The organism is Nocardia rosealba, assembly GCF_020216065.1.
In the GTDB taxonomy this organism is placed as follows: domain Bacteria; phylum Actinomycetota; class Actinomycetes; order Mycobacteriales; family Mycobacteriaceae; genus Nocardia; species Nocardia rosealba.
In genome coordinates this window covers 56,017-110,573 of sequence record NZ_JAIWNA010000011.1, presented here as the reverse complement: position 1 = coordinate 110,573, position 54,557 = coordinate 56,017, and the positions used below count along the sequence as shown (strand labels likewise).

59 protein-coding genes, 1 tRNA gene and 1 pseudogene (2 of these 61 only partly in view) are annotated in these 54,557 nt (G+C 67.8%); 20 read left to right on the top strand and 41 right to left on the bottom strand.

Annotated elements, in window-relative coordinates; translation table 11 throughout:
- Positions 1–1,939, bottom strand: partial view of an excinuclease ABC subunit UvrB gene (uvrB, locus tag LDL21_RS28700; protein WP_067497998.1) — the 5' portion only. It extends 242 nt beyond the left edge of the window; the window shows 1,939 of its 2,181 coding nt (coding positions 1–1,939); the start codon lies at positions 1,937–1,939; its stop codon lies off the left edge, out of view.
- 89 nt (positions 1,940–2,028) lie between these two features.
- Between uvrB and LDL21_RS28695 the strand changes: the two genes are divergently transcribed.
- Positions 2,029–2,553 (top strand): ribonuclease FAU-1 family protein, encoded by a 525-nt coding sequence (locus LDL21_RS28695; RefSeq protein WP_225282528.1) that lies wholly within the window; start codon positions 2,029–2,031, stop codon positions 2,551–2,553.
- Between the two features lie 51 nt (positions 2,554–2,604).
- Here LDL21_RS28695 and LDL21_RS28690 read toward each other — a convergent pair whose 3' ends face one another.
- Positions 2,605–3,027: a hypothetical protein gene (locus LDL21_RS28690; RefSeq protein ID WP_181697694.1), complete on the bottom strand. Its 423-nt coding sequence runs from the start codon at positions 3,025–3,027 to the stop codon at positions 2,605–2,607.
- Positions 3,028–3,147: 120 nt separating this feature from the next.
- The gene (coaE, locus tag LDL21_RS28685) at positions 3,148–4,353 is read right to left on the bottom strand and encodes a dephospho-CoA kinase (RefSeq protein ID WP_225282527.1); all 1,206 of its coding nucleotides are present in this window, start codon (positions 4,351–4,353) and stop codon (positions 3,148–3,150) included.
- Between the two features lie 149 nt (positions 4,354–4,502).
- Between coaE and LDL21_RS28680 the strand changes: the two genes are divergently transcribed.
- Positions 4,503–4,718 (top strand): hypothetical protein, encoded by a 216-nt coding sequence (locus tag LDL21_RS28680; RefSeq protein WP_181697692.1) that lies wholly within the window; start codon positions 4,503–4,505, stop codon positions 4,716–4,718.
- A gap of 139 nt (positions 4,719–4,857) precedes the next feature.
- Here the strand turns inward: LDL21_RS28680 and rpsA are convergent, their stop codons facing one another.
- Entirely contained in the window at positions 4,858–6,333 is a 1,476-nt protein-coding gene (gene rpsA / locus LDL21_RS28675; protein ID WP_067498011.1) for a 30S ribosomal protein S1, read from the bottom strand.
- Between the two features lie 295 nt (positions 6,334–6,628).
- On the opposite strand from rpsA, the gene LDL21_RS28670 reads away from it, so the two are divergent.
- Positions 6,629–7,501: a class I SAM-dependent methyltransferase gene (locus tag LDL21_RS28670; RefSeq protein ID WP_225282526.1), complete on the top strand. Its 873-nt coding sequence runs from the start codon at positions 6,629–6,631 to the stop codon at positions 7,499–7,501.
- Here LDL21_RS28670 and LDL21_RS28665 read toward each other — a convergent pair.
- The 4 genes from LDL21_RS28665 to LDL21_RS28650 form a co-directional block, all read right to left on the bottom strand.
- On the bottom strand, positions 7,498–8,052 hold the full coding sequence (locus LDL21_RS28665; RefSeq protein WP_225282525.1) for a hypothetical protein: 555 nt from the start codon (positions 8,050–8,052) through the stop codon (positions 7,498–7,500). The two genes, LDL21_RS28670 and LDL21_RS28665, sit on opposite strands and share 4 nt — an antisense overlap.
- Positions 8,053–8,231: 179 nt before the next feature.
- Positions 8,232–8,402 (bottom strand): type II toxin-antitoxin system antitoxin, encoded by a 171-nt coding sequence (locus tag LDL21_RS28660; RefSeq protein ID WP_166655833.1) that lies wholly within the window; start codon positions 8,400–8,402, stop codon positions 8,232–8,234.
- Positions 8,403–8,410: 8 nt separating this feature from the next.
- Positions 8,411–9,295 (bottom strand): SPFH domain-containing protein, encoded by an 885-nt coding sequence (locus tag LDL21_RS28655; protein ID WP_225282524.1) that lies wholly within the window; start codon positions 9,293–9,295, stop codon positions 8,411–8,413.
- A 65-nt stretch (positions 9,296–9,360) separates the two neighbouring features.
- Positions 9,361–10,695, bottom strand: coding sequence for an FAD-binding oxidoreductase (locus LDL21_RS28650; RefSeq protein WP_225282523.1), 1,335 nt, complete (start codon positions 10,693–10,695; stop codon positions 9,361–9,363).
- 70 nt (positions 10,696–10,765) lie between these two features.
- On the opposite strand from LDL21_RS28650, the gene LDL21_RS28645 reads away from it, so the two are divergent.
- Together LDL21_RS28645 and LDL21_RS28640 are read left to right on the top strand one after the other, a co-directional pair.
- Entirely contained in the window at positions 10,766–11,665 is a 900-nt protein-coding gene (locus tag LDL21_RS28645) for a LysR family transcriptional regulator (RefSeq protein WP_225282522.1), read from the top strand.
- Between the two features lie 87 nt (positions 11,666–11,752).
- Positions 11,753–13,297, top strand: coding sequence for an acyl-CoA carboxylase subunit beta (locus LDL21_RS28640; protein WP_225282521.1), 1,545 nt, complete (start codon positions 11,753–11,755; stop codon positions 13,295–13,297).
- On the opposite strand, the gene LDL21_RS28635 is transcribed toward LDL21_RS28640, so the two are convergent.
- Positions 13,284–14,201, bottom strand: coding sequence for a LysR family transcriptional regulator (locus tag LDL21_RS28635; protein ID WP_225282520.1), 918 nt, complete (start codon positions 14,199–14,201; stop codon positions 13,284–13,286). The two genes, LDL21_RS28640 and LDL21_RS28635, sit on opposite strands and share 14 nt — an antisense overlap.
- 88 nt (positions 14,202–14,289) lie before the next feature.
- Between LDL21_RS28635 and LDL21_RS28630 the strand changes: the two genes are divergently transcribed.
- Positions 14,290–15,132, top strand: a complete 843-nt coding sequence (locus tag LDL21_RS28630; protein WP_225282519.1) for an oxidoreductase — start codon at positions 14,290–14,292, stop codon at positions 15,130–15,132.
- A 6-nt stretch (positions 15,133–15,138) separates the two neighbouring features.
- Complete coding sequence (locus LDL21_RS28625; protein ID WP_225282518.1) at positions 15,139–15,771, top strand: DUF1579 family protein; 633 nt, start codon at positions 15,139–15,141, stop codon at positions 15,769–15,771.
- Between the two features lie 15 nt (positions 15,772–15,786).
- Here the strand turns inward: LDL21_RS28625 and LDL21_RS28620 are convergent, their stop codons facing one another.
- Positions 15,787–16,242 (bottom strand): ABA4-like family protein, encoded by a 456-nt coding sequence (locus tag LDL21_RS28620; RefSeq protein ID WP_225282517.1) that lies wholly within the window; start codon positions 16,240–16,242, stop codon positions 15,787–15,789.
- Positions 16,239–17,186 (bottom strand): hypothetical protein, encoded by a 948-nt coding sequence (locus LDL21_RS28615; RefSeq protein ID WP_225282516.1) that lies wholly within the window; start codon positions 17,184–17,186, stop codon positions 16,239–16,241. Before LDL21_RS28615 ends, LDL21_RS28620 begins: the two co-directional genes overlap by 4 nt.
- A gap of 103 nt (positions 17,187–17,289) precedes the next feature.
- Here LDL21_RS28615 and LDL21_RS28610 point away from each other — a divergent pair, with 103 nt between their 5' ends.
- A complete protein-coding gene (locus LDL21_RS28610; RefSeq protein ID WP_225282515.1) occupies positions 17,290–17,919 on the top strand; it encodes a MerR family transcriptional regulator in 630 nt (209 codons plus the stop codon).
- A gap of 47 nt (positions 17,920–17,966) precedes the next feature.
- Here the strand turns inward: LDL21_RS28610 and LDL21_RS28605 are convergent, their stop codons facing one another.
- From LDL21_RS28605 to LDL21_RS28590, 4 genes are all read right to left on the bottom strand, one after another.
- Complete coding sequence (locus LDL21_RS28605) at positions 17,967–18,719, bottom strand: amino acid ABC transporter ATP-binding protein (protein WP_133734253.1); 753 nt, start codon at positions 18,717–18,719, stop codon at positions 17,967–17,969.
- 23 nt (positions 18,720–18,742) lie between these two features.
- Positions 18,743–19,681 carry an amino acid ABC transporter permease gene (locus LDL21_RS28600; protein ID WP_181697679.1) on the bottom strand — a complete coding sequence of 313 codons (939 nt, stop codon included), beginning with the start codon at positions 19,679–19,681 and terminating at the stop codon, positions 18,743–18,745.
- Between the two features lies 1 nt (position 19,682).
- Positions 19,683–20,522 (bottom strand): ABC transporter substrate-binding protein, encoded by an 840-nt coding sequence (locus LDL21_RS28595; RefSeq protein ID WP_225282573.1) that lies wholly within the window; start codon positions 20,520–20,522, stop codon positions 19,683–19,685.
- Between the two features lie 192 nt (positions 20,523–20,714).
- Positions 20,715–21,803 (bottom strand): isocitrate/isopropylmalate dehydrogenase family protein, encoded by a 1,089-nt coding sequence (locus tag LDL21_RS28590; RefSeq protein ID WP_225282514.1) that lies wholly within the window; start codon positions 21,801–21,803, stop codon positions 20,715–20,717.
- 75 nt (positions 21,804–21,878) lie between these two features.
- Here LDL21_RS28590 and LDL21_RS28585 point away from each other — a divergent pair, with 75 nt between their 5' ends.
- The gene (locus tag LDL21_RS28585; RefSeq protein ID WP_225282513.1) at positions 21,879–22,379 is read left to right on the top strand and encodes a 2'-5' RNA ligase family protein; all 501 of its coding nucleotides are present in this window, start codon (positions 21,879–21,881) and stop codon (positions 22,377–22,379) included.
- 49 nt (positions 22,380–22,428) lie between these two features.
- Positions 22,429–22,803, top strand: a complete 375-nt coding sequence (gene trxA, locus LDL21_RS28580) for a thioredoxin (RefSeq protein WP_181697676.1) — start codon at positions 22,429–22,431, stop codon at positions 22,801–22,803.
- Between the two features lie 76 nt (positions 22,804–22,879).
- Here trxA and LDL21_RS28575 read toward each other — a convergent pair whose 3' ends face one another.
- Positions 22,880–23,302, bottom strand: coding sequence for a 2-isopropylmalate synthase (locus tag LDL21_RS28575; RefSeq protein WP_225282512.1), 423 nt, complete (start codon positions 23,300–23,302; stop codon positions 22,880–22,882).
- Between the two features lie 347 nt (positions 23,303–23,649).
- On the opposite strand from LDL21_RS28575, the gene LDL21_RS28570 reads away from it, so the two are divergent.
- Entirely contained in the window at positions 23,650–23,961 is a 312-nt protein-coding gene (locus LDL21_RS28570) for a DUF6191 domain-containing protein (protein ID WP_181697674.1), read from the top strand.
- Positions 23,962–23,994: 33 nt separating this feature from the next.
- Here LDL21_RS28570 and LDL21_RS28565 read toward each other — a convergent pair whose 3' ends face one another.
- The 10 genes and pseudogenes from LDL21_RS28565 to LDL21_RS28520 form a co-directional block, all read right to left on the bottom strand.
- Positions 23,995–24,768 (bottom strand): acyl-[acyl-carrier-protein] thioesterase, encoded by a 774-nt coding sequence (locus tag LDL21_RS28565; RefSeq protein ID WP_225282511.1) that lies wholly within the window; start codon positions 24,766–24,768, stop codon positions 23,995–23,997.
- Between the two features lie 162 nt (positions 24,769–24,930).
- Entirely contained in the window at positions 24,931–25,356 is a 426-nt protein-coding gene (locus LDL21_RS28560) for an SRPBCC domain-containing protein (RefSeq protein ID WP_225282510.1), read from the bottom strand.
- A 91-nt stretch (positions 25,357–25,447) separates the two neighbouring features.
- Positions 25,448–28,186, bottom strand: coding sequence for a DNA polymerase I (gene polA / locus LDL21_RS28555; protein WP_225282572.1), 2,739 nt, complete (start codon positions 28,184–28,186; stop codon positions 25,448–25,450).
- Between the two features lie 104 nt (positions 28,187–28,290).
- Positions 28,291–28,986 (bottom strand): ABC transporter ATP-binding protein, encoded by a 696-nt coding sequence (locus LDL21_RS28550; RefSeq protein WP_225282571.1) that lies wholly within the window; start codon positions 28,984–28,986, stop codon positions 28,291–28,293.
- 150 nt (positions 28,987–29,136) lie between these two features.
- Positions 29,137–30,087, bottom strand: a pseudogene (locus LDL21_RS28545) (ABC transporter ATP-binding protein); the annotation flags it as partial.
- Entirely contained in the window at positions 30,084–31,493 is a 1,410-nt protein-coding gene (locus tag LDL21_RS28540; RefSeq protein ID WP_225282509.1) for a branched-chain amino acid ABC transporter permease, read from the bottom strand. The gene LDL21_RS28540 and the pseudogene LDL21_RS28545, both read right to left, overlap by 4 nt.
- Positions 31,490–32,503, bottom strand: a complete 1,014-nt coding sequence (locus LDL21_RS28535) for a branched-chain amino acid ABC transporter permease (RefSeq protein ID WP_225282508.1) — start codon at positions 32,501–32,503, stop codon at positions 31,490–31,492. Before LDL21_RS28535 ends, LDL21_RS28540 begins: the two co-directional genes overlap by 4 nt.
- A 97-nt stretch (positions 32,504–32,600) precedes the next feature.
- Positions 32,601–33,758, bottom strand: coding sequence for a branched-chain amino acid ABC transporter substrate-binding protein (locus LDL21_RS28530; RefSeq protein WP_225282507.1), 1,158 nt, complete (start codon positions 33,756–33,758; stop codon positions 32,601–32,603).
- 275 nt (positions 33,759–34,033) lie between these two features.
- The gene (locus LDL21_RS28525) at positions 34,034–34,651 is read right to left on the bottom strand and encodes an ANTAR domain-containing response regulator (RefSeq protein WP_067498083.1); all 618 of its coding nucleotides are present in this window, start codon (positions 34,649–34,651) and stop codon (positions 34,034–34,036) included.
- A 167-nt stretch (positions 34,652–34,818) separates the two neighbouring features.
- Positions 34,819–34,905, bottom strand: a tRNA-Leu gene (locus LDL21_RS28520).
- Between the two features lie 334 nt (positions 34,906–35,239).
- Between LDL21_RS28520 and LDL21_RS28515 the strand changes: the two genes are divergently transcribed.
- Positions 35,240–35,857, top strand: coding sequence for an arsenate reductase/protein-tyrosine-phosphatase family protein (locus LDL21_RS28515; RefSeq protein ID WP_225282506.1), 618 nt, complete (start codon positions 35,240–35,242; stop codon positions 35,855–35,857).
- A gap of 89 nt (positions 35,858–35,946) precedes the next feature.
- The gene (locus tag LDL21_RS28510; RefSeq protein ID WP_225282505.1) at positions 35,947–36,351 is read left to right on the top strand and encodes a hypothetical protein; all 405 of its coding nucleotides are present in this window, start codon (positions 35,947–35,949) and stop codon (positions 36,349–36,351) included.
- 9 nt (positions 36,352–36,360) lie between these two features.
- Here LDL21_RS28510 and LDL21_RS28505 read toward each other — a convergent pair whose 3' ends face one another.
- From LDL21_RS28505 to LDL21_RS28455, 11 genes are all read right to left on the bottom strand, one after another.
- The gene (locus tag LDL21_RS28505; RefSeq protein ID WP_181697782.1) at positions 36,361–37,242 is read right to left on the bottom strand and encodes an acyl-CoA thioesterase; all 882 of its coding nucleotides are present in this window, start codon (positions 37,240–37,242) and stop codon (positions 36,361–36,363) included.
- 23 nt (positions 37,243–37,265) lie between these two features.
- On the bottom strand, positions 37,266–38,684 hold the full coding sequence (gene pyk / locus LDL21_RS28500) for a pyruvate kinase (protein ID WP_225282504.1): 1,419 nt from the start codon (positions 38,682–38,684) through the stop codon (positions 37,266–37,268).
- Positions 38,685–38,773: 89 nt separating this feature from the next.
- A complete protein-coding gene (locus LDL21_RS28495) occupies positions 38,774–39,445 on the bottom strand; it encodes an amino acid ABC transporter permease (RefSeq protein ID WP_067644687.1) in 672 nt (223 codons plus the stop codon).
- 3 nt (positions 39,446–39,448) lie between these two features.
- Positions 39,449–40,207, bottom strand: coding sequence for an amino acid ABC transporter substrate-binding protein (locus LDL21_RS28490; RefSeq protein ID WP_220139262.1), 759 nt, complete (start codon positions 40,205–40,207; stop codon positions 39,449–39,451).
- A gap of 160 nt (positions 40,208–40,367) precedes the next feature.
- Positions 40,368–40,889: a TM2 domain-containing protein gene (locus LDL21_RS29980; protein WP_181697666.1), complete on the bottom strand. Its 522-nt coding sequence runs from the start codon at positions 40,887–40,889 to the stop codon at positions 40,368–40,370.
- 226 nt (positions 40,890–41,115) lie between these two features.
- Positions 41,116–42,216, bottom strand: coding sequence for a prolipoprotein diacylglyceryl transferase (gene lgt, locus LDL21_RS28480; RefSeq protein ID WP_372462235.1), 1,101 nt, complete (start codon positions 42,214–42,216; stop codon positions 41,116–41,118).
- A 77-nt stretch (positions 42,217–42,293) separates the two neighbouring features.
- Entirely contained in the window at positions 42,294–43,094 is an 801-nt protein-coding gene (gene trpA, locus LDL21_RS28475; RefSeq protein ID WP_225282502.1) for a tryptophan synthase subunit alpha, read from the bottom strand.
- Positions 43,091–44,350 carry a tryptophan synthase subunit beta gene (trpB, locus tag LDL21_RS28470; protein ID WP_181697659.1) on the bottom strand — a complete coding sequence of 420 codons (1,260 nt, stop codon included), beginning with the start codon at positions 44,348–44,350 and terminating at the stop codon, positions 43,091–43,093. Before trpB ends, trpA begins: the two co-directional genes overlap by 4 nt.
- Positions 44,347–45,168 (bottom strand): indole-3-glycerol phosphate synthase TrpC, encoded by an 822-nt coding sequence (trpC, locus tag LDL21_RS28465; RefSeq protein WP_067988162.1) that lies wholly within the window; start codon positions 45,166–45,168, stop codon positions 44,347–44,349. Before trpC ends, trpB begins: the two co-directional genes overlap by 4 nt.
- Positions 45,169–45,304: 136 nt before the next feature.
- Positions 45,305–46,006: a TIGR02234 family membrane protein gene (locus LDL21_RS28460; protein WP_225282569.1), complete on the bottom strand. Its 702-nt coding sequence runs from the start codon at positions 46,004–46,006 to the stop codon at positions 45,305–45,307.
- A gap of 197 nt (positions 46,007–46,203) precedes the next feature.
- The gene (locus LDL21_RS28455; RefSeq protein WP_225282501.1) at positions 46,204–47,742 is read right to left on the bottom strand and encodes an anthranilate synthase component I; all 1,539 of its coding nucleotides are present in this window, start codon (positions 47,740–47,742) and stop codon (positions 46,204–46,206) included.
- A 157-nt stretch (positions 47,743–47,899) separates the two neighbouring features.
- Between LDL21_RS28455 and LDL21_RS28450 the strand changes: the two genes are divergently transcribed.
- From LDL21_RS28450 to LDL21_RS28435, 4 genes are all read left to right on the top strand, one after another.
- Positions 47,900–48,178 (top strand): hypothetical protein, encoded by a 279-nt coding sequence (locus LDL21_RS28450; RefSeq protein ID WP_181697657.1) that lies wholly within the window; start codon positions 47,900–47,902, stop codon positions 48,176–48,178.
- A 90-nt stretch (positions 48,179–48,268) separates the two neighbouring features.
- Complete coding sequence (locus LDL21_RS28445; protein WP_225282500.1) at positions 48,269–48,739, top strand: peroxiredoxin; 471 nt, start codon at positions 48,269–48,271, stop codon at positions 48,737–48,739.
- 64 nt (positions 48,740–48,803) lie between these two features.
- On the top strand, positions 48,804–49,370 hold the full coding sequence (locus tag LDL21_RS28440; RefSeq protein ID WP_181697655.1) for a permease: 567 nt from the start codon (positions 48,804–48,806) through the stop codon (positions 49,368–49,370).
- Positions 49,371–49,513: 143 nt separating this feature from the next.
- Positions 49,514–49,981 carry a MarR family winged helix-turn-helix transcriptional regulator gene (locus LDL21_RS28435; RefSeq protein WP_225282499.1) on the top strand — a complete coding sequence of 156 codons (468 nt, stop codon included), beginning with the start codon at positions 49,514–49,516 and terminating at the stop codon, positions 49,979–49,981.
- A 14-nt stretch (positions 49,982–49,995) separates the two neighbouring features.
- On the opposite strand, the gene LDL21_RS28430 is transcribed toward LDL21_RS28435, so the two are convergent.
- Positions 49,996–50,934, bottom strand: coding sequence for a GlxA family transcriptional regulator (locus LDL21_RS28430; RefSeq protein WP_225282498.1), 939 nt, complete (start codon positions 50,932–50,934; stop codon positions 49,996–49,998).
- 124 nt (positions 50,935–51,058) lie between these two features.
- Between LDL21_RS28430 and LDL21_RS28425 the strand changes: the two genes are divergently transcribed.
- Both LDL21_RS28425 and LDL21_RS28420 read left to right on the top strand, forming a co-directional pair.
- Complete coding sequence (locus LDL21_RS28425) at positions 51,059–51,748, top strand: DJ-1/PfpI family protein (RefSeq protein ID WP_225282497.1); 690 nt, start codon at positions 51,059–51,061, stop codon at positions 51,746–51,748.
- A gap of 41 nt (positions 51,749–51,789) precedes the next feature.
- Positions 51,790–52,089 carry a hypothetical protein gene (locus LDL21_RS28420; protein ID WP_225282496.1) on the top strand — a complete coding sequence of 100 codons (300 nt, stop codon included), beginning with the start codon at positions 51,790–51,792 and terminating at the stop codon, positions 52,087–52,089.
- Positions 52,090–52,092: 3 nt separating this feature from the next.
- Here the strand turns inward: LDL21_RS28420 and LDL21_RS28415 are convergent, their stop codons facing one another.
- The 3 genes from LDL21_RS28415 to LDL21_RS28405 are packed head-to-tail and all read right to left on the bottom strand — an operon-like array spanning position 52,093 to position 54,374.
- Positions 52,093–52,752, bottom strand: a complete 660-nt coding sequence (locus tag LDL21_RS28415; protein ID WP_225282495.1) for a DNA alkylation repair protein — start codon at positions 52,750–52,752, stop codon at positions 52,093–52,095.
- Position 52,753: 1 nt separating this feature from the next.
- On the bottom strand, positions 52,754–53,104 hold the full coding sequence (hisI, locus tag LDL21_RS28410; RefSeq protein ID WP_181697649.1) for a phosphoribosyl-AMP cyclohydrolase: 351 nt from the start codon (positions 53,102–53,104) through the stop codon (positions 52,754–52,756).
- Positions 53,105–53,111: 7 nt separating this feature from the next.
- Positions 53,112–54,374 carry a PucR family transcriptional regulator gene (locus LDL21_RS28405; RefSeq protein WP_225282494.1) on the bottom strand — a complete coding sequence of 421 codons (1,263 nt, stop codon included), beginning with the start codon at positions 54,372–54,374 and terminating at the stop codon, positions 53,112–53,114.
- Between the two features lie 132 nt (positions 54,375–54,506).
- Between LDL21_RS28405 and LDL21_RS28400 the strand changes: the two genes are divergently transcribed.
- Positions 54,507–54,557 carry the 5' end (the start) of an ABC transporter ATP-binding protein gene (locus tag LDL21_RS28400; protein WP_225282493.1) on the top strand. The gene runs 708 nt beyond the window's last position, so the window shows 51 of its 759 coding nt (coding positions 1–51); it begins with the start codon at positions 54,507–54,509; its stop codon lies off the right edge, out of view.

The window sequence follows — 54,557 nt, the reverse complement described above, 5'->3', positions numbered from 1 at the left end:
TGCGGCCGGAACCGCCGACGGCCACCTCGTCGCCCGCCTCCAGGTACACCTGGTCGAGGATGTCGGCGATCTTTTTGCGCAGGGGCTGCGGGTCGATGCCGTTGGCCTCGTTGTAGGCGATCTGCTTGGCGCGGCGGCGGTCGGTCTCGTCGATGGCGTGGCGCATCGAGTCGGTGATCTTGTCGGCGTACATGTGCACTTCACCCGACACGTTGCGGGCCGCGCGGCCGATGGTCTGGATGAGGCTGGTGCTCGACCGGAGGAAGCCCTCCTTGTCGGCGTCGAGGATCGCCACCAGCGACACCTCGGGCAGGTCGAGGCCCTCGCGCAACAGGTTGATGCCGACGAGCACGTCGTATTCGCCGAGGCGCAGCTGACGCAGCAGTTCCACGCGGCGCAGGGTGTCGATCTCCGAATGCAGGTACCGCACCCGGACCCCGAGCCCGAGCAGGTAGTCGGTGAGGTCCTCGGACATCTTCTTGGTGAGCGTGGTGACGAGCACGCGCTCGTCGCGCTCGGTGCGCTGCCGGATCTCGTGTACCAGGTCGTCGATCTGGCCCTTGGTCGGTTTCACCACCACCTGGGGGTCGACGAGACCGGTCGGGCGGATGACCTGTTCGACGACCTCACCGCCCACCTGGCCGAGCTCATACGGCCCGGGCGTAGCCGACAGGTACACCGCCTGCCCGATCCGGTCGGCGAACTCCTCCCAGGTGAGCGGCCGGTTGTCGACCGCCGAGGGCAGCCGGAACCCGAATTCGACGAGGTTGCGCTTGCGCGACATATCGCCCTCGTACATGCCACCGATCTGCGGGACGGTGACGTGGGATTCGTCGATGACCAGCAGGAAGTCGTCGGGGAAGTAGTCGAGCAGGGTGGCGGGCGCCGACCCGGCGGGGCGACCGTCGATGTGACGCGAATAGTTCTCGATGCCCGAGCAGAACCCGACCTGACGGATCATCTCCAGGTCGTATTCGGTGCGCATGCGCAGGCGCTGCGCCTCGAGCAGTTTGCCCTGGCCCTCGAGCTCGGCCAGGCGGGCGGCCAGCTCCTCCTCGATGGCGGCGACGGCCTTCTCCATGCGCTCCGGGCCCGCCACGTAATGCGTGGCGGGGAAGATGCGCAGCGAGTCGACCTGGCGGACCACATCGCCGGTGAGTGGGTGCAGGTAGTACAGCGCCTCGATCTCGTCGCCGAAGAACTCGATGCGGACCGCGAGCTCCTCGTAGGAGGGGATGATCTCGACGGTGTCGCCACGCACCCGGAACGACCCGCGCGTGAACGCCATGTCGTTGCGGGTGTACTGCACATCGACCAGCAGCCGCAGCAGCGCGTCGCGGTCGATCTCGCCGCCGACCTCGAGCTGCACCGAGCGATCCAGGTATGACTGCGGCGTACCGAGACCGTAGATGCACGACACCGACGCGACCACCACCACATCTCGACGCGACAGCAGGCTGGAGGTGGCCGAGTGCCGCAGCCGCTCGACGTCGTCGTTGATCGAGCTGTCCTTCTCGATATAGGTATCGGTCTGGGCGATGTAGGCCTCGGGCTGGTAGTAGTCGTAGTAGGAGACGAAGTACTCGACCGCGTTGTGCGGCAACATCTCCCGCAGTTCGTTGGCCAGCTGGGCCGCGAGGGTCTTGTTCGGCGCGAGCATCAGGGTGGGCCGCTGCAGCTTCTCGATCAGCCAGGCGGTGGTCGCCGACTTGCCGGTGCCGGTGGCACCGAGCAGCACCACGTCCTTCTCCCCCGCGTTGATGCGGCGCTCGAGCTCGGCGATGGCGGCGGGCTGATCGCCTGCCGGCTGATGCGGGCTGACCACCTCGAAGCGGCCACCCTTGCGCTCGATCTCACCGACCGGGCGGTGCTCCGAATGCGCGAGCGGGTGCCCCCGCTCTTCGTACCCTTCGGCCGGGATCTCGGTTGCGAATGCCATGCACACCAGGTTAGGCGTACCCACCGACAGATTCGCGGCGGCGGAAAGCGCTCGGCGCCCGGCCCCGCGTGCCGGTAGATTCTGCGCACATGACCCAGGCCTCGACCGTGCACGTGCACCCGCCCAAAATCGAGCTGTTCGACCTAGCGGCCAAGACCAATACCGATCCGAAGGGTTTCGTACGGCCGGTCGAGGTGTACCGGGAGGAGCCGTGGGGCCTCTACATGGGGCGGCACTCCGACCACGCCAGCTTCCACTATCTGGAATCGTGGCTGCTGCCGAGTCTGTCGCTGCGCGCGTCCAAACTCTGGTACAACCCGGGCATCGAGCAGTGGCAGGACGTGTACGTCGATGTCGGCGTCTTCACCAGGGACTCCCCGACGCTGTGGCGCTCGCTGGACCACTACCTGGACCTGCTGGTCCGCACGGGCCGCGATGTGCGCCTGGTCGACATCGACGAACTGCTCGCCGCGCAGACCGACGGTCTGCTCGATGCCGAACAGGCCCAGGCGGCGATCGAACACGCGGTCGCGGCGGTCGACGGGATCGCCGCGCACGGGTACTCGCTCGAGGCGTGGCTCGCCACCCGCGGTATGACCCTGACCTGGCGCTGAAACGACGAAACCGCCCGCGACCGGACAGGTCGCGGGCGGTTTCGGTATCGATCAGCCTGCCGAACCGCTGCCGAGCAGGTCGCCGAGGCCACCACCGCAGCCGGCGCTGCCGGTCGCGGCCGCCTCACCGACGGTGACGGTGATCGAGTCGCTGATCAGCAGCTGCCGCGCCTCGAGCTTGTGCTGGCCGGTCGTGGTCGGCTTCCAGGTCATGCTCACCGTGCCGGAGAGCAGCGACGGCGAGACCGTGCCGATGTCGCGGCCGTTGTCGGTGAACTTCACCGAGGTCAGCCTGTCGACCTCGACGCTGGCCGTCAGCTTGTAGCTGCACCCGACCTTGTGATCGGTGCCCGCGACGCTGAGGTTGCCCACCCAGGCCGAGGCCTGCGGGGCGGCCAGCACGATGGTGGCGGCGACAGCGCCGAACGCGGTGATGCCGAAGCCCGCACGGCCGAGACGGTGATGTGTTGTCATACGCGCTACAACTTCCCTGTGAATCGAGTCACCCGGTAGTGACTCGCCACAATGTAACCAGCGCGCCGCCCGCTACGGACAGTTTTTGAAACATTGACGTTTAACAGATGCCGACCGGGGTTACGCGCGGGCGCGAGCCCACTCACCGACCCTCGGGTAGACCACATCGAACCACGGTTCCTTCACCCCGTAATAGGACTCGCCCGCCGCCTCGCCCGACTTCCCCGCCGCCGCCCGTTCGGCCGTCCGCTTGATCTCCAGATACTCCGTCCGCACGTCCTCCTCTGCCCGCAACCAGTCGCGGAAGTCGAGCGCGAACCGCTGGCCTGGCGAATCCTGCACGCGCAGATGAATATTCGCCGGTCGGCCGGGATCCGCGTTGCCGTGCAAGCGTTTTGCCCACAGGTCCACGTCGGTGCCCGCCGGATCCTCGGGCGTGGGCTTCGGGTTGTCGTGCGTGATGCCGACCGCGCGCGGGAATCCCGCGGCTGTCAGCGAATCCGCCAGTGCGTCAGCGGTTTCCAGGTCGGCCACCGTCACCTGGATATCGATGAGGTCCTTGGCGGGCAACCCGCTCACCGCCGTGGAACCGACATGGTCGATGCGCACCGCCGCAGCACCACACACCAGATGCAGCCGCGCGATGATCCGGCGCGCCTGCGCGCCCCACTCCGGGTCGTGCGGCACCAAACGGTACTCCGCCCGCGCCCGCACCCCCTCGCGCTGATTGCGTTCGAACGGCACCAGCCGCCGCTCCCACAGCGCCCGCACCTGCTCCTCGACCACACCGGGGGCACCGTTGTTGTCCAGCCACACATCGGCGACGGCGTGGCGTTGCTCGTCGGTGGCCTGGGCGGCGATCCTGGCCAGGGCATCGGCCTCGGCGACACCGCGCTGCTCGACCAGCCGGCGCAGGCGGGTCTCGACATCGGCGCCGACCACGACCACCAGCTGCATGAGCGGGGCGAGCCCGTTCTCCACCAGCAACGGAATGTCTTGCACCACAATGGCGTCGGCGGGGGCGGCGCCGATGAGTTCGGCCGTGCGGGCACCGACCAGCGGGTGGGTGATGGCGTTGAGCTTGCCGCGTGAGGTGTCGTCGGCGAAGGCCACCGCTGCCAGCGCGGGCCGGTCGAGGCTGCCGTCCTCGGCCAGGATCGCGTCACCGAACTCGGCGACGAGCGCGGCCAGACCCGGCGTTCCCGGCGCGACGACCTCGCGGGCGATGGCATCGGAGTCGATCACCACCGCCCCCAGTTCGACCATGGTCCGCGCCACTGTGGACTTACCCGCTCCCATGCCTCCGGTGAGGCCGATCCGCAACATGCGCCAAGTCTCGCATCCCCGCGCCCGGAGCAGGTCAGGTGTTCCCGACACGCCGATGTGCGGCGGCGGCAAATCCGGGGCCGGGCGCGTCGCGTCGACTAACCTTCGCGCAGGCGAGAAGGCCAATCACCAGCGAGCGAAGGATGATCATGGGCACCACACAACACCGGACGGCTCGCCACCGCCTCGGCATGCCCGGCGGTGTGCACTGCGTTGAGTTCCCTGCTGTGGCAGCGAGTCTCGCCGAGTATCGCCGGTCCTGGTTCACCGCTCTGATCTCGCCCGCCAGACACAGTTTCGCCGCGATGCGCAAGCGCACCAGCATGGGCGCCACCTACTGGGTGCCCGCCGCCGCCGCGAACTGAGCACCGACCACCCGAGCCCACCCGTTACGAACGGGTGGGCTCGTTGTCGTGCAAGCCCTGTGTGATGACCGGGCCGGAAACAGGCCGAAGGCCCCGGTCCGTGTGGACCGGGGCCTTCGACTGTGTTGCTCTACCTGAATCAGGCGTTACCGCTGAGCTTCTCCCGCAGAGCCGCCAGCTGCGCGTCACTGGCGAGCGAACCGCCGGTGGACTCGGCCGGACCGGAGGTGGCCTGCGTGGCGTTGCCGCTCTCGGAGGAGTAGTTGCCCGCGGCCGGACCGCCAGCGGCGGCTTCGGCAGCCGCGTCGGCAGCCATCTTCTCCATCTGAGCGGTGTGCATCTTGTGGCGACGCTCGGCCTCGGCGTAGCGGCCTTCCCACTCTTCACGCTGCTTGTCGAAGCCCTCGAGCCATTCGTTGGTCTCGGGATCGAAGCCCTCGGGGAAGATGTAGTTGCCCGCTTCGTCGTAGCTGTCGGCCATGCCGTACTTCGACGGGTCGAACTCGGCGTGGTAGTCCTCGTTCGCCTGCTTCAGCGACAGCGAGATCCGACGACGCTCCAGGTCGATGTCGATGACCTTGACCATCGCGTCGTCGCCGACTGCCACGACCTGGTCCGGGACCTCCACGTGGCGCTCGGCCAGCTCGGAGATGTGCACCAGGCCCTCGATGCCCTCTTCGACGCGCACGAAGGCACCGAAGGGAACCAGCTTGGTGACCTTGCCGGGCACGATCTGGCCGATCGCGTGGGTCCGGGCGAACTGACGCCACGGATCTTCCTGGGTCGCCTTGAGCGACAGGGAGACGCGCTCGCGGTCCAGGTCGACGTCGAGAACCTCGACGGTGACCTCGTTGCCGACCTCGACGACCTCGGACGGGTGGTCGATGTGCTTCCAGGACAGCTCGGAGACGTGCACCAGGCCGTCGACGCCGCCCAGGTCCACGAAGGCACCGAAGTTGACGATCGAGGAGACCACACCCTTGCGGACCTGGCCCTTCTGCAGCTGGTGCAGGAACTCGCTGCGGACCTCGGACTGGGTCTGCTCGAGCCAGGCGCGACGCGACAGGACCACGTTGTTGCGGTTCTTGTCGAGCTCGATGATCTTGGCCTCGATCTCCTTGCCGACGTACGGCTGGAGGTCGCGGACACGACGCATCTCGACGAGCGAGGCGGGCAGGAAGCCACGGAGACCGATGTCGAGGATCAGGCCGCCCTTGACGACCTCGATGACGGTGCCCTTGACGGCCTCGTCCTTCTCCTTGAGCTCCTCGATCGTGCCCCACGCGCGCTCGTACTGAGCCCGCTTCTTCGACAGGATCAGGCGGCCTTCCTTGTCCTCCTTGGTGAGAACCAGGGCCTCGACCGCATCGCCCACGGAAACGACCTCGTTCGGGTCGACATCGTGCTTGATGGAGAGTTCACGGGAGGGGATGACGCCTTCGGTCTTGTAACCGATGTCGAGCAGGACCTCGTCACGATCGACCTTGACGATGGTTCCCTCGACGATGTCGCCATCGTTGAAGTACTTGATCGTGGCGTCGATGGCGGCGAGGAAATCCTCGGCGGAGCCGATGTCGTTGACGGCTACCTGCGGCGAGGTGACGGTGGTGGGCATATGTGGGTTTGCTCCGGACGGATTGTGGTCGGTTGCGGACATTGGAACTTTCGGTACGCTGCGAGATCACCGCGACGAGGCGACGAGGGACCGAACAAGTATCGCACGGACCGCCGACATTGCCGCTGATCAAACTCAGCACGGGCGACTCCGTCATCGGATACTGTACGCATCAACCCCGGCGCACAGCGTTCCTCGTGAGAGGTTCCTCGAAAGACACTCGCGTGCCTCAGCGTACGCGAGGGTGTTCCAGCCGGGCAAACCACCCCCCGTTCCCGCCGATACCCTTGGCGCCGTGTCCGATGACGAACGCCATGCGCAGGCAAACGCGCTGCTGGGAACCGCGGCGACCACCCGAACCAGGATCGGCTCGGCCGACAGCGAACGCGCCAGCAGGCGCTGGTGGGACGCCGACGCCGACCAGTACCACCAGACCCACGCCGATTTTCTCGGTGTCGACTCCCCCGGCGGCGAGTTCGTGTGGTGCCCGGAGGGGCTGCACGAGGGCGACATGCATTTTCTGGGCGACGTGACGGGCCGGCGGGTGCTCGAGATCGGGTGCGGTTCGGCGCCGTGTTCGCGCTGGCTGGCGGGGCAGGGCGCGCATCCGGTCGGGCTCGATGTGTCGATGGGGATGCTCGCGCGCGGCGTGGCGGCGATGGAGCAGGGTGGACCGCGGGTGCCGCTGGTCCAGGCGGGCGCGGAGGCGCTTCCGTTTGCGGACGCCACCTTCGATCTGGCCTGTTCGGCGTTCGGCGGGGTGCCGTTCGTCGCCGATTCGGCGCGGGTGATGCGCGAAGTGGCGCGGGTGCTCGTGCCGGGTGGCCGGTGGGTGTTCTCGGTGAATCACCCGATGCGCTGGATCTTTCCCGACGATCCGGGCGAGGCCGGCCTGGTGGCCCGTATTCCGTATTTCGACCGCACGCCCTATGTAGAGGTCGACGCTGACGGTGTGCCGACCTACGTCGAGCACCATCGCACGATCGGTGACCGGGTGCGCGAGATCGTCGGCGCGGGGCTGACCCTGCTCGACATCGTGGAACCGGACTGGCCGGAATGGCTCGACCGCGAATGGGGCCAGTGGTCGCCGTTGCGCGGGGAGATCTTCCCCGGCACCGCCATCTTCGTCACCGAGAAGCCCGGCGGCACCGGGCTGTCTGGCGCCTAGAAGTCGGGCAAAGCCGCGAACGACGGGGCGACCTGGACGTTCGGCACCGTTTCGGCGACCCAGCGACGCGCCCTGGTGAGCGCGTGATGCGGGAATTCGGCGTCGAAGCGGACGTCGTCGGACAGCAGGTACGGCAGTTTCCCGCGCAGACCCGGTGCGTAGGGGTGGGGCGGGCACATCTCGTCGCGGCGGAATCGGCGGCCGATCGTCCGTTCCCGCTCCCCCGGCGGCCCCGTCTCCGGGCAGATGATCTGGAACACCGCCGAGCAGCGGTCCTTGGGCACCACGATGGACGCCGCGAAGACGAGCTCACCGTGTGGACCCGGCATCCGCGTCTTCTCGACGCGCAGCAACGCGGGCAACTGGTCGACCCACACCACGAATGCCTCGATCAGGCAGCCGGTGCGCGCGTGGTGTTCGGCCAGCCGCCTGCGCAGCCGCTTCGGGTCGTCGAGCCGCGCGGGCAGATCGGGTGCGCCGTTGACGTAGTTCAGCGCGACGACATCACGAGTGGCCGGATTCCCCCAGGTCGTGTCGTCCAACTGTTGCATTCCAGGAATGTCGAACGAGATGGGCACCGGATCAATTTACCGGCGTGGTCGAGTTCGGTTGTCGCCGTGCACGGCTCGGCGCGTCCTTCCAGACGAAACCCGGTGTTCACCCAGGTCGGCCGGTCGGGTGCCGTGACAGATCACCACGGTGAGCCACCGAGGGCCTCGATCCGAGCGACTCAGTCGCGCTTGGGTTTTCGGCCGACCTGCTCGAGGGCTAGGCGCAGGGCGTATTCGATCTGGGAGTTGATGCTGCGCAGGTCGTCGGCCGCCCACTTGGCGATGGCCTCGTGGACGGCCGGGTCGAGCCGCAGCAGAACCTTTTTGGGTTCTCTCTTCGGCGCGGGCACAGTCGACCTCAGTAGAGGGATCCGGCGTTGACGACCGGTTGCGTCGCGCGGTCGCCGCAGAGGACGACGAGGAGGTTGGAGACCATGTTGGCCTTGCGTTCCTCGTCGAGTTCGACGGTGCCCTGCTCGGCGAGGCGGTCGAGCGCCAGGGCGACCATCCCGACAGCGCCCTCGACGATCTGGGTGCGGGCGGCGACCACCTGCGCGGCCTGCTGACGGACCAGCATCGCCTGCGCGATCTCGGGTGCGTAGGCCAGGTGGGTGATGCGGGCCTCGATCACCTCGATACCGGCGGTGAGGGTGCGTTCGCGCAGTTCGACGGTGAGTTCCTCGGCCACCTCGGCGCCGTCGCGCAGACTGGTGCGGGTGTCGTCGTGGGCGTCGTAGGGGTGCGTGGTCGCCAGGTGACGGACCGCGGCCTCGGATTGGGTCTCGACGTACTCCTCGTAGTCGTCGACCGCGAAGGCGGCCTTGAAGCTGTCGACCACCTTGTAGACCACCACGGCCGCGATCTCGACGGGATTGCCGTCGGCGTCGTTGACCTTCAGTTTCTGGGTCTCGAAGTTGCGCACTCGCAGCGAGATGGACTTGCGGTCGCTGAGCGGGACCACCGAGAAGAAGCCCGGTTCGCTGACCGAGCCGATGTAGCGACCGAAGAAGGTGACGACCTTTGCCTCGTTGGGGTCGACCACGATCAGCCCGGTGGCCAGCGCCGCGACGATCACCACGCCGAGAACGCCGACCACCGCGCCTGCCCAGGCGAGCGCGCCGCCGTCGTGCTTGGACACCGAGATCAGCGACAGCACCGCGAGGGCGCCGAACAGCAGGGTGGACACCAACCACCCGAGTAGGACGGCAAATCCGTTGAAGCGAAAGGCGGGCCGCAGTTCCATGACATCCTCCGATATCTGAGTGATATCATTACAATAGCAGATACAGACTGCGGCGACAACGCCGGTTACACGCGGGGGATGGTGCGATTGGCGCGGAACATGCCGTACGGGTCGTACTTCGTCTTCAAGGCCCGCAGCCGGTCGAAATCGGCAGGTGGATAGCCCGCCGCGGTCTGCTCGGGGCCTGCCGCGGCGCCCGCTCCGTAGAGGAAGTTGAGGCTGTGGCCGATCGTCCACGGCGCCAGCGCTTTTCGCACCGTGTCCAGCGCGTCGGGAGCGGCGTCGCCGGCGCCCGCGTCGGTGATGACCCGCACGATGTACTCGGCGTCGCGGTGACCGATCGACGCGGCCCCCCGGCGCAGCGCCCCACCCAGATGACGGATGTCGATCACGGCGTCGACCGGTCCGCCGGGTGCGGTCTGCGCCCGCAGCGCGGCCACCGCTTCCGGGGTGAGGTCGGCGAGCAGCGCGTTGGTCGCGGCGTAGGCGTGCGGGAAGTCGGGATCGCTGTGCACCGTGTGGGATTCGGTGTAGGGCATGGTGCGCAGGTCGTCGCGCAGACGGTCACCGATCGCGCGCAACGGTGCGATCAGGCGCTCGGCCTCCTCGGCGGGCAACGTGCTCGCCACCCGGATGGAGGCGACATGCCTGCCGCGCAACGGCTGCGGGACCGGCGGAATGTCGGGGAAGGTCAGCACGGCGACGGTTGAGGTGATTTCCTCGGGCACGGTCGCACTCCACTGCCGCCAGGTGTCGAGCACCGTGTCGACAAGCGGGGTGTCGAAAAGTAGCTGGCCGCCATAGATTTCGGTGACGGGCACGAGGTCGAGTTCGAGGGCGGTCACCACACCGAAGTTGCCGCCGGTGCCGAGGACCGCCGCGAACAGTTCGTCGGCGGGGCCGAGGGTACGGACGCGACCGTCCGCCGTGACGAGTTCTATCGAGCGCACATGATCTGCGGCGTAACCGAATTCGCGGCCGAGCAGGCCGAGGCCGCCGCCGAGCACGTAGCCGACCACACCCACCGACGGTGAGGAACCGTTCAGCGGGGCCAGCCCGTGCGCGGCGGCCGCCTCGACCAGTGCGCCGGCCCGCACACCGGCGCCGACCCTTGCGGTTCGTTTGTCCGGGTCGACGGTGATCGCGTTCATCCGGCCGGTGGTGACGAGCACACCGCCGTCGACGGCGACCGACAGACCGTGCCCGGTGGCCTGCACCGCGAGGGGAAGACGGTGTCGCGCCGCGTATTCCACGGCGGCGCGCACGTCCTCGGTGTGGACGGCGCCGGCGACGAGTGCGGGCCGGTGAGCGTAGGCGGTCTGGAACCCGGCGATTTCCTGCTGGTACCCGGCGTCGTCCGGGGTGAACACGGGCCCGGTGAAAGTGGCGGTTTCAGTCATGACTCCACTGTGCTCACCTCGGTGCAATAAGCCCAACAGATAGTTTTTCTGGCTCCTATAATCTCTGGTTATGGAACTGCGGCAGCTGCGCTACTTCGTGACGGTCGTCGACGAGGGCGGCTTCACGCGAGCGGCCCAGCGCCTGCACCTGAGTCAGCCGGGGCTGAGCGCCCAGCTCAAACAGCTCGAACGCGAACTCGGCCAGCGGCTCCTGGATCGCGGCGCCCGAACCGTCACCCCGACCGAGGTCGGCCGGGCGGTTCTCGACCATGCCCGCGCCGCCCTGGCCGCCGTCGATCGCATCGACCAGACCGTCCAGGAGTTCAGCGGATTGCTGCGCGGCCGGGTGCGGTTGGGTGCCATCTCCGGTGCGGCGGCCGACGAGTTCGACATCGCGGGCGTGCTGGCCGGCTTCCACCACGATCACCCCGGTGTCGCGATCAGCCTGACCGAGGACACGTCCGAACGCATGCTCGCCGCACTCGACCGCGACGACCTCGACCTCGCCCTGGTCGGCCTCACCGGTGCCGAGCTCGGACCCGGCATCGCCACCGACGTGGTGCTCGAGACGCCGCTCGTCGCCGCGGTCGCCGCCGAGGCCGACGAACCCGCCGACACCATCACCCTGCGGGCACTCACCGGGCGACGCCTCATCTGTCTGCCCCGCGGCACCGGCCTGCGCGGAATCTTCGAACGTTCCTGTGCTGCCGCGCGTTTCGTTCCGGAGATCGCCTTCGAGGCGGCCGCTCCCCCGCTGCTGCTCGAGCTCGCCGCACGCGGCCTCGGCACGGCGGTGGTGCCCGCGCTCGGCGCCGAGGAAGCCGCGGGATTCGGGGTTCGGGTGCTCTCGATCGTCGAGCCGGCGATCCGTGGCAGGCTGGCGCTGGCCTGGCGAGCCGATCGGCCACTCACTCCGGCGGCCAAGGTGCTGCTCGGTCAGCTGCGGATCGCGCTGCGCACCGGCACCTGATGCCGCCCGCGCCGCCGTCGTCACGGCGGCGTTAGGCTCGCACCACACTGATGAAGGAGAGCTCGACCACGACAGGAAGGGCGCGACATGGGGCAGTCGACAACCGCGGGGAAGTTGCGGGAGCTGCGGCAGAATCTGGTGGCGGCACAGGAGCCGGCGGGGGAAGCCGGCGTCGCCAAGCGGGCGGCCAAGGGGATACCGAGTCCGCGTGAACGGATCGACATGCTGTTGGACAAGGGCAGTTTCGTCGAAATCGGCGCCCTCGTGCGGCAGCCGGGCGACGGCCTCTACAGCGACGGCGTGGTCACCGGGCACGGAACCGTGGACGGGCGCCCCGTGGTGGTGATCGCCCACGACCAGACCGTGTACGGCGGGTCGGTCGGTGAGATGTTCGGCCGCAAGGTGGCCATGGCCATGGACCGCGCGGCCGACGTGCAGTGCCCGTTCATCGCGATCAACGACTCCGGCGGCGCCCGTGTGCAGGACGCGGTGACCTCGCTGGCCTGGTACGCGGCCATGAGCCGCCGCCAGCTCCGGCTGTCGGGACTGGTGCCGCAGGTGTCGATCATGCTCGGCAAATGTGCTGCGGGAGCGGTGTATTCGCCGATCAACACCGATGTGCTGATCGCCACCGAGTCGGCGTACATGTTCGTCACCGGTCCCGAGATCATTCGGGAGACCACCGGCGAGGTGGTCACCCTCGAGGAGCTCGGCGGCGCGTTCAACCAGGCGCAGAACGGCAACATCCATCACGTCGCCGCCGACGAGCAGGCCGCCTTCGACTGGGCGCGAGCGTATTTGAGCTACATGCCGTCGAGCTGTTTCGACGAGGCGCCGGTGGTGAATCCCGGCCTCGAACCCGGGATCACCGAGTCCGATCACGAACTCGACTCGCTGATTCCGGATTCCGATCGCGCCGGTTACGACATGTACGACGTGCTGTTACGCATCTTCGACGACGGCGATTTCCACGAGATCGGTGGCAATGCCGCCCGCAATCTCATCACCGGTTTCGCGCGCGTCGACGGGCGAAGCGTCGGCGTGATCGCCAACCAGCCGCTCGTGTCCAGCGGCGCGATCGATGCCCGCTGCTCGGACAAGGCGGCCCACTTCATCCGCCTCTGCGACGCGTTCGGGTTGCCGCTGGTGTTCGTCGTCGACACGCCTGGTGTGCTGCCGGGCGTCGAGGAAGAGAAGATCGGCGTCATCAAGCGCGGCGGGCGGTTCTTCTACGCGGTGGTCGAGGCGACCGTGCCGATCGTCACCGTCGTCGTGCGCAAGGCCTACGGCGGTGGTTACGCGGTGATGGGCTGCAAGCAGCTCGGCGGCGATGTGAACCTGGCGTGGCCGACCGCGCGTATCGCGGTGATGGGCGCGGAGGCGGCGGTCGGGTTGACGCAGCGGAAGCAGCTGGCCGCAGTTCCCGAGGAACAGCGCCGCCAGGTGCGTCAGCAGATGATCGACTTCTACAACACCACCGTGGCCACCCCGTGGATCGCCGCCGAACGCGGCTACATCGACGCGGTGATCGAACCGTCGCGGACCCGCTTGGAAATCCGCAAGGCCCTGCGCCTGCTCGCCGACAAGCGCGAGATCCGAGGGCCACGCAAACACCTGCTCATGCCGTTGTGACACCGTGCTCGGCCCGGCGCCCACGCCGGGCCAGCCCGCATGCCGCCACATAGCCGCGGACCAGGGGGCGGGTGTCGTCGCGGCGCCAGGCCAGGGCCAGTTCGCAGGGGCTGATCCCGGTGACCGGTCGGCACACCACGCCGTCGCGGGTCACCATCGGTGCGTTTCCGGTGGCCAGCAACACGACGCCGTCGCCGTTGACCAGGGCCTCGTAGGTTTCCTCGGTGCTCGAGACCTCGGCGCCGATGACGGGTTCACGCCCGTCACGGGCATCGAGGGCGAGCCAGTAGTCGCGCAGGATGCCGGCCGAATGCGGGAGTGCCAGAAAGGGTTCCGCGAGGAGATCCGCGAAGGCGATCTGGTCGCGGGTGGCGAGCCGGTGTGTGCTCGGCAAGGCGACCAGCCGCGGTTCCGTCGCGACCACGTGCCAGTCGTAGCGGGCGTGGTCGAGCGGCAACCAGACGAAGGCGACATCACTTGATCCATCGGCCAGCCCTGCTGACGGATCTTCCCAACTGAACTGGCGCAGTATCGGTTTCGCGTGTGGAAAGGCGGTGCCGAACCGGGAGCGGATGGCGGGCAGGATGCCACGGCCCGGGCTCGTGCTGATCCCGATCGTCAGGACCGCCGCCTGCGTGGCCTTGGCGGCCGCGACCGCGGCTTCGCCGAGCTCCCACGCCGCGAGTACCTGGCGGGCGTGCGGCAGCAGCGCCGCACCCGCCGCCGTCAAGGTGACCGACCGCGGTCCACGCACGAACAATGCGGTGCCGGCCTGCTTTTCGAGCTTGCGGATCTGTTTGCTCAGCGCGGGCTGGGACACATACAGCCGTTCGGCGGCGCCGGTGAAGGTGAGCTGCTCGGCGACCGCGACGAAGTAGCGCAGATCGCGCCCGTGCACATCCATAACCATTGGTTATCACAACGGGTCTTGGACGGCATCCGCGGACTCGAGCAGGATCGGGGACGAAACATCAACGGGTAGAGGAGTTCTGATGAGTGTTCCGCAGATCTGGTTGGTCACCGGGGCGAGCAGTGGTTTCGGCCGGGCCATCGCGCAGGCGGCGATCGAGGCGGGCGACATCGTCATCGCCGTCGCCCGGCGCACCGCCGCCCTCGACGATCTGGTCGCCGCGCATCCCGATCAGCTCGAGACCGTCGCCCTCGATGTCACCGACACCGACCGTATCGACACGGTGATCGCCGATGTCGTGGCCCGCCACGGCCGCATCGATGTGCTGGTCAACAATGCGGGCCGCACCCATGTGGGCGCGGTGGAAGAGACCACCGATGCCGAACTTCGCGCCCTGTTCGACCTGCATCTGTTCGGCCCCGCGGCATTGACCAGGGCGGTCCTGCCGCACATGCGCGCGCAGCGCAGCGGTGCGATCGTGCAGATGAGCAGCGTCGGTGGGCAACTGTCCTTCGCCGGGTTCTCCGCCTACAGCGCGACGAAATTCGCACTGGAGGGCCTGTCGGAAGCGCTGGCCGAGGAAGTGGCGCCTTTCGGGATCAAGGTGCTGATCGTGGAGCCCGGCGCCTTCCGCACGGGCCTGTTCGGGCCGGGCGCGGCCGCCTTCAGCGCCGAGTCCGAGGTGTACGCCGACACCGCGGGCGCCACCCGCCGGATGGTCGAGGGCGGCGACGGCACCCAGCCGGGCGACCCCGCCAAGGCCGCCGCCGCCATCCGCACCGCCCTCGCCGCCGAGCACACCCCGCTGCGATTGCCGTTGGGGTCCGACTCGGTCGACGCGGTGCTCGGCCACCTCGACGCCGTCCGTGACGACGTGCTGACCTGGGAGAAAGTCTCGCGCGACACCACCTTCGACGAGAACTGAAAGACGATGCGCACCAGACTGTTCCGCACTCTCGCTCCGCTGGTCCTGGTCACCGCCGCGCTGCTCGGATCGGCTGCCTGCGGTGACAACACCTCGGCCGCCCCGGTACCGCCGACGACCGCCCAGCAGGTGCCCCAGGACGCGGGGCACGCACGGCTGAACCAACTGGTCGGCGAGTGGACGGCCGAGAAGTCCACGTTCGTCGCGGGCGGCACGCCGGAGAACCCGATCGTCACCCGCGACGCGGTCTCACGGTGGAGCTGGGTCGCCGAGACCGGCGGCAACTTCCTGCGCGAGGAGGTCACCGGGACCTTCGGCGACCGCCCCTACTACCGGCTCGGTCTGCTCGGCTACTCCCCTGTCGACGACCGCTACGAATGGTCGACCTTCGACAGCGTCACCCCGCTGACCATGGCCTACCGTGGCGCCAAGGGCAGCGCCAACGCACCGGAGCTGTCGATGACCGGGGAGTTCACCGACCCCGGCATCACCGGACCGGCCAATGTCGGCAAGTCCGTCCCGATGCGCACGGTGATCAGGCTGGAGTCGTCGGATCGGACGGTCATGGAGCTCTACTTCACCCCGCCCGGCGAACCGGAGCGGCTGGCCGACCGCGTCGTACTGACCAGGCTCAGCTGACCTCGCCGACAGCGTTCACACGATGGCCGGATCCGCCTGCGGTGCGGGCGGATTCGGCGCCCGGCTCACCACTGTCCGCAACACGAGATAGATCGGGAACGCGATGGGCGACAACAGGATCGTGCCGACCAGCAGGGGTCCCATGAGCAGCGGGTGGATGGCGCGGTCACGGCTGTCGAGGTAGATCCAGCGGCCGAGGAACAGGTCCCAGGCGAGGATCTGGGCCCACAGCGCGGTCAGGACCGCGGGTTCGGCGGCGGCGGCGGTAATGGCGGCCAGCGACGGCGAGGTCACCAGCGACCACAGGGTCCCCAGGACCGGGATCGCCACGATCGCCCAGATCACCAGGGACGGCGCGACGATCCACGGTGAGGCGATGACCGGGCGGGTGCGCCGCCACGTCGGCGCGAAGATCATCAGCGCCCAGAACGGCACCGTGACATAGAACGACAGGTCGAACAGCGTGCTCATGCGGTGACCACCTTCCGGTTCCCGATCGCGCTCGCGAACGAAACCAATACTCCGACAACAACTCCCACGGCGATCACCGCGGCGACGACAAGGGTTGTCCGGTCCGGGTGGACGAGCGGCTGCCCACGCAGCGCCTGCCAGGTCACCAGGGCCAGCACCGCGGCGTAACCACCCGAGGCGGTGAGGATCAGGCCGAGCCGCACGCGGGCGTGCCGCAGCAGCGGAATCCGTGGCGCGAGGACCACGAGCCCGGCGGCGAGCAGCGGCAGGATCTGCAACGCGTGCATGCCGACGAAGTGCGGAATGCGCAGGTCACCGTTGGTGGTGCTCCAGCCGGTGATCGGCATACCCGGTGTGCCGTCGGGCGCACCGACGGTGTGCGCGCCCGCGATGCCCTCCACCCCCGTTTTCTGCATGGGCATCAGCTGCCCGAGCGCCAGACCGACGAGGGTGATCGCGAGCCCGAGCCGGATCGACCAGGTGACGGCGGCATCGCCGATACGGGCGCGCCACAGACCGACCGCGACGGCCATCGTCGCGAGGAACAGCACGACGATGGTGACGGCCATCGTCACCCAGAGCACCGTGTCGAACACTGTCGTCGTGTTGAAGTGACTGCGGGTACCGCGCACCACCTGCCCGACGATGATCACCTGCTCGATGGTTCCGGCGATCACGATCACCGTGGCCATCCACCACAGGAATCGGGATGGCTTGGGCCGCAACGAGATCAGCCAGGCCAGCGCCACGCTGTAGAGCACGAACGACAGTGCGAACTTGGACGGCTTGAACCAGGCGGTCGATCCGGCGATCACCCGGTCGTCGACCAGCATTCCGACGACGGTCACCACCGACAGGACCACGTTGACGGCGGCGAAGTACAGCAGCGGCCGATGCAGTGGGGCGTGGCGGCGAGGCAAGGACTCTGTGATGGGGACGGACATGCGAATCTCCCGACGTTCTAGATAGCTACACTATCCGTTATGGATAGTTAGACTATCCACGAATGGGGCGCTAAGCAAGAGGGGGCGAACGAAGGAGGCGACGGTGCGGATCTCTGAGTTGAGCGAACGCAGCGGCATCGCGGTGGCGACGATCAAGTACTACCTGCGTGAAGGGCTGCTGCCGCCCGGCGAACGCACCGGCCCCAACCAGGCCAGTTACGGAGACGAGCATCTGCGCAGGTTGCGCCTGGTGCGCGCGCTGATCGAGGTCGGCGGGCTACCGGTGGCCACGGTCGGTGACGTACTGCGGGCCGTCGACACCCCCGACCTGCCGATGTTCAGCCTGCTGGGCGTGGTGCAGGGCAGCCTCATCTCCCCCGCCCCCGCCGCCTCCGACGCCGAGTGGGAGCGCGCCTACGAGACCGTGCGCAGGGAAATGGATCGGCGGGGATGGTCGATGAAACCGGCCCAGCCGCTGATCGAGGCCCTCAGCGCCGTCCTCGTGCGCGCCGCCCAGCTCGGTTACCCCGAGTGGGGCGAGACCGCGCTGCCCGCCTACTTCGACGGCGCGCGCATCGTCGCCGAAACCGATGTCGCCACGGCACTTTCGGCAGGTGAGCGCGACGCCGTCGTCGACGCGGTCGTCGTCCTGACCGTCCTGGGCGACACCGCCCTCGCCGCCATCCGCCGCATCGCCCAGGCCCAGGTGTCCCTCGAACGACTGGAGTCCTGACGACGAACGGCCCCGCGGATCACCGCAGGGCCGTTCGGGTCGATCTCTCAGAGCAGACGTGAGAGGAAGGACTTCGTCCGTTCGTGCTGAGGGTTGGACAGCAGCTCACGCGGCGGTCCCGACTCCACCACCACACCGCCGTCCATGAACACCAGCTCGTCGGCGACTTCGCGGGCGAAGCCCATCTCGTGGGTCACCACCAGCATCGTCATACCCGAATCGGCCAGCTCACGCATGACCGTGAGCACCTCACCGACCAGTTCGGGGTCCAGCGCCGAGGTCGGCTCGTCGAATAGCATCAGTTTGGGATCCATGGCCAGCGCACGCGCGATCGCCACCCGCTGCTGCTGACCGCCCGAGAGCTGCGCGGGGTAGGCATTGCGCTTGGCCGACAGACCGACCCGCTCGAGCAGTTCCTCGGCCCGGGCGATCGCCTCGGACTTGCGGATGCCACGCACCTGGGTGGGCGCCTCGATGACGTTCTCGAGGGCCGTGCGATGCGGGAACAGGTTGAAGTGCTGGAACACCATGCCGATGTCGCGGCGCTGGACCGCGGCATCGCGCGGATGCATCTCGTAGAGCTTGCCGTTCTTCTCCCGGTAGCCCACGAGTTCGCCGTCGACGTAGAGCCTGCCGGCGTTCACCTGCTCGAGGTGGTTGATGCAACGCAGGAAGGTCGACTTACCCGAGCCCGACGGGCCGACCAGGGTGAGCACCTTGCCCCGGTGCACCTCGAGCGAGATGCCCTTGAGCACCTGCAGCGCACCGAAGTTCTTGCACACCCGATCGGCGAGCACCATGGGAGGTGCGGTCACTGCTTCGCTCATTTCGCCTTCACCGCCGCCTGCGCCGTGGCCAGTTCCTCGAGCTGCTTGGCCGTCAGCTGCCGGGTGGCACCGCGCGAGTAATACCGTTCCAAGTAGTACTGCCCGACCATCAGCACGCTGGTGATCGCCAGGTACCAGGTGGCACAGACGAGCAGCAGCGGGATCGGCTGGAAGTTCACGCCGTAGATGTCGCGGGCACGGCCGAACAGATCGGTACTCAAGGGGATCGCAGTCACCAGCGAGGTGGTCTTGAGCATGCCGATCAGCTCGTTGCCAGTGGGCGGGATGATCACCCGCATCGCCTGCGGCAGCACCGTGCGGCGCATGGTCTGCGTCCATGACATGCCGAGGGCGATGGACGCCTCCCGCTGACCCTCGCCGACGGAGTTGATGCCCGCGCGCACGATCTCGGCCATGTACGCGGCTTCGTTGAGGCCGAGACCGATCACCGCGAACAGGAACGCGGCCTGCAGGTTCTGCACGTCGATATGGAAGAACTGCGGACCGAACGGCACACCGAGGTCGATCTGCTTGTACAGCGACGGGACCAAGCCCCAGAACACCAACTGCACGAACACCGGGGTGCCGCGGAAGATCCACAGGTACACCCACGCGGTGGTGCGCAGCACCGGGTTCGGCGACAGGCGCATCACCGCGAGGATCGTGCCGAGACCCACCGCGATCGCCATCGCGAGCACGGTGAGTTCCAGGGTGACGATCGCGCCCTGGGTGATCCGGCTGTCGAACAGGTACCTGCCGTAGGTGTCCCACTTGTAAGCGGGGTTGGTGGCAGCGCCGTAGACGAACAATCCGACCAGGATCAGGATGATTGCCGCCGCGATCCAGCGGCCCGGCCTGCGCAGCGGGACCGCTTTGATCGGTTCGGGTTCGGTGCCCGGTCCGGGCACCTCCACCGTGTCTTTCTCGTCGGTCACGTCAGCTCACTGCGCCGTTGATAACCGAGGTCTTGATCTGACCGGATTCGACACCCCAGTTCGTGGTGATCTCGCCGTACTTGCCGTTGTCGATCAGGTGCTGCAGCGCCTTCTGCAGCGACACCGCGAGCGGCGAACCCTTCTGCACGGCCCAGCCGTAGGGCGCCGAGTCGAACAGCGGGCCCGAGGACTCGATCTTGCCTTCGCTCTGCTTGATCGCGTACGCCGTCACCGGCGAATCGGCCGACATCGCGTCGACCTGACCGAGGACGAGCGCGTTGGTCGCCGCGCTCTGCTCGTCGAACGGCTTCATATCGATCGGCGGCTTGCCTTCGGCGACGCACTTCGCGCTCTTGGCGGGAATCTCTTCGGTGTGCTCGACCGTGGTGGCCTGAACGGCGACGCGCTTACCGCACGCGTTGTTCGGGTCGATGGTCTTGCCGGTCTGCTGGGCCCACTGGATACCGGCGTTGAAGTAGGTCGTGAAATCGACCTGCTGCTCGCGTTCGCGCGAATCGGTGATCGAGGACATACCCACGTCGTAGGTGCCTGCCTGGATCGCGGGAATGATCTTCTCGAAGGCGGACTCCTGATAGTCGACCGTCACCCCGAGGGTGGCGGCGACCGCGTCGAGCAGGTCCACGTCGAAGCCGACGATCTTGCCGCTGGCGTCCTTGTACTCGTTCGGCTGGTACGGCACGTTCACGCCGACGACGATCTTGCCTGCTTGCTTCACCTTGTCGGGCAGCGTCGCGGCGATCGCATCGACCTTCTCGGCCGAGACCTTGGTGACCTCGGTGGTATCGCCCTCGGTGTTTTCCGCGCAGCCGGTCAACACCATCGCGCCCACGGCGGCGGTACAGAGCAACCGCACGGCACCGCGGCCGAGCACAGTTCGAACAGACAAAGGAGCCTCCACATTTCACGTCGACGCCGGCCACGTGTCAGCGCCTGTTTGGCAATGTATGCGAACCGGACACAGCGTGGTGCGACAGTAACCGAAGATTAATCAGCGAATGTGAAAGGGGTGGGTTCACCTCCGGTGCACGCGGGCGGCGACCTGTTCGGTGAATTCGCTGGTCGAGGCGAGACCGCCGAGATCCGCGGTGGCGACTCCGGCGGCGAGCGTGGCCGCGACCGCACCGGAGATCCGGTCCGCCGCCGCATTCAGCGCACGATTTCCGTCGCGAACTCCCAACCAGCGCAACAACATTGCCGCCGACAGTTGCAAGGCCACCGGATTCGCCCGATTGTGCCCGGCCAGACCGGGTGCGGCACCGTGCACCGCCTGCGCCATCGCCTTGGTATCGGAGCAGTTGAGCGAGGGCGCCATGCCGAGCGACCCGCTCAGCTCGCCCGCCAGGTCCGAGAGGATGTCACCGAAGAGGTTCTCGGTGACGATCACGTCGAACTCGCCGGGCGCGCGCACGAGGTGCGCGGCCATCGCGTCGACGTGCGCGTCGTCGACCCGCACGTCCGGATACTGCTCGGCAATCTCGTAGCACACGTCACGGAAGAGGCCGGTGGTCATCGGTAGGACGTTCGCCTTGTGCACCACCGTGACCCGCTTGCGCCGTCCCCGCGCCAACCGCAGCGCCTGATGGGCGATCCGTTCGCACGCCTGCCGGGTGACCACGGCCACCGCCATGGCCACGTCCTCGGTCGGCTTGAACTCCCCCGACCCGGCGAACATATTGCGATCGGCATAGAAGCCCTCGCTGTTCTCCCGCACGATCACCAGGTCGATATCGGCTGCCGTCGCACGCACTCCTGGGAAGGCCACGGCGGGACGGATATTCGCGTACAGACCGAGGCGCTTGCGGATGGCACCGCCGGGCGCCACCCGCATGTCGGCCGGGTAGGAGGCGTTGTCGTGCGGGCCGAGGACCCAGGCGTCGAGCTCGTCGAGTGCCGTGAGGGTCTGCTCGGGCAGCGGATGACCGAATTCGGCGATGGCGTCGTGGCCGATGCGCAGCGGCACCCAGTCCACCGGGTCGAGCCCGGCCGCGCCGACCGCCTCGTCGACCACCACGCGGGTGGCGGCCACCACCTCGGGTCCGATGCCGTCACCGTCGATCACTCCGAGCCGCACGCTCGCCTTCGTCGTGTTCACGCGCTCCATCCTCGCCCCTGCCGCCACGCCACCGGCACGCGGACATACCGGAGCGACTAGTTTCTGCAGATCATGGTGCAGTCGGTGGAGCTCCTCCTGGACGACGCGGGCGAGGCCGAGGTCCGCAGGCAGTGGGCCGAGCTGGCCCGTCTCGGGCTTGCCGCCCCGCGCGGGGAAACCCATCGACCACACATCACCGTCGCGGTGGCCCGCGAGATCTGGCCGAGGATCGACCGGGCGCTGGCGGGCCTGGAGTTCGCACCGTTGCCGGTCCGCCTGGGCGGACTGCTGATCTTCGGGGCACGCAGGCCGATTCTCGTGCGATCGGTGATCGTCACCGAGGAACTGCTCGACCTGCACCGCCGGGTCGACGAGCTGGTCGGCCCGTGCCCCGGTATGCCGGCGAACACGCGGCCGGGCGCGTGGACACCACACGTGACACTCGCCCGCCGCGTGACCACGGAACAGCTCGGCGCGGCGGTGGACGCGGTGGCCACCGACCACGAATTTCCGGCCGTTGTGGTGGGCATTCGCCGTTGGGACGGAGACGCGCGGCAAGAGCATGTGGTAGTCGGTGGAAGATAGAGGGACGCCGAGGCGTTACAGCCGAGGACACCGACAAGGAGAGGACGTCATGGCCACCCAGACGCTGACCCAGCAGAACTTCGACGAAGTCGTCACCGGAAACGACGTGGTACTCGTCGATTTCTGGGCTTCCTGGTGCGGGCCCTGCAAGAGTTTCGCACCGACCTTCGAGGCGTCGTCGGAGAAGCACACCGACGTCGTCCACGGCAAGGTCGACACCGAGGCCGAGCAGGGGCTCGCCGCCGCCGCCAACATTCGGTCGATCCCGACCATCATGGCCTTCCGCGAGGGCGTGCTCGTGTTCGCCCAGCCCGGGGCGCTGCCCGCCGCCGCGCTCGAGGATCTGGTGACCCAGGTCAAGGGTTTGGACATGGACGAGGTGCGCAAGCAGATCGCCGAGCAGCAGAACTCGCCTGCCGAATAGGTCGCCTACTCGACCGCTGAAACGTCAAGGGCCCGTTCACCTTTCATGAGGTGAACGGGCCCTGCGCGTCGATCTGTCAGTTGGCGAGCAAGTTGACGCCCGCGATCATGGCGCGCACGGTCGACTCGGCGCCGCCGGCGCCCATGGCGGCGGCCCATCCACGCTTGCCGTTGAACTCGCACTGCACGAAGGTGGCGATACCGGCCTCGGTGCGGCGCTGGTGGAAGCGGAGGATCTCGAGGGGGTAGCCCTCGTCGTAGAGCGCCGAGGTCATCGCGGCGACCGGGTTACCGGCGGCGATGACGGTGCGCAGGTGGTTGCGGAGTTCCAGAGTGGCGGTGAAATCCGTTCCGGAACAAGTGAATTCGCCGAGGGTGACCGGTCCGGTGATCCGGATGTAGCGGTCGGCGAAGTCGGCGGGGTCGAGGCCACGGAGCTCGGCGCGCAGGGCCTTGGGCGCGGCGTCGAACATGGCATGGTCCAGTGTGAGCAGTGTCATTGCAGGTGAGGTCTTCCCGAAGATGTCTTCGTTGGCAGAGGGGACCAGCAGTACAAAAGAGAAATCAGCCCGCAGCGAGGGGGCCGGTCCGAATCAGACCCCGCTACGGCGGGTTACTACGAGAAGAATCTGCCGTGTGGCTGCCGGCGCGGTCTGCGCAGCAGCGACCGCGCGGTCGCGGTGAGCGACAAGCGGCGCGGCGAAGCGGTCGGCGGGATTCGGCACGACTACGACAATAGGGGCGTCGTCGCGAAATCGCAACCTTGTTTCCCGCTCGACGTGTCTACTCGTGAGTACCATCACTGCAGCTCAGAGACCACTCACCGGAGGCGGGGTACCGTGAGCGCATGGGTACGGTCTTCGCGATGACGATCCCCGGGCTGGCGATCGGGCTCATCCTGCTCACGCTCTTGGAAGTGGTTGTCAACCGGCTCACCGGCAGCCGGGTGCTGCCCTGGACCCGCAAGCGCCGTGGACCGGCCGTCGCCGCGACGGGCTTCGAGCATCTGGCCGCCATGTTCCAGGGGTCCAAGCATCACGAATTCGAACAGCGGCAGACCACGCTGATGCACCGGGAGAACCCGTCCGACGGTGCGCCGCCACGCGACGAAATAGATCTGGGCCGCAGGTCCGCGCGGTTGATCGCGCGCGAGCGCTGAGCACGGAAGCCGCTGTGCGGCAATAAGGTGCCGTCAGGTCGCGGCGCGGGCAGACAGCGCAGTCACCGACGCCAGCGCGCGAGCCGAGCCGTCCACGTCCATCTGCATCCGCAGACCGTTCGGACGAACGCTCGTACGCAGGACGACCTTGTCTCGGGCCATCACCGGGCCGACATGTTCGATGACCGCCCGGTAGGGCAGTTCGTGGGTGTCCGGGTGAGCGGCGAGGGTCTCCTCGAGAGCTTCCCAGTACACGGCGTTGTTGACGTGGCCGAGGCGGTCGACATCGGTGACGCGCAGCGGGAACGGCACCGTCTCCACATCGGGGTCGTCGAGTTCGGCGAGGGCGGCTTTCCAGCGCAACCGGTGCTCGGTGGTACTGGCCAGCATCGGCGCCATGAAGGTGTCGGTCATGCGGGCGGGTCGCCCGGCCACAGGGTCGATATGGATCAGGAACGCGGCCGCCTCGATGTGCCCACCCCATTCGCCTTTCAGCTGGATCCGCATATCGCACCAGCGGTTCGACAGGGCGTCGGCCCAGCGGCGCAACTGCACCCGGTCGCCGAACACGATCGGCTCGTACACGTCGATAACGGTGCGCCGCACGATCCAGGCCTGGTGGATATCACCGTCTTCGACCGCGTCGAGATGATCGAACCCGATGTCCTGCAGGTACCGGGCGACCGCGTCGAGGCGCAGCCGGTCCTGGTCGTCGGTATCGCCCAGGCGGACCGGCCACGAGCGCGCGAAGGCCTGCGTGATGTCGAGGCAGTCGGGCAGCGGGGTGGGGATGACGTCGACGGGCATGAGCCGATGCTGTCACACATCGGGGTCGGTGGCCGGGGACGACTCGCGAGTCGCGGGTGCTCACAACTGTGCGGGCCGTCGCTGGTGCATCGGCACGACCGCCCCGAGCCGTGGGGCCACGGGCTGCGATCCGGTTCGACAAGGGAGTTTGCCGTCGGGCGTTCACTCCTCGGCGGCCGCTTTGATCCCGTCGACGTGGGCGGTCCACATCTGCCGGGAGTGCTCGGCGTCCGCCTCGGTGGCGTTGTTGTCCTGACTCAGCGACAGGTGTGTCGTCGTGTCGTCACCGGTGAGCTCGTAGGTGAGGGTGTGGTAGTTCGCGGGAATGTCGGGCTGCCCGCTCAAGGGGCTGTAATGCGTCATGCGCAGCAACCGGCCGGGCTCTGCGGCGAGGATCTCACCGCGGTCCTCGTATGCCCTGCCCTGAAACTCCCCCGTCCAGGTGATCGAACTACCCGGCTGCCAATCGGTGCGCACCTCGGCACCGAACATGAACTTGCGGATCTGCGCTGGGTCGGTCAGCACCTCCCACACCCGCTGTGGAGAGGCGTCGACGTCGGTCCGCACGGTCGCGACGAATCCGGTCATGATGCTCAACTCCTTCGGTCGATCACCACCACCTTAGGACCGCGACCGGCGCGCCGTCTTGGACGAACGCGCCAGGTCGTGGCCGGTGGACTCAGTGTGCGGCGGCGTCCCAGCTGCGCCCGGTGCCTACCGAGACGGTGAGCGGGACCGACAGCTCGATCGCGTTCGCCATCTGTTCGTGCGCGAGGGCTTCCAGCGCTTCGCGCTCACCCTCGGCCACCTCGAAGACGAGTTCGTCGTGGATCTGCAGCAGCATGCGCGAGCGCAGGCCCGCCTCGCGGATCGCGGTGTGGACGTTGATCATGGCGACCTTGATGATGTCGGCGGCGGTGCCCTGGATGGGGGCGTTGAGCGCCATCCGCTCGGCGGCCTCGCGGCGCTGGCGGTTGCTCGAGTCCAGATCGGGCAGGTAGCGGCGACGACCGAACAGGGTCTGGGTGTAGCCGACCTTGCGGGCCGCCTCGACGACCTCCGACAGGTAGTCGCGGATGCCGCCGAAGCGGTCGAAGTAGACCTCCATCTGGTCCTTCGCCTCGGCGGTGCTGATCTTGAGCTGGGCGCTGAGGCCGTAGGAGCTCAGACCGTAGGCAAGGCCGTAGGACATCGCCTTGATGCGGCGGCGCATCTCCGGCGTCACCTCCGACAGCGGGATGTCGAACGCCTTGGACGCGACGAAGGTGTGCAGGTCCTCCCCCGAATTGAACGCCTCGATCAGGCCCGCGTCGCCCGACAGGTGCGCCATGATGCGCATCTCGATCTGGCTGTAGTCGGCGGTCATCAGCTCCGAGTAGCCGGGGCCGACCACGAAGGTGTCGCGGATCATGCGGCCGGTATCGGTGCGGATCGGGATGTTCTGCAGGTTCGGTTCGGTCGAGGACAGGCGACCGGTGGCGGCGATGGTCTGGTTGAACGTGGTGTGCACGCGACCGTCGTCGGCGACCGACTTGAGCAGGCCGTCGACGGTCACCTTGAGCCGGGTCGCGTCGCGGTGGGCGAGCAGGTGTTCGAGGAAGGCGTGGCCGGTCTTCTCGAACAGCGATTCCAGCGCATCGGCGTCGGTGGTGTAACCGGTCTTGGTGCGCTTGGTCTTCGGCATGTCGAGTTCGTCGAACAGCACCACCTGCAGCTGCTTGGGCGAACCGAGGTTGATCTGCTTGCCGATCACGTCGTAGGCGGCGTTGGCGGCCTCGCTGACACGGTCGGCGAACTGCTGCTGCAGATTCTCGAGCTGGGTGACGTCGACGGCGATACCCGCCTGCTCCAGCTCGCCGAGCACGCCGAGCAGCGGCAGCTCCATCTCCTCGAGCAGGGCGGTGGATTCGATCTTGGCCAGTTCCTCGTCCAAGGCGACGGCCAGGTCGGCGACCGCGCGGGCGCGCAGCATTTCCTCGCGGGCGATGCCCTCCGCGACGCTGTCCTCGTCGTCGAGCAGCGACAGCTGGGTCTGCTCGCTGGTCTCGGCGCGCAGTTCGCGCTTGAGATAGCGCAGCGACAGGTCGTCGAGGTTGAAGCTGCGCTGGCCCGGACGGACCAGGTAGGCGGCCAGCGCGGTATCGGTGGTGAGCCCGGCCAGGGTGAAACCGCGCCCGCGCAGGGCGTGGCCTGCCGACTTCGCCTCGTGCAGCGCCTTGGCGACCGCCGGGTCGGCGAGCCAGGCCGCCAGCGCCGTCTCGTCCTCGGGCGTGAGCACGGTCAGGTCGATGTAGCCGCCCTCGCCATCGGCCGCGGCGATCGCGAGCGCCCGGGCTTCACCGTGCACCGGCGTACCCGTGCCGACGATCGAAAGCCCGTGGCGCGCACCTGCTTTCGCGTGCTCTGCCAGCCAGTCCGCGACCGCGCCCTGGTCGAGTGCGCCGCCGCTGATCTCGAAACCCGACTCGGCTTCGGGCTCGGGCGAACCGAGGGTGTCGAACAGCCGATCGCGCAGCACCCGGAATTCCAGGTCGTCGAAGAGCTGATGGATCTTCTCCCGGTCCCAGGGCGCCTTGATGAGCTGGTCGGGGGTGTAGGCCAGCGGTACCTCACGCACCATTTCGGTGAGCTGGCGGTTGAGGACCACACTCGACAGGTTCGCGCGCAGCGCGTCGCCTACCTTGCCCTTCACCTGGTCGACCCGCTCGACCAGCGTGGCGAGGTCGCCGTACTCGCGGATCCACTTCGCCGCCGTCTTCTCCCCCACCCCCGGAATGCCGGGCAGGTTGTCGCTCGGGTCGCCGCGCAGCGCCGCGTAGTCCGGGTACTGGGCGGGAGTGAGTCCGTATTTCGTCTCCACCTCGGCCGGGGTGAACCGCGTGAGATCCGAGACGCCCTTCTTCGGGTAGAGCACCGTGACATCGTCGTTGACCAGCTGGATCGCGTCCCGGTCACCGGTGACGATCAGCACCCGATACCCCTGCGCCTGCGCCTGGGTGGTGAGCGTGGCGATCACATCGTCGGCCTCGTACCCGTCGATCGCCATCACCGGGATGCCCATGGCCCCCAGCACGTCTTTGGTGAGCTCGACCTGCCCGCGGAACTCGTCGGGCGTAGCGCTGCGATTCGCCTTGTACTCCGGGTAGGCCTCGGTCCGGAACGTCTTGCGCGACACATCGAAGGCCGCCGCCACATGCGTCGGCTGTTCGTCGCGCAGCAGGTTGATGAGCATCGACGTGAACCCGTACACCGCGTTCGTCGTCTGCCCCGTGACGGTCTTGAAGTTCTCCGCCGGTAGCGCGAAAAACGCACGATAGGCAATGGAATGCCCATCGAGCAGCAGCAGCGTCGGCCGCTCGCCCTCCGCGGCAGTGGTCGTAGTCGATGCCTGAGCAGTCGTCGGTGAACTCACCCGCATGAGTGTAGGGACACCCACCGACACCGCGGCTATTGGTGCGCGGGCGTGCTCGGAAAAAAGGCCGGGCACGCTGTGGCAGCGTGCCCGGCCTCCTCAGTACCCGATCAATCCACGCCCAAATACGCGGACATCACCGCCGAGTCGGTCAGCAGATCGGCACCGGCACCGGTCTTGGTCACCTCACCGGTTTCCAGGATGTAGGCCCTGTCGCTGCGCGTCAGCGCCTGCTGGGCGTTCTGCTCGACCAGCAGCACGGTCGTGCCCTGCCGGTTGATCTCACTGATGATCCGGAAGATCTGCTGGATCACCATCGGCGCCAGACCCATCGACGGCTCGTCGAGCAGTAGCAACTTGGGCCGTGCCATCAGCGCGCGCCCGATGGCCAGCATCTGCTGCTCACCACCGGAGAGCGTGCCACCCACCTGCTTGCGGCGCTCGGCCAGCCGTGGGAACAACTCGAACACCCACTCGAGCGTCTTCTGATACTCCGCCTTGTCGTCGAAAGGCCTGCCGTAGCAACCCATATCGAGGTTCTCCAGCACCGTCATGCCGGGGAAGACCCCGCGACCCTCGGGTGCCTGGATGAGACCCTCGACCACCCGGTCGTGGGCCTTCATCGTGGTGATGTCCTTGCCCTCGAACAGGATCCGCCCCGAGGTGAGCGGCAGCAGACCCGACAGCGCCCGCATGGTCGTGGTCTTGCCCGCGCCGTTGGCACCGAGCAATGTGACCAGCTCGCCCGGCGCGACCGACAGCGAAATACCGTGCAGCGCTTCGATCCGGCCGTAGTGCACCACCATGTCGCGCACTTCGAGCAGCGGTGTCTGTGCGGCAGGCTCGGCGGGTTCGTCCTTCTCGAGCACCGTGGTACTCGCCACGGTCGCCCCCGCCGCCGGAGTCGCGCCCTCCGCCGCGGCGGCATCGGCTCCCTCCCGCACCTCGGCCACCGTATCCGCGTCGGGCACACCGAGGTAGGCCGCGATCACCGCCGGATCCTCGCGCACCTGGGTCGGCAGCCCGTCGGCGATCTTGCGGCCGAACTCGAGCACCACGATGCGGTCGGTCACGCCCATCACCAGCCGCATGTCGTGCTCGATGAGCAGCACGGTGTACCCGTCGTCGCGGATCTTGCGGATCAGGTCCATCAGCGCCGACTTCTCGCTGGGGTTGAACCCGGCGGCCGGCTCGTCCAGGCACAGCAGTTTCGGCTCGGTGGCCAGCGCTCGCGCGATCTCGAGCCTGCGCTGGTCGCCGTAGGACAGGTTGCGCGCCTTCTCCACCGCGCGCGGTGCGATGCCGACGAATTCGAGCAGGGCCATACCGCGCTCGATGGCGTCGCGTTCCTCGCGCCGGTGCTTGGCGGTGCGGAACACCGCGCCGGGCACCGAGGTGGTGTGGCGCGCGTCCGTGCCGACGACGACGTTCTCGAGTGCCGTCATCTCCCCGAACAGCCGCACGTTCTGGAAGGTGCGCGCGATCCCGAGCCGGGTGATCTCGTTGCGCTTGGTCTTGGCCAGCGGTTTGCCGTCGAAGTGCACGCTGCCCGCCGCTGGCTTGTACACACCGGTGATGGCGTTGAAGCAGGTGGTCTTGCCCGCGCCGTTGGGGCCGATGAGCCCGAGGATCTCGCCGCGGCGGATCTCGAAACTCACCCCGTCCAGAGCCGTCAGGCCACCGAATTTCACCGTCAGCCCGTCGGTGCGCAACAGCGGCTCACCGACGGCGGTCTCGATCGCGCGGTGCGGTGCGACCACGTCGGCCACGGCCTCGGCGTCGCCCAGTTCCGGCATCACCGCGGTCACGTCGACCTCGCCCGCGGGCTCGACCTCCGGTGCCGCCTTGTACCCGGCGGCCATGTCCTCGTTGTCGTACAGCGCGTCGCCCGCGCCCGGCCCGGTCATCGCCTTGCTCCGATCAGTTCGGCCGGCTTGCGCACGGCCTGGTACACCTGTCTGCCGTAGGTGAGCAGTTTCTGCCGCACCGGGAACAGGCCCTGCGGTCGCAGAATCATCATCACCACCAGCGCGATGCCGAAGTAGAGGTACTTCAGGTCACCGAGGGACTGCGCGCCGCCCTGGCGGTGCAGCAGCACACTGCCGAGCAACAGCAGCCCGAGGATCACCGCGACCACCGCGACGGTGGTCACCGCGCGCGTGGCCCACACCCCCAGCGTGTTGCCCCGCCACCGCCACAGCAGCCACAGCCCGACCAGGACCGCGACATCGACCGCGAGCAGCAGATAACCGGTCGATTCGTTGGAAACCAACTGCACCGATTGCAGCCGAACCGGCAGGTAGGCGATGAGGAACGCGCCGACGATCACACCGAGCTTGTTGCCCGATCCGCCGAGCACCACCGCGCACAGGAACAGCATCGACAAGATGATGTCGAACTGCTTGGGGTTGACGTAGGTGACCTGACCGGCGTACATCGCGCCCGACAGGCCGCCGACCGACGCACCGATCACGAACGCCCACAGCTTGAACTTGAACGTCGGCACGCCCATGATCTCGGCGGCGTCCTCGTCTTCGCGGATCGCGACCCAGGAGCGACCGACCCGGCTGCGCTCGAGGTTGCCGATCACCAGCAGCACGACCACGACCAGCGCCAGGCCGAGCCAGAACCACCAGGCGCCGTTGCTCGCCCTGGTGAACGGATTCCAGCTGTCGGGGTCACCGAGGTTGCCCGGGGAGAAGAATCCGCCCGGTTTGGTCTCCGACTCGCCGACTTCCGGATAGGAGATCTTGGACAACCCGAGGCTGCCGTTGGTGAGATCGCCGAGGTTGTCGGCCATCAGGCGCACGATCTCACCGAAGCCGAGCGTCACGATGGCCAGGTAGTCACCGCGCAACCGGAGGGTCGGCGCGCCGAGGATCAGACCGGCCACCGCGGTGAGCGCCACCGCGAGCGGCAGGCACGCCACCCAGGCCCAGCCGGGTTCGAGCCAACCACCATCGGTCTGGTTCCACGGACTGTTCGGGCTGGTCAGCAGGCCGACGGTGTAGGCGCCGACGGCGTAGAAACCGACGTAACCGAGGTCGAGCAGACCGGCCTGGCCGACCACCACGTTCAGGCCGATCGCGATCAGCGCGTACATGGCGAACTGCGCCATCACACCCGCGAAACTCGCGCCCGGCGTGTCGAGCAACGGCGGCGGGAACAACGGAAGCAGCGCGAGCACCGCGAGCACCGGGATGCCGACCGCCCACTGGCCGGGCCGCGAGAGCCCGTCCCACCAGCTGCGGATCGCGTCGCCGATGCCACGCTTGTCCTGTTGCGCCACTGCGGTTTTCGTCGTGTCGGTCATGCGCGTGCCCTCCCCAGACTCTCACCGAGGATGCCGGTGGGCCGGAACATCAGCACGGTCACCAGCAGCACGAACGCGACCACGTCACGCCATTCGGTGCCGAACAGGATCTGCCCGTACTGCTCGGCGACGCCGAGGATCAACCCGCCGAGCAGTGCGCCGCGCAGGTTGCCGATGCCACCGAGGACCGCGGCGCTGAAAGCCTTGATACCGAGAATGAATCCGCCGGAGAAGATGATGCCGGTGGGAATGTAGAGCGTGTACAGCATGGCGGCCGCGCCGGCCAGCAGGCCGCCGATGAGGAAGGTCAGCATGATGACCCGTTCCCGCGAGACGCCCATGAGGGTTGCGGTGTCGGGATCCTGGGCCACGGCACGGATGCCGCGGCCGAACTTGGTCCGGTTGATGACGACCTCGGTGATGATCGCGAGCACGATCGCCGCCGCGAAGATCACCAGCGCCACATTGGTCACCTGCGCGCCGAGGAAGGTGAACTGCACCTTCGGCTCGACCAGCCGGATGCCGGTCTGAGCGTTGGAACCGCCGAGACCCGGCTTGATCTTGGGCAGGATGTAGTGCACGAATTCCTGGATCACGAACGACATACCGATCGCGGTGATGAGGAAGGCGAGCGGTTTGGCGCCGCGCCTGCGCAGTGGCCGGTAGGCGACGCGTTCCAGGCCGACGGCGGCGATGCCCGAGACCAGCATGCCGAACAGCATCGCCAGGCCGAGATAGGTGATCGTCAGGACGACACCCTGGGAATACACATTGCCGCTCGGGGCGAAGCCGAGCAGCTCCAACCCCACGTACGTACCGAACATACCGAGCATGAAGATCTCGGAGTGGGCGAAGTTGATCAGTCGCAGCACGCCGTAGACCAGCGTATAGCCGACGGCGACCAGCGCGTAGATCGAGCCGTAGGTGAGACCGTCGACCGTCAGTTTCCAGAACTGGTCGATCACCCCGGACACATTGAAATCGATGGACCCCTCGGCCAGCAGGGTCACACCGAGCGATGCGGCTTTGTGCTTGGTGCCCCCGGGGCCCGGGGGGGGGGGCGGGGCCAACCCCGGCCCCCCCCCACCGCAACACGCTCAGATGGGACTACTTGACCTCGTACATCCAGATCTGGATGTTGGCCAATTCGCCGGTCTCGCCCCACTTGTACTCACGGGCCACACCGGTCCCGGTGTAGGTACGCACGTACTCGACCAGGTCGGCGCGGGTCACCTTGCCGGAGTCGATGCCCTTGAGCAGGATCGTGGCCAGGTCGTAGCCTTCGACGGAGTAGACGCCGGGGGCCTGTCCGTTGAACGCGGTGTACTCGGCGGCGAACTTCTCCGGCGCCGGGCTGCACGGGCACGACAGCAACGCGTCCTTGGACGACGAACCGGCCTGGCGCACGAACTCGGGATCGTTGCTGCCGTCGGCCGAGACGAAGGTCGCGGTCACGCCACCGGAACGCAGCTGCTGCACGAACGGCGCGGCCTCGGCGTAGTACCCGGCGTAGAAGATGGCGTCGGGCTTGGCCGCCGACAGCTTGGAGACCGTCGCCGAGAAGTCCTTGTCGCCTTCCTTGACGCTGGCCGCGCAGGAGGGATCGGCGGCGCCGCCGGCCGCGGTGAGGAAGGCCTGCGCGAGACCGGCACCGTAGTCGGTGTTGTCCTGCACGACGCAGATCTTCTTGAAGCCCTTCTCCTTGGTGAGGTAGTTCGCCACGGCCGGGCCCTGCGAGTTGTCGTTGCCCAGGCCGCGGAAGAAGGTCTTCCAGCCGTTCTGGGTCAGCGTCGGGTTGGTGGCCGAGGCCGTCAGCGTCGGCATGCCCGCCTCGCTGAGGATCTGGCCGGTCGCCTTGGTCTCACCGGAGAAGGTCGGGCCGATCAGGCCGACGATGCTGGGATCGGCGACGATGGTCGGGATCTTCTGGCTGGCGTTCTGCGGCTTGCCCTCGGTGTCGAATTCCTTGACCGAGACCTGGCAATCCGGGTTCGCCTTGTTGTGCTTGTCCAGGGCGAGTTTGACGCCCATGGTGATGTTGATGCCGAGCGCGGCGTTGCCACCGGTCAGCGGTCCGGCCATCGCGATGCTCGTCGGCGCGCACTTGGCCTTGCCGTCACCGGCCGGATCGGCGGCCGCGCCGGCGTCGGTCTGGGCGACGGCCTTGCCCTCGGTATCGAGCTGCACGACGGGCTGGATGGAGAGGTCGGTGTTGCCGCCACCGCCGCCGTCGGACGACTTGTCACTACATCCGGACAACACCAACGACGCGGCAGCTCCGATTACCAGAACTCCTCGCGTCGAACGACTGCGCCATGTCGAACTGAGCACGTCTCACCTCTATGTCCTGTGCACCCCGGGGTCACCGAGGGGGCCGACCCACGTTCGACCCGGTGAGAACATATCGCCGCTTTGTTAGATCCGCATCACATTCGCATCATGTCGGATGCTTCGTGTGCGGTCATAGTTCACGTTATTGTTTCGCTTACGTAAAGTTTTTCCGGTTTCCTGGGCGCGCACCGGAGCTTTACGGTTCGGCGTCACTGCGGGGTGAGGTTCTCCAGCACGACTTCGGCCACCGCCTTCATGGTGGTGCGCCGATCCATCGCCGTGCGCTGAATCCATTTGAACGCCTGGGGTTCGGTCAAACCCTGGGTCTGCATGAGCACGCCCTTGGCACGCTCGACCAGTTTGCGGGTCTCGAGCCGATCGGACAGATTCGCGACTTCTGTTTCCAGCGCGGAGATTTCGTGAAAGCGGCTCGCCGCGAGTTCGATCGCGGGCACCAGATCCGACTTGGTGAACGGCTTGACCAGATACGCCATCGCGCCGGCGTCACGGGCCCGCTCGACCAGGTCACGCTGACTGAACGCGGTCAGGATCACCACGGGCGCAACACGTTTCGTCGCGATCTCGGCGGCGGCATCGATGCCGTCGCGGCGCGGCATCTTCACGTCCATGATCACCAGATCGGGGCGCAGCTGCTCGGCCAGTTCGACGGCCTGCTGACCGTCGCCGGCCTCGCCGACGACGTCGTAGCCCTCTTCTTTGAGCATTTCCACGAGGTCCATGCGGATGAGGGCCTCGTCCTCGGCCACGACAACGCGCTTGGCCACCACGTCACCCGCGGCGCCAGCGCCTGCTGCATTCGTGCTCATAGGTTCGACCCCTCTGGATTCCGACTGCCGATGTCGAGAGTACCTATCGCGTCCACTTCCGAATGCGTGGAGCTGCCGGAACCGCGGGTGACACGTGTGCGAGGTCATCGCGTGCCCCGCGACAGATACTCCCCCGCGGAGCGCGGCCGATGCCGCGCTACCGCCGTTGGTGCCGAGTGTGGGACTCGAACCCACACGTCCTTTCGGACAACGGTTTTTGAGACCGTCGCGTCTGCCAGTTCCGCCAACCCGGCGCACCGCGGTCACTATAGCGTCCCGGCACGCCCGGAAGCGAACCGGGCCTTGCCCGCCGTCGGACCCCGGCCCGCCGAGTGGGTCGGCGACATCGACCGGCCGATCGGAATTTATTTCCGAACCGAATTATCGCGGTCCGGAACCAGTGATGATCGACACATCCGGAACGAAGGTTTACCACTCCGATCACACGGGTATCACGGTCACACACAACGGATTTCGCGTCGCGATGAATGTACGGAATTCAACCGAAAGGTGAATAAATAGCAGCACGCCTGTGATGGTTACAATTCTGGCCTACTGCACGACAATGACCGGGATTACGGTATCGGTATGCACGTGCTGTTCGTCTGCAACTCCAATGTCTGCCGGTCGGTGATCGCCGAACGGCTCACCCGGGCATTCGCGGCGCACAACGGACTGCCAGGCCTCTCCGCCGAAAGCGCGGGAACCCGTGCCCTCGTCGGTTTTCCGGCCGAACCGCTCGCGGCGGAGACGATCGCCGGGCTCGGTGGCGACACCACCGGATTCAAGGCCCGCAAACTCAAGCCCGAAATGGTCGACCGCGCCGATCTGGTGCTCACCATGACCGAGGCATTACGCGACCAGGTGGCCGAACTGGCCTTCGGCGCCGCACCGCGCACGTTCACCCTCATCGAGGCGCACCGCATCGCCAAGGTCACCGGCGCGAAATCCATTGCCGCACTGCATCGCGCCCGCAACGACCTCGCCTATGTGGGCCGGGAGAACATCGCCGACCCGATCGGACTGTCCGCCGAGGCATTCGTCGAGGTCGGTGACCGCATCGCCGAGGTGCTCTTCCCGTTGCTGAGCGCGCTCGCACCGCACGAGCAGACCAAACTCAGCGAGGACGAACGGCCGGGACTGGTGATCGAGCCCGGCGGTGCACGGCCGCTCGCGGCCTTCCTCGCCGCGCAACGCAGGAGATGAAGGTCTGTTCGCGAGAGCGGACACCGATTACACTTCGGCGCGGACGTGGAAGTTCCCCATGCTGGTTCGACACACGACAGGACTCGGACATGCCGAAACGCATTTCGGATGTTTCTCTCCATGTGTACGTGACACCGGACGTCCTCGACCGCATCGTCGGCGACATCCGAGGCGTCCTCGCCGACCACATCCAGGACCGCGACGTATTCGCCTGGCGCTTCACCCTCCCGGTCGACGCCACCGACACCGTCCACCAGGACCTCGAAAACCAATGGCGCGCAAACCATCCCGGCCACCAGCCGGAGAACGAGGCGACCTTCGAGATCGCGCTGAGCCTGGTCGGTGAACCCACCGACCTCAGCGACGACGACATCGCCGACCTCGAATCCGGGCTGGCGCTCGCCGTGTACGGCGCGGATCAGACGGTGCCGTTCACGCTGCGCGCTCATCAGCGCAGCGACGTCGAGTTCGAACCCGACGTCGAGCGCCTCTGAATAACTGCCTCAGCGCGCCGGGAAGTGGCGGATGACGCCCTCTTGCACCGTGGTGGCGAGCAATTCGCCACTGCGCGAATAGAACCGGCCCGTCGCCAGCCCACGCGAACCCGCCGCCACCGGCGACTCGGTGGCGTACAGCGACCAGTCGTCGAACCGGAACGGGCGATGGAACCAGATCGAATGATTCACCGTCGCCGCGAGAATCCGGTCCAGCCCCCACGACAAACCGTGTGTGGTGATGATCGAATCGAGCACCGTGGTGTCCGACGAATAGCCGAGTGCCGCCACATGCAGCAGCGGATCGTCGGGCAGCGTGCCGTCGGTGCGCATCCACACCCGATTGTGGTTGAGCTTGGCGCCGGTGCCCTTGAGGATCCATGCCGGATCGTTGGTGTAGCGCATATCGATCGGGTGCGGGGCGTTGATGAACATCTCGAGCTTGTCCTCGAACCCCGCGAAATGCTCCTCGATCCGGGGTAACGACTCCGGATCGGGCACCACGGGCGCGTCGTGGGCGTGCTCGAGGCCCTTGCCCCAGTCCTGGAACGCGGCGAGCATGACGAACAGCTCCTGGCCGTCCTGGCTCGCGGTCACCGTCCGGTTGGCCAGCGCGCGCCCGTCGCGATGCCGCTGCACGTGGTACTCGATCGGCTTCTTCACGTCACCGCCGCGCACGAAATGCGCGTTGATCGCGTGCAGCGGGCGATCACCCGCGGTACGGCCCGCGGCGACGATCGCCTGGGAGACGAGCTGACCACCGAAGGTGCGGCTCCACACCTTCTCCGGGTGGTTGCCCAGGTAGACGTCCTCGCTGATCTGCTCCAAGTCGAGCAGATCGAGCAGCACCCGCAGGTCGGATGTCGGCTCGCCGGGCCCGATGTCGATCATCTCGTCTACCGAACTACTCACTGCTAATGGTCCTCTTCGCCGATGCGGTGCACGTGGATCAGGTTGGTGGAACCGACGGTACCCGGCGGGGAGCCGGCCACGATGACGACCAGGTCGCCCTTGCGGTACCGATCCAGCGACAACAACGCCTGATCCACCTGGTGGATCATCGCATCCGTGCTGTCGACCATGGGCACGATGAAAGTTTCGGTGCCCCAGGTGAGCGTGAGCTGGCTGCGCACCTCCGGCAGCGGGGTGAACGCGAGCAGCGGCAGCGGGGTGTGCAGGCGGGCCAGGCGGCGCACGGTGTCACCGGACTGGGTGAACGCGACGAGGGCGCGGGCGTTGAGCCGCTCGCCGATGTCGCGCGCCGCGTAGGAGATCACGCCGCGCTTGGTGCGCGGCACGTGGGTCAGCGGTGGCACCCGCGACGTCTCGGACTCCACGGCGGTGACGATGCGGGCCATGGTGCGCACCGCGTCGATCGGCCAGGCGCCGACCGAGGTCTCCCCCGACAGCATCACCGCGTCGGCACCGTCGAGCACCGCGTTCGCGACGTCGGAGGCCTCCGCGCGGGTGGGGCGGGAGTTCTCGATCATCGATTCGAGCATCTGGGTGGCGACGATGACCGGCTTGGCGTTCTCGCGCGCCATCTGGATAGCGCGCTTCTGCACCAGCGGCACCTGCTCGAGCGGCAACTCGACACCGAGATCGCCACGCGCGACCATCACCGCGTCGAACGCGAGCACGATGGCCTCGAGGTTCTCGATCGCCTCCGGCTTCTCCAGCTTGGCGATCACCGGCACCCGGCGCCCGACCCGGTCCATGATCTCGTGCACGAGTTCGATATCGGACGGCGAGCGCACGAACGACAGGGCGATGAAGTCCACGCCGAGCTTCAGCGCGAACTCGAGGTCCTCCACGTCCTTGCCCGACAGCGCGGGCACCGACACGTTCATGCCGGGCAGCGACAGGCCCTTGTTGTTGCTCACCGGGCCGCCCTCGGTGACCCGGCACACCACGTCGTTGCCCTCGACGGCCTCGACGGTGAGCCCGACCTTGCCGTCGTCGACGAGCAGGCGGTCACCGGCCTTGGCGTCCTTGGCGAGTTCCTTGTAAGTGGTCGACACCCGGTCGTGGGAGCCGTCGACGTCGTCGACGGTGATCCGCACCTGCTCACCGGTGGCCCAGTGGGTCTTGCCCTCGGTGAAGCGGCCGAGGCGGATCTTGGGGCCCTGCAGGTCGGCGAGGATGCCGACCGCGCGACCGGTCTCGTCGGAGGCCGCGCGGACCATCTTGTAGTTGTCGGCGTGGTCGGCGTGCTCGCCGTGGCTGAAGTTCAGCCGGGCTACATCCATGCCGCTTTCGACGAGCTCACGAATTCGGTCCTGGGAGGCAGTCGCCGGTCCTAGGGTGCACACAATCTTCGTCCGTCGCATCACAGTGCCCAGCCTAGTACTCGGGGGGCGCCGAGTCTTTTCGCCTGCCGTGTCACACCCCGAGTTCCCTTCGTGTTCACCGAAAGAGCTCGCTACCGAACGGCAACGTGGCGCGAGAGCCGGGTCTCGAGGCGGGTTTGGGCGAAGCCGAGGACCAGGCAGATGGCCCAGTAGTAGAGGGCCGCGACGCCGTAGAGAGCGAAGAAGTCGAAGGTGGGGGCGGCGGCGAGCTGGGCGGTGCGCAGCAGTTCGGTGACCAGGATGGTCGAAGCCAGTGAGGTGTCCTTCACCAAAGAGATCAGGGTGTTGGAGAGCGGAGGAACCGCGATCCGGGCGGCCTGCGGAAACACGACGTACCACAGGGTTTGCACGTACGTCATGCCGAGCGATTCGGACGCCTCCCACTGCCCGTGGGCCACGCTCATGATCGAGGAGCGAACCACCTCGGCGGCATAACCGCCCACATTGAGACTGAACGCGATCACCGCCGCCGGGAACGGATCGATCACGACCCCGAACTGCGGCAGCGCGTAGAACACGATGAACAGCTGAACCAGCAGCGGGGTGCCGCGAATGATCGAGATGTAGAAGCGGGCGGGCCACGACAGCACCCGCCGCGCCGACATCCTGGCCAGCGCGACGCCCACCGCGATGGCCAGGCCGATGACGAAGCTGATCGCGGTGAGCGGCAACGTCATCGTGACCGTCGCCTCGAGCATCGGCCACAGGTTGCGCCGGATCAGCTCCCAGGTCGCCTGATCCATCCGCTACTTGCTGACGTCGGTGCCGAAGTACTTCTCCGACAGGCGGGCCAGGGTGCCGTCGGCGGCCAGCTCGGCGAGCGCCCGGTCGACATCGGCGACCAGCGCGGCGTCGTCCTTGCGGCCGGCGAAGGCCTGCTTGCTGACCTCGCCGGTCTTGGCGGCGATCTTGATACCGGTGTCAGCGGTCTTCTTGGTGTACTCGCCCACCGCGAGAGTGTCGTTGACGGTGGCGTCGACGCGACCCGCCTTCAGCAACTGCACCGCCTGCACGAAGCCCTCGACCGCCTCGACCTTCGCACCCGCGTCCTTGGCGACCTGGCTCCAGTTGCTGGTGGCCGACTGCGCGGTGGTCTTGCCCGCGAGCGAGGCCAGGCCGGTGATGTCGGTGTTGTCGGCGCGGGTGACGATCACGCCCTCGGAAGTGGTGTAGGGCTGCGACAGCGAGTACTTCGCGGTGCGCTCGGGGTTGATCGTCACCTGGTTGGCAACCAGGTCGAAGCGCTTGGATTCCAGTCCGGCGAAGATCGAGTCCCACGGTGTCTGCACGAATTCGACCCGCTTGCCGAGCTTCTCGCCGACCGCGCGGGCGACCTCGACGTCGTATCCGGTGAGCTCGCCGTTCTCCTGGTAGCTGAACGGCGCGTAGGTGCCCTCGGTGCCCACCTTCAGCACATTCGGGTCGGACGCGGACGAGCAGGCCGACAGACCCGTCGCCGCGACGACGGCGAGTACGACGGCGGCAAGAACTTTGCGCACGGACATCCCTTTCTCCGCTGCGCGCATAGGGCACGCGCAGGCCAAGCGACGCTACGGCGCCGCGCACGACCGACACAGAGTATCGCTCATCGTGATCGGAATGAGGGCGGGGAAACACGACGGGTGCCCTGCCGAGGCAGGACACCCGTCGGCGACGCGTGCCGGTTCAGTCGCGCAGCGGGCGGCCCTGCGCGTCGGGCACCTTGCCGGTGAGCATCATGATGCCGTCGATCAGCGGCCAGATGGCGCCGAGACCGCAGGTCAGCCAGACCACGGCGATCTGGGCGATGCCGAGACCGGTGTAGCCGAGGTAGAAGCGGCCGACACCGAAGCTGCCGAGGAAGATCTCGAGCAGACCGGCCATCAGCTTCTGCTTGTCCGAGAACGGAACCCCGTACATGTCCCGGCCGTAAGGGGCCTCCGGGTCGGCCGGGTTGTACCCCTGCGGCATGCCGTACGGCTGCGGCTGACCGTAGCCCGGCTGCGGCTGGGCGTACGGGTCGGCGGGCTGACCGTACTGCGGCTGCGGCGCGCCGTACTGCGGCTGACCGTAACCGGGCTGCTGGGCGTACGGGTCCGACGGCTGCTGGCCGTAGGCCGGCTGACCGTACTGCTGGTGCGCGCCCGAATCGGGCTGCTTGCTCAGATCAGGGCCGTATTGCGGATTGGGGTTGTAGGGGTCGGTCACTCATGTCCTCCATCATTCGTGCGGGTACCCGTCGTGGCCCCCGGCCATGTGGTGATCGGCCGAACGGCGGTGCGCCCGCGACGATCACGGTCATTGTGGCCGGTACCACCGGCCGTTGTCTTCTCGGGTGCCTCGTCGTCACGAGCACGCAGCACTCACGGGAATATCGCGACGGGTGTTCGTCGTGTTGACGAACACCCGTCGATCAGTTCGGTTTCTCGAGGGATCAGGCCTTCTTCGCGTCCGATTTCGTCGGCTCGCCTGCCTTGTCGGCCTCGGTGGCGGACTCTTCCTCGGTAGCAGCCGCGTCCTCGGCCGGTTCGGTGGTGGTCACGGCCGAATCATTGTGTTCCGCTGCGGGTTCCGACTTCTTCGCGAGGTCGACCTGTCCGCCGTCGGCGTTCTCGGCCGCACCGAGCGCGCGCAGTTTCGACAGCTGCCACGGCCACGGACGCGGCGCCGCTCCCGGCTGCAGCAAGGCCGGGTCCTCGCGGCCCTTGGTGGCCAGCGCGAAGTAGGCCATGGCGCCGAGGAATACGAGCGCGGAGGTGAACGAGTTGATCCGGATGCCGAGGATGTGTGTCGCTTCGTCGCTGCGCATCAGCTCGACGAAGAACCGGCCGAAGCTGTATCCGGCGACGTAGAGCGCGAACAGGCGGCCGTGCCCGATTCGGTACCGCTTGTCGATCTGCACGAGCAGCACGACGACGAGCACGTTCCAGATCATCTCGTAGAGGAACGTCGGGTGGACCACCTCGAGCACCTGCCCGGTGGAGACCCCGTTCATCATGTCGCGCGCGCCGGTCTCGGTGTCGTAGCGGGCGTAGATCTCGAGACCCCACGGCACCTCGGTGGTGCGGCCGTAGAGTTCCTGGTTGAAGTAGTTGCCGAGCCGGCCGATGGCCTGGGCGAGCAGCACCGCGGGGGCGATGGCGTCGCCGAGCGCGGGCAGCGGGATCTTGTAGATGCGGCAGGCGATCCAGGCCCCGATGCCGCCGAAGAACACAGCACCCCAGATACCGAGCCCGCCCTGCCAGATGTAGAGCGCCTCGACAGGGTTCTTGTCCGGCCCGAAGTATTTGTGCCAGTCCGTGACCACGTGATAGATCCGGCCACCGACCAGACCGAACGGCACCGCGAACATGGCCACGTCGAGCACCGCCCCGGCCTGCCCACCACGCTGCTGCCACCGGCGCTCACCCCACCAGATGGCGACGATGATGCCGAGGATGATGCACAGCGCGTACGCCCGCAACGGAAAGGGCCCGAGCTGCCAGACACCCTGTGGCGGACTCGGGATATAGGCCAGGACTGAGTTCACGGCCACCACGTTAGTGGAGAGGCCGGAATCGGGTCAGCCCGTCCCCTGACGAGCGACCCGTGTCCCGGGGAAATCGGGTTCGACTACGAGCGAACGGTAGCTGCGCGGACGCCTTCGGCCAGCTCGGAAGTCAGTGCGCGCACCGCGTCGAGGCCTTCGGCGGCGGCCGAGACCAGTGCCGAGCCGACGATGACGCCGTCGGCGTAGGCGGCGATTTCGGCGGCCTGGGCGCCTGAGCGGACGCCGAGGCCGACGCCGATCGGGATGTCGGAGTGGGCGCGGATGCGGGAGCACAGGGCGGGGGCGGCTGAGGAGACGGCGTCGCGGGCGCCGGTGACGCCCATGGTGGAGGCGGCGTAGATGAATCCGCGGGAGGCTTCCAGGGTTTTGACCAGTCGTTCCTCCGTGGAGGACGGGGCGACGAGGAAGATGCGGTCCAGATTGTGGGTCGACGACGCGACGAACCAGTCGTCGGCCTCGTCGGGGATCAGGTTCGGGGTGATGATGCCCGCGCCACCAGCGGCCGCCAGGTCGCGGGCGAAGGTGTCGACGCCGTACTTGAGGACGGGGTTCCAGTAGCTCATCACCACGGCCTGACCACCGGCGTCGGTGATCGCCTCGACGACGGAGAACACGTCACGCACGCGGACGCCGCTGCGCAGCGCCTGCTCGGCGGCGGCCTGGATGACTGGGCCGTCCATCACCGGATCGGAGTAGGCGACGCCGACTTCCACGATGTCGCAACCGGATTCGACCATCGTCCGGCACACCTCGATGGAACCGGCCAGGTCGGGATAGCCCGCGGGCAGGTAGCCGACGAGCGCCGCCCGTCCCTCGCTGCGCGCGGCCGCGAACGTATTGGCCAGGCGCGACTGCTGACTCACTGAGCGTTCTCCTCGGCGTTGTCGTCGAACAGACCGAACCAGCGGCCCGCGGTGTCCATGTCCTTGTCACCACGACCGGACAGGTTGACCAGAATGATGGCGCCCTCGCCGAGTTCCTTGCCGAGCTTCAGCGCACCGGCCACGGCGTGGGCGGACTCGATCGCCGGGATGATCCCCTCCGAACGCGAGAGCAACAGCAGCGCGTCCATCGCCTCGGTATCGGTGATCGGCGCGTACTCGGCGCGGCCGATGTCCTTGAGGTGGGCGTGCTCGGGGCCGACACCCGGGTAGTCCAGACCGGCCGAGATCGAATGCGATTCGATGGTCTGGCCGTCCTCGTCCTGCAGCAGGTACGAGTAGGCGCCCTGGAACGCACCGGGCGTACCGCCGGTGAAAGTGGCTGCGTGCCTTCCGGTTTCGACGCCGTCGCCGGCCGCTTCGTAACCGACGAGCCGCACGCCCGCGTCGGGGATGAAGGCGTGGAAGATGCCGATGGCGTTGGAACCGCCACCCACACACGCCACCACGGCGTCGGGCAGGCGACCGGCGCGGTCGAGCATCTGCTCGCGCGCCTCCATGCCGACCACACGCTGGAAATCACGCACCATCAGCGGGAACGGGTGCGGACCCGCGGCGGTGCCGAAGCAGTAGTAGGTGTCGTCGGCGTGGGTGACCCAGTCGCGCAGCGCCTCGTTGATGGCGTCCTTGAGGGTCTGCGAACCGCTGGTCACAGAGATCACCTCGGCGCCGAGCAGGCGCATGCGGGCCACGTTGAGCGCCTGGCGGGCCGTGTCGACCGCGCCCATGTAGATCACGCAGTCCAGGCCGAGCAGCGCGCAGGCGGTGGCGGTGGCGACACCGTGCTGACCGGCACCGGTCTCGGCGATGACGCGGGTCTTGCCCATCCGCTTGGCGAGCAGGGCCTGACCGAGCACATTGTTGATCTTGTGCGAACCGGTGTGGTTCAGGTCCTCACGCTTGAGGAAAATCCTTGCGCCACCGGCATGTTCGGCCAGCCGGGTGCATTCGAACACCGGCGAGGGGCGACCGGTGTAGTCGCGCTGCAACCGGTCGAGTTCGTCGAGGAAGGTGTGGTCGGAGCGCACCTTGTCGTATTCGGCGGTGACCTCCTCGATCACGGCCATCAACGCCTCGGGCACGTGCCGTCCGCCGTAGACACCGAAGTGCCCACCCGCGTCGGGTTCGTAGTCGCTGTGCTGGGCCACCCCCGCGCTGGCCTGGGGCAGCGCGCTCATCGGATGCTCCGCCGTGCGGGCTTCGGGCAGGAGGGGTGGGCGCCCGCGGTCACCAGGTCGGAGACGGCGGCGCGCGGGTTTCCGCTGGTCACCAGGCCTTCGCCGACGAGCACCGCGTCGGCGCCCGCACCGGCGTAGGCCAGCAGGTCGGCGGTGCCACGGATACCGGACTCGGCCACCCGAATGACCTCCGAGGGCAGACCGGGTGCGATCCGGGCGAACACGTCGCGGTCGACCTCGAGGGTCTTGAGGTTGCGCGCGTTCACACCGATCACCGAGGCGCCCGCTTCCAGGGCACGATCGGCTTCCTCCTCGGTGTGTACTTCCACGAGAGCGGTCATACCGAGTGATTCGGTGCGGTCGATCAGTGAGGACAGCACGTCTTGCTCGAGCGCGGCCACGATCAGCAGGATCACGTCGGCGCCGTGGGCGCGGGCCTCGTGGATCTGGTACGGGCCGACGACGAAGTCCTTGCGCAGCACCGGGATGTTCACCGCGGCGCGCACGGCGTCGAGATCGTCGAGCGAACCGCCGAAGCGGCGCTGCTCGGTGAGCACGCTGATGATGCGGGCGCCACCGTCTTCGTAGGCCTTGGCAAGGACGGCCGGATCGGGAATGTCGGCCAGCGCGCCCTTGGAGGGGCTGGCCCGCTTCACCTCGGCGATGACACCGATCCCGTCCTCGTGCAGCGCGGCGCGCGCGTCCAGCGGTGCCTTCGCGGCAGCCGCGGCAGCTTTGATCGCCTGAAAATCGAGGAGGGCTTCGCGAGCGGCAACATCCGCCCGAACCCCGTCGAGAATCGAGTCGAGTACCGTCATCTGGCTCGAATCCTTTCTGGGGAGACGAACTTCTCACCCGAGAGTCCCCCCGGGCGCTGTCTCACCGATGCCTGACAAGAATAAATGGCCGCCGCGCGTGTCACTGCGGCGGGGGTGCCGGGGGTCACGTGCCCGGTCACGGGTCGCGCCGGCCCGGGCGGTCGTCGTCGTCCCGGGTGTCGGCGGTGTCGGCGGTGTCGGTGGGATCGGTGCCCGCGTCGAGGGCATCCCACAGCACCCGGTCCGACAGCGGCGCGGCGCCGTCGGAGTTGTTCACCTGGGCGCTGGCGTCGGCCCGGCGGAAGACGGGGTTGTCGTACTTGCCGGACAGCTGGGCGGTGGTCTCGGCCCGCCGGGTCAGCAACACACCCGCGGCCAGGGCGCACGCCGCCGCCAGGACCGAGAGCACGGCCGGGAAGATGTGGGTCTCGGCGCCGGTGACCGTCGCCCGGCCGGGCAGTTCGGCGAGCGTGCCTGCCCGTTCGTCGGTTTTGCCCGCCCCGATGGTCAGGGCGAAGCCGGGAACGGCCGCCACCGCGGCGACCACCGCGACCACCACGCCGAGCAGCTGCCGCAGCACACCCTTCACCGCGAACACGGCGGCGATCGCGGCGACGAGCACCAGCGCGAGCGGAGTGAGCGCCCCGAACCAGGTGCCGCCGTCGAGGTTGTCGGTGCGCGGTTCGGTGAGGTTGTCGGCCGAGTGCACCGTCACCCAGGTCATCCGCGAGGACGCCCACAGTCCGGCCGCCGCCACGGCCAGCAAGATCACCGGAAGTACCGGTTTGGCGGCGGGTGCGGCCACTTGCGCGCCTGCTGTCAAGCCTTCACCCTTCACGCCGCTGTCGCCCGCTGCGCCGCCGTCGACCACCGACCCGCCGTCGACCACCGACCCGCCGTCGCCCACCGACCCGCTATCGCCCACCGGGCCGCTATCGCCCACCGGGCCGCTGTCACGCGCCGCGCCGCTATCGCCCACCGGACCGCTGTCACGCGCCGGAGCGCCCTCGTTCGGTGTGTCGGCGTCCCGCGCACTCACTCGGCGCCGCCCTCGTAGGTGCGAAGGGTCTTGGCGGCCGCGATCGCCTTGAGGACCGCCATGGCCTTGTTGCGCGCCTCGGTGTCCTCGGCGACCGGGTCGGAGTCGGCGACTACGCCCGCGCCCGCCTGGACGTAGGCGGTGCCGTCCTTGAGCAGGGCGGTGCGGATGGCGATAGCGGTGTCGGCGTCGCCGGCGAAGTCGAGGTAGCCGACCACGCCGCCGTAGATTCCGCGCCTGGTCGGTTCGAGTTCCTCGATCAGTTCCATCGCCCGCACCTTCGGCGCACCGGACAGGGTGCCCGCCGGGAAACACGCGCGCACGGCGTCGAGCGCGATCCTGCCCTCGGCCAGCTGACCCGACACCGTCGACACCAGGTGCATCACGTGGCTGTAGCGCTCCACGTGCCGGTATTGGGTGACGCGCACCGTGCCGGGACGGCACACCCGGCCCAGATCGTTGCGGCCGAGATCGACGAGCATGAGGTGCTCGGCGTTCTCCTTGTCGTCGGCGAGCAGGTCCTTCTCGAGCAGGATGTCGTCCTCGGCGCTCGCTCCGCGCCAGCGGGTGCCCGCGATCGGATGTGTCGTGGCGACACCGTCTTTCACGGTCACCAGCGATTCCGGGCTCGAGCCGACGATGGAGAACGCGGTGCCGCCGTCGCCGTCGGGGATGTGCATCAGGTACATGTACGGGCTCGGGTTCGAGGCCCGCAGCATCCGGTAGACCGCGAGCGGGGAGCCGGTGTAATCCATTTCGAAGCGCTGCGAGAGCACCACCTGGAACGCCTCGCCCGCCTCGATCTCCTTGATGAGCCGACGCACGCCCGAGCAGAATTCCTCGGTGGTCCGCCTGCGCAGGTAGTCGGGTTCGGGCTGGTCGAAGACCGACACCGTCGATGATGCAGGCGTGGCCAGCGCGGCGGTCATCCGGTCGAGCCGGGCCACGGCGTCGTCGTAGGCGGCGTCGACGTGTTCGTCGGTGCCGTTCCAGTTCACCGCGTTGGCGATCAGCGTGATCGCGCCCTCGTGGTGGTCGAAGGCGGCCAGGTCGGTGGCCAGCATCAGAACCAGCTCGGGCAGCCGCAGATCGTCCTCGGCCAGCTCGGGCAGGCGCTCGATGCGGCGGACCGCGTCGTAGCCGAGATAGCCGACCATGCCACCGGTGAGCGGGGGCAGGCCGGGCAGGCGTTCGGTGCGCAGCAGTTCGAGGGTTTCGTGCAGCACACGCAGCGGGTCACCGCCCGAGGGCGCGTCGGCGGGGACGGTGCCGAGCCAGGCGGCCGCACCGTCGACGACCGTCAGTGCCGACGGACTGCCCGCGCCGATGAACGACCAGCGCGACCAGGAGCGCCCGTTCTCGGCGGACTCGAACAGGAAGGTGCCCGGCCGGTCGTCGGCCAGTTTGCGGTAGGCCGAGAGCGGAGTCTCGGAGTCGGCCAGCACCTTTCGGGTCACCGGGACCACCCGGTGCTCGGCGGCGAGCAACCGGAACTGCTCGCGGGTGGTCGTGGTCGGTGTCGGCGCGCCCTGCATTCGGCCATCATCCCAGGCGCCGCGACGTGGCCGCATCCTGCCCCGATCACCCCGCCGAAGGCCGTCACGACCGGGCGCCGAATGCGGCCGTGACCGGCATCACTACACTCGCGCGCGTTCCATGTCGCATGCGGTATCCCTTCTTCCGAGAGGAGCCATGTTGAATCCCTCGCATCAGGGCGCACAGCTGGGCAGGCAGGCCCCTGTGTCGCAGCACTACAACGGTCCTGGACAGCAGTCCGCGGCGAGCGCGCTCACGTCGTTCGTCACCTACGCCAAGGCCATGCAGGATCTGGACGAGAAGTCGTTCCCGGTCGAATACGAAGCGCACCGCGATCGTCTCCTGAAGCTGGAGCCGATGCTGCGCGTGCACGGCATCCTCGACGTGATGGAGATCCGCAACCCGGAGATCAAAGCGCTGTTGCGGATTCCTTAGAGCCGCAGGGCGGGTCGAAAGGCGGGTCCCCGTTCGCGTCCGTGAACGGGGACCTTTTGCGCTCGGGTACCGGCCGCTAGGGTCGTGCGCATGCAGCCAGGTCAGACCGCGCCCCAGTTCGAACTTCCCGATCAGTCCGGCGAACTCCGCTCCCTCGACGCCCTGCTGGCAGGCGGGCCGCTCGTGCTGTTCTTCTACCCGGCCGCCAACACTCCGGTCTGCACCGCCGAGGCCTGCCATTTCCGTGATCTGAGCGCCGAGTTCGCCGCCGTCGGCGCGTCCTGCGCCGGGATCAGCACCGACAGTGTCGAGGTGCAGGCCGGTTTCGCAGGCAAGCAGCGGCTCGACTATCCGGTCCTCTCCGACGCCGACGGCGAGGTCGCGGCCGGTTTCGGTGTCAAACGCGGGCTACTCGGCAAGCTGGCCCCGGTCAAACGACACACCTTCGTCATCGATACCGATCGCACGATCCTGAAGGTCGTCACCGGTGAACTGCGCGCGGCCGTGCACGCCGACGAGGCGTTGCGCTTCCTGCGCGAACGGGCGAAATCCGCCGGGTAGCGATCTGGCGAAACGCCGGGCACGGATCGGCGCCCGGCACCGTCGGCGCGCCTACGCTGGGGCAATGACATCCGGCGAAGTGCGGTCGAGCGGTCAGAAGTCCACGGCTACCGTGTGGCGCAACCGGGCGATCATGATCCTGGCGACAGCGGTCGTGCTGGTGATCGCCTATTTCATCCTGGCCTCGTTCATCCCACGATGGTGGGCGCAGCGCCTGGCGAGCCTCGTGCACGGCAGCTTCACCCAGGGCATCTGGTGGGGCCTGGTCTACGGCCTGGTGTTCACCCTGGTGCCGCTGCTGCTGTTGCTGCTCGCGGTGCGGATGTGGAAGCGCAAGGGCGGCAAGTTCATCGCCGGGGTGGCAGTCGTCATCGCGCTGCTCGGCTCCCTTCCGAACCTGATGACGCTCACCATCGTGCTGGGTGGCAACAATGCGGCGCACGCCGGTGAACGCATCCTCGATGTCGACGCGCCCGCGTTCCGCGGTGCCTGCCTGGTCGGTGCGATCGTGGCCGCGATCGTGTTCGCCCTCGTGCTCGGTCTGATGGGTAAGCGGGGCATCAACCGTCGCCGGGCCGCCAAGGCCACCCCCGAACCGACGGTCCCACCGCAGGAGTCTCGCGAGTACTGAGGCTTCGATGACGCGTCCCGGGTTGTGAGTGACCTCACGACCCGGGCGATCCGGCGGACGCCACAGCGACGTCGTGGCAAACTCGGTCCGGTGCGCGTCCCTCCCTTCGATCCGTGCCGCCCGACCGCGAGGCGGCCTCAGCCATGACCAGATGGCTGGATCCGGTAGAACAGCGCGCCTGGCAGGCGGTAGTCGCCCTGATGACAAGGGTTCCGGCCGCCCTCGACACCCGGTTGCAGCGCGAGTCCGGGCTCACCCATTTCGAATTCCGGGTGCTGAGCCTGCTGTCGGAGGAAGCCGGGCACCGAATGCAGCTCAGTGATCTCGCCCACAAGGCAAATGCTTCGCTATCGCGACTGTCGCATGTGGTGTCGAAACTGGAGCGACTCGGCTGGGCGCGCCGCGATTCGGCGGCGGGCAGACGCGGGGTGTACGCGGTGCTCACCGACGACGGTTTCGAGAAGGTCATCGAGGCCACGCCCGGATATCTCGAGGCCGTCCGCAAGCTGGTGCTCGACGGTCTCGACTGCGCCCAGACAGCCCAGCTGGCCGCCCTCGGCGAAAGCCTGTCCAGTCAATTGGACCAGGTCCTCGCCGAGGGGTGCGACTAGGCCTCGAATCCGGTTCAGCTGAACGTGCGCCGGTAGCTCTGCGGGCTGACGCCGGTGGTGCGCTTGAAGCGCTCCCGGAAGGCGGTGGCCGACCCGAAACCGACCTGGCCGCTGATCCGTTCGACCGAATGCTGGGTGGTCTCGAGCAGATGCTGCGCCTGCCGGATGCGGACGCGATGCAGCCATTGCAGTGGGGTGGTTCCGGTGTGTTCACGGAAGCGCCGGATGAGCGTGCGGGTGCTGGTTCCGGCCCGCTCGGCGATATCGGCGAGGGTGAGGTCTTCGGCCAGGTTCTGCTGTAACCAGGTGAGCAGCTTTTCGAGCTCAGAGCCCTGTGGTGTGGGGACGTGGTCGTGGACGATGAACTGCGCTTGTCCGCCTTCGCGTTCGAGCGGCATCACCGACAGCCGGGCGGCGTGCGCGGCCGTGGCCGAGCCGTAGTCACGGCGAATCATGTGCAGGCACAAGTCCATTCCCGCCGCGGCGCCCGCCGAGGTGAGGAACTGCCCGTTGTCGACGTAGAGGACGTCCGGGTCGACGTCGATGTCGGGATGGGTGGCGGCCAGTGCGTCGGCCGCATGCCAGTGGGTCGTGGCGCGCAGCCCGGCGAGCAGACCAGTGGCGGCCAACGGGAAGGTGCCGACGCAGATGGAGGCGATACGGGTGCCCTCGGCGGCGGCCGCGCATAGCGCCTCGAAGACGGCGGGTGAGAGCGGGGCGGTCGGATCGGCGATGCCCGGCACGATGATCGTGTCCGCGTTCCGGAGGCCGTCCAGGCCCCACGGGGCACGCAGGGTGAAGGCGCCCGCGTCGACCTCGGCGTGCTCGGCACAGACCCGCACCTGGTAGCCGGGTCGTCCGTCGGGCAGCCGGGTCCGCGAGAAGACCTCGATCGGGGTGGACAGGTCGAACGGGATCACCTTGTCCAGTGCCAGGACGGCGACGGTGTGCATGGCACGAGGGTAGCGAGGTTGGCATTTTTCCGTCGAAACCTGTCGCCAGTGCCACTGGGCTCTCGCGGCGAGCACCGGTTGACTGTGGGATGTCCAGCGGAGAACGACGCGAGGGAAATCATCCATGCATGTTCAGATCGTCCTTTTCGACGGCTTCGATCCACTCGATGCCATCGCTCCCTATGAAGTGCTGTACGCGGGCGGCGTGGCGTCCGACGGTGCGGTCACCGTCGAGCTGGTCTCCGCACAGGGTCCTCGTGAGGTGGTCAGCGGCACCGGCGGATTGACGTTGCACGCCACCGGCACCCTCGACCCGGAACGTGCGGACATCGTTGTGGTGCCCGGAGCTTCGGGCCGGGTGGGCGACCTCGGCGAGGCGCCGGAAGCACAGGTGGGTGCGGGCGAATGGGAACCGGACCAGCCCATCCCGGTGCTGCTCGGTCGCACGCTGACCACCGAGCTGCCCGCCCTCCTCACGCAAGCCATGAAGGCCCCAGACGTCACTGTCGCCACCGTCTGTGGAGGCTCGCTGGTCCTGGCCATGGCCGGCCTGCTCGAAGGCCGTCACGCCACCACCCACCATCTCGGCCTGGATCTGCTCGACGCCACCGGTGCGCACGCGGTCTCGGCCCGGATCGTGGACGACGGCGACCTGGTCACCGGCGCGGGTGTCACCTCCGGCCTGGATCTCGGCCTGTATCTGCTCGAGCGCGAACTGGGGCCCCGCGTCGCGCACGCCGTCGAAGAGCTCTTCGCACACGAGCGGCGTGGCACCGTCTGGCGCGCCGACGGCCTGACACCGACCGCCTTCTGAGCAGCGAACCCCACCATTCGAACAGTCAGGAACGCATCAGCATGTCTTTCGCGGGCACCTGGAACATGTCCATCGCCACCCCGATCGGCAAGATCGACGCCGTGGTCGAAATCCGTGAGCAGGACGGGGTTCTCACCGGCGTCGCGCGCGGAGCAGGCGAGGACGTGCCACTCACCGAGCTCCGCGCCGACGGCGATCGGCTCACCTGGAAACAGGCCGTCACCAAACCCCTTCGGCTGAACCTGGCATTCGACGTGACCGTCGACGGTGACACCCTGCGGGGAACCTCCAAAGCCGGGCGCCTGCCGTCGTCGAAGGTCGCCGGCGAACGGCTCCGCTGAGGCTCAATCGCCCTGTCTGCGCACCATTTCCGCGATCCAGGTGGGTGCGAACGGCGAGGTGCAGCCGGGCGAGGTCGGATAGTCGGCGAGGACCCGCAGCCGTTCCCCGATATCGACGGCACGAGCCCGGTGTTCGGGGTGCGTGATCCCGATCTGGGCCAGGCAGGTGTTCATCGCCCATTGCAGGCGGTCGGGGGCGGTTTTCATGTGCGCTTCGATGTCGTCGAGGAGCCCGGGAAGATCCAGTCCCGCAGGCTTTTTCACCACTCGATCGGCGGTGAGCGCCCAACCAGCGGCGGCGACCGCCGGATCCGGGTGGGCGAGCCAGGCCACGCGCAGCTCCTCGGCGTGCGGGTTCTTCTTCACCACATAGTTCACGAGCCAGTCGTGCACCTTCGGAGTGCGGGCGGCGCGGATCATCGCGTCGAGCTCGGCCCGGTCGAAAGCCTTCGGGCGGCAGACGAGCAGGGCGAGCAGTTTCGCGGCGGTGTCGTCGGTGGCCCACAGCTCGAGGGCGAGGTCGTGGTCGGTCTTCAGCCGTTTGGCGACCGCACGCAGCTCGGTGAGGTTCACGCCGTGGTCGTCGCCGTGCTTCTCGTTGACCTCGCGAACACGCGGATTGTCGAGGGCGGCGAGCTCGGCGAGCACCTCCGGCACGGTCATCTCACTCGGCCTCGCGTGCGAGCAGCACATCGGTGTCGAAGCAGGTGTGGGTGCCGGTGTGACAGGCCGCACCTTCCTGATCGACGATCAGCAGCACGGTGTCACCGTCACAGTCGAGCCGCACCTCGTGCACGTACTGCGTGTGCCCGGAGGTCTCCCCCTTCACCCAGTACTGCTGCCGTGAACGCGAATAGTAGGTGCCCTTGCGGGTTTCGAGGGTGCGGGCCAGGGCCTCGTCGTCCATCCAGGCCATCATCAGCACGTCTCCGGTCGCCTTCTCCTGCGCGATCGCGGCGACGAGCCCGGCCTCGTTGCGTTTGAGGCGAGCGGCAATAGCAGGATCCAGACTCATCCGTCGTTTATAACAGCTCGATCGCCACCAGAAGTTCGACGAGGTCGTTGACGCTGCGCACATTGCGTCCGGTGAGTTCCTGGATGCGGCCCAGCCGGTACTTGGCGGTGTTGAGGTGGATGTGCAGGGCGTCGGCGGCTTCGCGCAGGTTCATGTCGGCGGCGGCGAACGCGCGCACGGTGTCGGCGAGGGTGCCGCCCCGGGCGCGGTCGTCGGCGAGGGCGGCGCCCACACGAGGATCGACGAGCTGACGGGTGGTGTCGTCGGCGCGCAGCAGCAGGTACCGGAACGGTGTCATCTGCGGCAGCGCGAGCACGCCACCGTCCTCGGGGAGCAGGGCGAGGGCGGCCCTGGCCTGCCGGTGCGCCCGGGGGATCTGGCCGACCTCGGTGACCGAGGTACTCACCCCGACGGCCAGCGCCACACCGTCGGCGGCGAGTTGCGCACGCAGCGCTCGCAGTCGCTCGCACAGCTGCTCGGCCGACCCGTCGGGTCGCAGCGCGGGGATCGCCACGATCTCGGTATCGCGCACCACCGACAGGGTGCGCAACCCGTTGACACCGGTGCGCGCCAGCGCGGCCGACACCACTTGCCTCGTCTCGCACAGGGAGTCGGCCGACGGCGCGGGATCGAGAACCATCGCGGTGACCACCACCAACGGCGCGGTCCGTTCGGCGCCGATCCCGTGCGCGGTGGCCACGGACAGGTGCGGTCCGCTCGCGGGCAGGGCACCGTCGAGCAGGGAGTCCATCAGCGCCTGGCCGTCGCGGCTCGATTCCGCGGTGACGTACTGCTGGAACTCCAGGTACGCGTCGGTGGCCTGGGTGCTGATCAGGTCGGTGTAGCGGGCCAGCGGTCCGGCCAGCGACAACACCGCCTCACGTCCCGCTTCGGTGTCGCCCGCGTGAGCGAGCAGCGATTTCCAGATCGCGCGCTGACCCAGCCGGAACGCGGCGATGTAGTCGACCAGCGGCAGCCCGCAGCGGGCGCGGCGGGCGGCGGCCTGCCTGGCGTAGGAGACGTCGGCCGGGGTGACTCGCTTGTGCTCGAGCAGGGCACCGAGCCCGGTGCGGCTGAGCCGGGCCAGCTGGTCGTGCACGTCGGCGAGGAACCCCGGGTCGGCGGTGTCGTAGCCGGGCAGTTCGACGCGCAGCTTGGCCATCACATCGTCGGCGATCTCGTCGGCGTGGTCGTAGGCGCACCCGACGATCCGGGCTCGCTCGGCGTGTACCGGATCGGAGTAGCCGAGCAGTTGTGATCCAGCTGACATGTCCGGGGAGTTTGCAGCGCCGCGTTCGAGGTGTCAACCAGATCACACTGTCCGCAGCGGACGATGCACGGCCGAAAACTTGGTCCACAACGTCCGATGTGGGTGCTGACCAGCGCTCTTAGTGTTCCTCGCATGCTCGACATAACCCACCTGACGGTGCGCTTCGGCGGGATCACCGCCCTG

Bases quoted from the DNA above. Each gene is read 5' to 3' on its own strand.
- LDL21_RS28695 (WP_225282528.1), top strand. From the start codon at position 2,029: ATGACCCAGGCCTCGACCGTGCACGTGCACCCGCCCAAAATCGAGCTG.
- LDL21_RS28690 (WP_181697694.1), bottom strand. From the start codon at position 3,027: ATGACAACACATCACCGTCTCGGCCGTGCGGGCTTCGGCATCACCGCG.
- coaE (WP_225282527.1), bottom strand. From the start codon at position 4,353: ATGTTGCGGATCGGCCTCACCGGAGGCATGGGAGCGGGTAAGTCCACA.
- LDL21_RS28680 (WP_181697692.1), top strand. From the start codon at position 4,503: ATGGGCACCACACAACACCGGACGGCTCGCCACCGCCTCGGCATGCCC.
- rpsA (WP_067498011.1), bottom strand. From the start codon at position 6,333: ATGCCCACCACCGTCACCTCGCCGCAGGTAGCCGTCAACGACATCGGC.
- LDL21_RS28665 (WP_225282525.1), bottom strand. From the start codon at position 8,052: ATGCAACAGTTGGACGACACGACCTGGGGGAATCCGGCCACTCGTGAT.
- LDL21_RS28655 (WP_225282524.1), bottom strand. From the start codon at position 9,295: ATGGAACTGCGGCCCGCCTTTCGCTTCAACGGATTTGCCGTCCTACTC.
- LDL21_RS28650 (WP_225282523.1), bottom strand. From the start codon at position 10,695: ATGACTGAAACCGCCACTTTCACCGGGCCCGTGTTCACCCCGGACGAC.
- LDL21_RS28645 (WP_225282522.1), top strand. From the start codon at position 10,766: ATGGAACTGCGGCAGCTGCGCTACTTCGTGACGGTCGTCGACGAGGGC.
- LDL21_RS28640 (WP_225282521.1), top strand. From the start codon at position 11,753: ATGGGGCAGTCGACAACCGCGGGGAAGTTGCGGGAGCTGCGGCAGAAT.
- LDL21_RS28635 (WP_225282520.1), bottom strand. From the start codon at position 14,201: ATGGATGTGCACGGGCGCGATCTGCGCTACTTCGTCGCGGTCGCCGAG.
- LDL21_RS28630 (WP_225282519.1), top strand. From the start codon at position 14,290: ATGAGTGTTCCGCAGATCTGGTTGGTCACCGGGGCGAGCAGTGGTTTC.
- LDL21_RS28625 (WP_225282518.1), top strand. From the start codon at position 15,139: ATGCGCACCAGACTGTTCCGCACTCTCGCTCCGCTGGTCCTGGTCACC.
- LDL21_RS28620 (WP_225282517.1), bottom strand. From the start codon at position 16,242: ATGAGCACGCTGTTCGACCTGTCGTTCTATGTCACGGTGCCGTTCTGG.
- LDL21_RS28615 (WP_225282516.1), bottom strand. From the start codon at position 17,186: ATGTCCGTCCCCATCACAGAGTCCTTGCCTCGCCGCCACGCCCCACTG.
- LDL21_RS28605 (WP_133734253.1), bottom strand. From the start codon at position 18,719: ATGGTGCTCGCCGATCGGGTGTGCAAGAACTTCGGTGCGCTGCAGGTG.
- LDL21_RS28595 (WP_225282573.1), bottom strand. From the start codon at position 20,522: ATGGTGTTGACCGGCTGCGCGGAAAACACCGAGGGCGATACCACCGAG.
- LDL21_RS28590 (WP_225282514.1), bottom strand. From the start codon at position 21,803: ATGGAGCGCGTGAACACGACGAAGGCGAGCGTGCGGCTCGGAGTGATC.
- trxA (WP_181697676.1), top strand. From the start codon at position 22,429: ATGGCCACCCAGACGCTGACCCAGCAGAACTTCGACGAAGTCGTCACC.
- LDL21_RS28575 (WP_225282512.1), bottom strand. From the start codon at position 23,302: ATGACACTGCTCACACTGGACCATGCCATGTTCGACGCCGCGCCCAAG.
- LDL21_RS28570 (WP_181697674.1), top strand. From the start codon at position 23,650: ATGGGTACGGTCTTCGCGATGACGATCCCCGGGCTGGCGATCGGGCTC.
- LDL21_RS28565 (WP_225282511.1), bottom strand. From the start codon at position 24,768: ATGCCCGTCGACGTCATCCCCACCCCGCTGCCCGACTGCCTCGACATC.
- LDL21_RS28560 (WP_225282510.1), bottom strand. From the start codon at position 25,356: ATGACCGGATTCGTCGCGACCGTGCGGACCGACGTCGACGCCTCTCCA.
- polA (WP_225282572.1), bottom strand. From the start codon at position 28,186: ATGCGGGTGAGTTCACCGACGACTGCTCAGGCATCGACTACGACCACT.
- LDL21_RS28550 (WP_225282571.1), bottom strand. From the start codon at position 28,986: ATGGTGGTGCACTACGGCCGGATCGAAGCGCTGCACGGTATTTCGCTG.
- LDL21_RS28540 (WP_225282509.1), bottom strand. From the start codon at position 31,493: ATGACCGACACGACGAAAACCGCAGTGGCGCAACAGGACAAGCGTGGC.
- LDL21_RS28525 (WP_067498083.1), bottom strand. From the start codon at position 34,651: ATGAGCACGAATGCAGCAGGCGCTGGCGCCGCGGGTGACGTGGTGGCC.
- LDL21_RS28515 (WP_225282506.1), top strand. From the start codon at position 35,240: ATGCACGTGCTGTTCGTCTGCAACTCCAATGTCTGCCGGTCGGTGATC.
- LDL21_RS28510 (WP_225282505.1), top strand. From the start codon at position 35,947: ATGCCGAAACGCATTTCGGATGTTTCTCTCCATGTGTACGTGACACCG.
- LDL21_RS28505 (WP_181697782.1), bottom strand. From the start codon at position 37,242: ATGATCGACATCGGGCCCGGCGAGCCGACATCCGACCTGCGGGTGCTG.
- LDL21_RS28495 (WP_067644687.1), bottom strand. From the start codon at position 39,445: ATGGATCAGGCGACCTGGGAGCTGATCCGGCGCAACCTGTGGCCGATG.
- LDL21_RS28490 (WP_220139262.1), bottom strand. From the start codon at position 40,207: ATGTCCGTGCGCAAAGTTCTTGCCGCCGTCGTACTCGCCGTCGTCGCG.
- trpB (WP_181697659.1), bottom strand. From the start codon at position 44,350: ATGAGCGCGCTGCCCCAGGCCAGCGCGGGGGTGGCCCAGCACAGCGAC.
- trpC (WP_067988162.1), bottom strand. From the start codon at position 45,168: ATGACGGTACTCGACTCGATTCTCGACGGGGTTCGGGCGGATGTTGCC.
- LDL21_RS28455 (WP_225282501.1), bottom strand. From the start codon at position 47,742: ATGCAGGGCGCGCCGACACCGACCACGACCACCCGCGAGCAGTTCCGG.
- LDL21_RS28450 (WP_181697657.1), top strand. From the start codon at position 47,900: ATGTTGAATCCCTCGCATCAGGGCGCACAGCTGGGCAGGCAGGCCCCT.
- LDL21_RS28445 (WP_225282500.1), top strand. From the start codon at position 48,269: ATGCAGCCAGGTCAGACCGCGCCCCAGTTCGAACTTCCCGATCAGTCC.
- LDL21_RS28440 (WP_181697655.1), top strand. From the start codon at position 48,804: ATGACATCCGGCGAAGTGCGGTCGAGCGGTCAGAAGTCCACGGCTACC.
- LDL21_RS28435 (WP_225282499.1), top strand. From the start codon at position 49,514: ATGACCAGATGGCTGGATCCGGTAGAACAGCGCGCCTGGCAGGCGGTA.
- LDL21_RS28430 (WP_225282498.1), bottom strand. From the start codon at position 50,934: ATGCACACCGTCGCCGTCCTGGCACTGGACAAGGTGATCCCGTTCGAC.
- LDL21_RS28425 (WP_225282497.1), top strand. From the start codon at position 51,059: ATGCATGTTCAGATCGTCCTTTTCGACGGCTTCGATCCACTCGATGCC.
- LDL21_RS28420 (WP_225282496.1), top strand. From the start codon at position 51,790: ATGTCTTTCGCGGGCACCTGGAACATGTCCATCGCCACCCCGATCGGC.
- LDL21_RS28415 (WP_225282495.1), bottom strand. From the start codon at position 52,752: ATGACCGTGCCGGAGGTGCTCGCCGAGCTCGCCGCCCTCGACAATCCG.
- hisI (WP_181697649.1), bottom strand. From the start codon at position 53,104: ATGAGTCTGGATCCTGCTATTGCCGCTCGCCTCAAACGCAACGAGGCC.
- LDL21_RS28405 (WP_225282494.1), bottom strand. From the start codon at position 54,374: ATGTCAGCTGGATCACAACTGCTCGGCTACTCCGATCCGGTACACGCC.